Annotated in this window: 54 protein-coding genes and 1 pseudogene (1 of these 55 running past the window's edge); 32 read left to right on the top strand and 23 right to left on the bottom strand. The window is 54.3% G+C overall.

From position 1 onward, the window contains the following. The first annotated feature begins 7 nt into the window (after positions 1-7). Positions 8-952 carry an NAD(+) diphosphatase gene (gene nudC, locus ABKW30_RS06155; RefSeq protein ID WP_348597447.1) on the top strand — a complete coding sequence of 315 codons (945 nt, stop codon included), beginning with the start codon at positions 8-10 and terminating at the stop codon, positions 950-952. Positions 953-1001: 49 nt separating this feature from the next. On the opposite strand, the gene ABKW30_RS06150 is transcribed toward nudC, so the two are convergent. After that, entirely contained in the window at positions 1002-1862 is an 861-nt protein-coding gene (locus ABKW30_RS06150; RefSeq protein WP_348597446.1) for a prephenate dehydratase, read from the bottom strand. 5 nt (positions 1863-1867) lie between these two features. Beyond that, complete coding sequence (locus tag ABKW30_RS06145; RefSeq protein ID WP_348597444.1) at positions 1868-2608, bottom strand: 3-deoxy-manno-octulosonate cytidylyltransferase; 741 nt, start codon at positions 2606-2608, stop codon at positions 1868-1870. Between the two features lie 173 nt (positions 2609-2781). Here ABKW30_RS06145 and ABKW30_RS06140 point away from each other — a divergent pair, with 173 nt between their 5' ends. From ABKW30_RS06140 to ABKW30_RS06110, 7 genes are all read left to right on the top strand, one after another. Continuing rightward, positions 2782-3474, top strand: a complete 693-nt coding sequence (locus ABKW30_RS06140) for a cytochrome c family protein (protein ID WP_348597443.1) — start codon at positions 2782-2784, stop codon at positions 3472-3474. A gap of 158 nt (positions 3475-3632) precedes the next feature. Next, positions 3633-5495: an extracellular solute-binding protein gene (locus ABKW30_RS06135; protein WP_348597636.1), complete on the top strand. Its 1863-nt coding sequence runs from the start codon at positions 3633-3635 to the stop codon at positions 5493-5495. After that, positions 5492-7360: an extracellular solute-binding protein gene (locus ABKW30_RS06130; RefSeq protein ID WP_348597441.1), complete on the top strand. Its 1869-nt coding sequence runs from the start codon at positions 5492-5494 to the stop codon at positions 7358-7360. Before ABKW30_RS06135 ends, ABKW30_RS06130 begins: the two co-directional genes overlap by 4 nt. A 30-nt stretch (positions 7361-7390) precedes the next feature. Further along, on the top strand, positions 7391-8494 hold the full coding sequence (locus ABKW30_RS06125) for a microcin C ABC transporter permease YejB (protein ID WP_348597439.1): 1104 nt from the start codon (positions 7391-7393) through the stop codon (positions 8492-8494). Next, entirely contained in the window at positions 8494-9630 is a 1137-nt protein-coding gene (locus ABKW30_RS06120) for an ABC transporter permease (RefSeq protein WP_348597437.1), read from the top strand. Before ABKW30_RS06125 ends, ABKW30_RS06120 begins: the two co-directional genes overlap by 1 nt. Beyond that, entirely contained in the window at positions 9627-11258 is a 1632-nt protein-coding gene (locus tag ABKW30_RS06115; RefSeq protein ID WP_348597435.1) for an ABC transporter ATP-binding protein, read from the top strand. The genes ABKW30_RS06120 and ABKW30_RS06115 overlap by 4 nt, the downstream gene beginning before the upstream one ends. Further along, complete coding sequence (locus tag ABKW30_RS06110) at positions 11255-12214, top strand: glyoxylate/hydroxypyruvate reductase A (RefSeq protein ID WP_348597434.1); 960 nt, start codon at positions 11255-11257, stop codon at positions 12212-12214. The genes ABKW30_RS06115 and ABKW30_RS06110 overlap by 4 nt, the downstream gene beginning before the upstream one ends. Positions 12215-12954: 740 nt before the next feature. Here the strand turns inward: ABKW30_RS06110 and ABKW30_RS06105 are convergent. From ABKW30_RS06105 to ABKW30_RS06095, 3 genes are read right to left on the bottom strand one after another with little or no spacing between them, the layout of a single operon-like run. After that, entirely contained in the window at positions 12955-13824 is an 870-nt protein-coding gene (locus ABKW30_RS06105) for an NlpC/P60 family protein (RefSeq protein ID WP_348597432.1), read from the bottom strand. Then, positions 13821-14186 carry a MarR family transcriptional regulator gene (locus ABKW30_RS06100; protein WP_348597430.1) on the bottom strand — a complete coding sequence of 122 codons (366 nt, stop codon included), beginning with the start codon at positions 14184-14186 and terminating at the stop codon, positions 13821-13823. The genes ABKW30_RS06105 and ABKW30_RS06100 overlap by 4 nt, the downstream gene beginning before the upstream one ends. A gap of 48 nt (positions 14187-14234) precedes the next feature. After that, positions 14235-15605 carry a leucyl aminopeptidase family protein gene (locus tag ABKW30_RS06095; RefSeq protein WP_348597429.1) on the bottom strand — a complete coding sequence of 457 codons (1371 nt, stop codon included), beginning with the start codon at positions 15603-15605 and terminating at the stop codon, positions 14235-14237. A 124-nt stretch (positions 15606-15729) separates the two neighbouring features. Between ABKW30_RS06095 and ABKW30_RS06090 the strand changes: the two genes are divergently transcribed. Further along, positions 15730-16560: a tetratricopeptide repeat protein gene (locus tag ABKW30_RS06090; RefSeq protein ID WP_348597428.1), complete on the top strand. Its 831-nt coding sequence runs from the start codon at positions 15730-15732 to the stop codon at positions 16558-16560. A gap of 51 nt (positions 16561-16611) precedes the next feature. On the opposite strand, the gene ABKW30_RS06085 is transcribed toward ABKW30_RS06090, so the two are convergent. The 9 genes from ABKW30_RS06085 to ABKW30_RS06045 all read right to left on the bottom strand — a co-directional run bounded on the left by ABKW30_RS06085 (position 16612) and on the right by ABKW30_RS06045 (position 25446). Further along, positions 16612-17637: a type II secretion system F family protein gene (locus ABKW30_RS06085; protein WP_348597427.1), complete on the bottom strand. Its 1026-nt coding sequence runs from the start codon at positions 17635-17637 to the stop codon at positions 16612-16614. Between the two features lie 16 nt (positions 17638-17653). Continuing rightward, complete coding sequence (locus ABKW30_RS06080) at positions 17654-18667, bottom strand: type II secretion system F family protein (protein ID WP_348597425.1); 1014 nt, start codon at positions 18665-18667, stop codon at positions 17654-17656. A gap of 27 nt (positions 18668-18694) precedes the next feature. Continuing rightward, on the bottom strand, positions 18695-20140 hold the full coding sequence (locus tag ABKW30_RS06075) for a CpaF family protein (RefSeq protein ID WP_348597423.1): 1446 nt from the start codon (positions 20138-20140) through the stop codon (positions 18695-18697). A 23-nt stretch (positions 20141-20163) separates the two neighbouring features. After that, positions 20164-21447, bottom strand: a complete 1284-nt coding sequence (locus ABKW30_RS06070) for a CpaE family protein (protein ID WP_348597421.1) — start codon at positions 21445-21447, stop codon at positions 20164-20166. 33 nt (positions 21448-21480) lie between these two features. Beyond that, on the bottom strand, positions 21481-22185 hold the full coding sequence (locus ABKW30_RS06065; RefSeq protein WP_348597420.1) for a CpaD family pilus assembly protein: 705 nt from the start codon (positions 22183-22185) through the stop codon (positions 21481-21483). After that, on the bottom strand, positions 22182-23741 hold the full coding sequence (locus ABKW30_RS06060; protein WP_348597419.1) for a type II and III secretion system protein family protein: 1560 nt from the start codon (positions 23739-23741) through the stop codon (positions 22182-22184). The genes ABKW30_RS06065 and ABKW30_RS06060 overlap by 4 nt, the downstream gene beginning before the upstream one ends. A gap of 1 nt (position 23742) precedes the next feature. Beyond that, a complete protein-coding gene (cpaB, locus tag ABKW30_RS06055) occupies positions 23743-24540 on the bottom strand; it encodes a Flp pilus assembly protein CpaB (RefSeq protein WP_348597417.1) in 798 nt (265 codons plus the stop codon). A gap of 175 nt (positions 24541-24715) precedes the next feature. Continuing rightward, a complete protein-coding gene (locus tag ABKW30_RS06050; RefSeq protein ID WP_348597415.1) occupies positions 24716-25240 on the bottom strand; it encodes a prepilin peptidase in 525 nt (174 codons plus the stop codon). 8 nt (positions 25241-25248) lie between these two features. Continuing rightward, on the bottom strand, positions 25249-25446 hold the full coding sequence (locus ABKW30_RS06045) for a Flp family type IVb pilin (RefSeq protein ID WP_348597413.1): 198 nt from the start codon (positions 25444-25446) through the stop codon (positions 25249-25251). A gap of 224 nt (positions 25447-25670) precedes the next feature. On the opposite strand from ABKW30_RS06045, the gene ABKW30_RS06040 reads away from it, so the two are divergent. The 13 genes and pseudogenes from ABKW30_RS06040 (at position 25671) to ABKW30_RS05980 (ending at position 38220) form a co-directional block, all read left to right on the top strand. After that, positions 25671-26102: a pilus assembly protein N-terminal domain-containing protein gene (locus tag ABKW30_RS06040; RefSeq protein WP_348597412.1), complete on the top strand. Its 432-nt coding sequence runs from the start codon at positions 25671-25673 to the stop codon at positions 26100-26102. Between the two features lie 167 nt (positions 26103-26269). Continuing rightward, positions 26270-26776 carry a TadE/TadG family type IV pilus assembly protein gene (locus ABKW30_RS06035; protein WP_348597410.1) on the top strand — a complete coding sequence of 169 codons (507 nt, stop codon included), beginning with the start codon at positions 26270-26272 and terminating at the stop codon, positions 26774-26776. Beyond that, complete coding sequence (locus ABKW30_RS06030; RefSeq protein WP_348597409.1) at positions 26760-27395, top strand: TadE/TadG family type IV pilus assembly protein; 636 nt, start codon at positions 26760-26762, stop codon at positions 27393-27395. Before ABKW30_RS06035 ends, ABKW30_RS06030 begins: the two co-directional genes overlap by 17 nt. 78 nt (positions 27396-27473) lie before the next feature. Beyond that, a complete protein-coding gene (locus ABKW30_RS06025) occupies positions 27474-28703 on the top strand; it encodes a phosphopentomutase (RefSeq protein ID WP_348597407.1) in 1230 nt (409 codons plus the stop codon). Continuing rightward, positions 28696-29589, top strand: a complete 894-nt coding sequence (gene mutM / locus ABKW30_RS06020) for a bifunctional DNA-formamidopyrimidine glycosylase/DNA-(apurinic or apyrimidinic site) lyase (RefSeq protein WP_348597405.1) — start codon at positions 28696-28698, stop codon at positions 29587-29589. The genes ABKW30_RS06025 and mutM overlap by 8 nt, the downstream gene beginning before the upstream one ends. Positions 29590-29600: 11 nt before the next feature. Beyond that, positions 29601-30374: an enoyl-CoA hydratase gene (locus ABKW30_RS06015; protein ID WP_348597403.1), complete on the top strand. Its 774-nt coding sequence runs from the start codon at positions 29601-29603 to the stop codon at positions 30372-30374. Positions 30375-30597: 223 nt separating this feature from the next. Beyond that, positions 30598-30864, top strand: coding sequence for a 30S ribosomal protein S20 (gene rpsT, locus ABKW30_RS06010; RefSeq protein ID WP_008122492.1), 267 nt, complete (start codon positions 30598-30600; stop codon positions 30862-30864). Between the two features lie 930 nt (positions 30865-31794). Then, positions 31795-33294 (top strand): annotated as a pseudogene (gene dnaA, locus ABKW30_RS06005) (chromosomal replication initiator protein DnaA); the annotation flags it as partial. A 69-nt stretch (positions 33295-33363) separates the two neighbouring features. After that, the gene (locus tag ABKW30_RS06000; protein ID WP_348597401.1) at positions 33364-33609 is read left to right on the top strand and encodes a type II toxin-antitoxin system ParD family antitoxin; all 246 of its coding nucleotides are present in this window, start codon (positions 33364-33366) and stop codon (positions 33607-33609) included. After that, positions 33599-33898, top strand: coding sequence for a type II toxin-antitoxin system RelE/ParE family toxin (locus tag ABKW30_RS05995; RefSeq protein WP_348597399.1), 300 nt, complete (start codon positions 33599-33601; stop codon positions 33896-33898). Before ABKW30_RS06000 ends, ABKW30_RS05995 begins: the two co-directional genes overlap by 11 nt. Positions 33899-34089: 191 nt before the next feature. Then, a complete protein-coding gene (gene dnaN, locus ABKW30_RS05990; RefSeq protein ID WP_348597397.1) occupies positions 34090-35208 on the top strand; it encodes a DNA polymerase III subunit beta in 1119 nt (372 codons plus the stop codon). A 17-nt stretch (positions 35209-35225) separates the two neighbouring features. Then, positions 35226-36386 carry a DNA replication/repair protein RecF gene (recF, locus tag ABKW30_RS05985; protein ID WP_348597395.1) on the top strand — a complete coding sequence of 387 codons (1161 nt, stop codon included), beginning with the start codon at positions 35226-35228 and terminating at the stop codon, positions 36384-36386. A 172-nt stretch (positions 36387-36558) separates the two neighbouring features. Further along, positions 36559-38220, top strand: a complete 1662-nt coding sequence (locus ABKW30_RS05980; RefSeq protein WP_348597394.1) for an L-lactate permease — start codon at positions 36559-36561, stop codon at positions 38218-38220. 61 nt (positions 38221-38281) lie between these two features. On the opposite strand, the gene ABKW30_RS05975 is transcribed toward ABKW30_RS05980, so the two are convergent. Next, positions 38282-38695, bottom strand: a complete 414-nt coding sequence (locus ABKW30_RS05975) for a pyridoxamine 5'-phosphate oxidase family protein (protein ID WP_348597391.1) — start codon at positions 38693-38695, stop codon at positions 38282-38284. A 59-nt stretch (positions 38696-38754) separates the two neighbouring features. Further along, the gene (locus ABKW30_RS05970) at positions 38755-38973 is read right to left on the bottom strand and encodes a DUF2945 domain-containing protein (RefSeq protein ID WP_348597389.1); all 219 of its coding nucleotides are present in this window, start codon (positions 38971-38973) and stop codon (positions 38755-38757) included. A gap of 189 nt (positions 38974-39162) precedes the next feature. Here ABKW30_RS05970 and ABKW30_RS05965 point away from each other — a divergent pair, with 189 nt between their 5' ends. Further along, positions 39163-39636, top strand: coding sequence for an NUDIX domain-containing protein (locus ABKW30_RS05965; protein WP_348597388.1), 474 nt, complete (start codon positions 39163-39165; stop codon positions 39634-39636). Here the strand turns inward: ABKW30_RS05965 and ABKW30_RS05960 are convergent. Beyond that, positions 39633-40220: a TetR/AcrR family transcriptional regulator gene (locus ABKW30_RS05960; protein ID WP_348597386.1), complete on the bottom strand. Its 588-nt coding sequence runs from the start codon at positions 40218-40220 to the stop codon at positions 39633-39635. The genes ABKW30_RS05965 and ABKW30_RS05960 overlap by 4 nt on opposite strands. Before the next feature lie 113 nt (positions 40221-40333). Between ABKW30_RS05960 and ABKW30_RS05955 the strand changes: the two genes are divergently transcribed. Further along, complete coding sequence (locus ABKW30_RS05955; protein WP_348597385.1) at positions 40334-41539, top strand: MFS transporter; 1206 nt, start codon at positions 40334-40336, stop codon at positions 41537-41539. Between the two features lie 167 nt (positions 41540-41706). Continuing rightward, positions 41707-44442: an autotransporter outer membrane beta-barrel domain-containing protein gene (locus tag ABKW30_RS05950; protein WP_348597384.1), complete on the top strand. Its 2736-nt coding sequence runs from the start codon at positions 41707-41709 to the stop codon at positions 44440-44442. 13 nt (positions 44443-44455) lie between these two features. Here the strand turns inward: ABKW30_RS05950 and ABKW30_RS05945 are convergent, their stop codons facing one another. The 3 genes from ABKW30_RS05945 to ABKW30_RS05935 form a co-directional block, all read right to left on the bottom strand. After that, positions 44456-45607 (bottom strand): DUF2778 domain-containing protein, encoded by a 1152-nt coding sequence (locus ABKW30_RS05945; protein WP_348597383.1) that lies wholly within the window; start codon positions 45605-45607, stop codon positions 44456-44458. A gap of 159 nt (positions 45608-45766) precedes the next feature. Next, the gene (locus ABKW30_RS05940) at positions 45767-46777 is read right to left on the bottom strand and encodes an NAD(P)-dependent oxidoreductase (RefSeq protein ID WP_348597381.1); all 1011 of its coding nucleotides are present in this window, start codon (positions 46775-46777) and stop codon (positions 45767-45769) included. Between the two features lie 156 nt (positions 46778-46933). Next, positions 46934-47860, bottom strand: a complete 927-nt coding sequence (locus tag ABKW30_RS05935; protein WP_348597379.1) for an adenylate/guanylate cyclase domain-containing protein — start codon at positions 47858-47860, stop codon at positions 46934-46936. A gap of 270 nt (positions 47861-48130) precedes the next feature. Here ABKW30_RS05935 and sugE point away from each other — a divergent pair, with 270 nt between their 5' ends. From sugE to ABKW30_RS05915, 4 genes are all read left to right on the top strand, one after another. Then, complete coding sequence (gene sugE, locus ABKW30_RS05930) at positions 48131-48445, top strand: quaternary ammonium compound efflux SMR transporter SugE (protein ID WP_348597378.1); 315 nt, start codon at positions 48131-48133, stop codon at positions 48443-48445. Positions 48446-48669: 224 nt separating this feature from the next. After that, the gene (locus ABKW30_RS05925; protein ID WP_348597376.1) at positions 48670-49449 is read left to right on the top strand and encodes a molybdopterin-synthase adenylyltransferase MoeB; all 780 of its coding nucleotides are present in this window, start codon (positions 48670-48672) and stop codon (positions 49447-49449) included. Then, entirely contained in the window at positions 49439-50695 is a 1257-nt protein-coding gene (locus ABKW30_RS05920; protein WP_348597374.1) for an aconitase X catalytic domain-containing protein, read from the top strand. Before ABKW30_RS05925 ends, ABKW30_RS05920 begins: the two co-directional genes overlap by 11 nt. Then, entirely contained in the window at positions 50692-51096 is a 405-nt protein-coding gene (locus ABKW30_RS05915) for a DUF126 domain-containing protein (protein ID WP_348597373.1), read from the top strand. Before ABKW30_RS05920 ends, ABKW30_RS05915 begins: the two co-directional genes overlap by 4 nt. Before the next feature lie 172 nt (positions 51097-51268). On the opposite strand, the gene ABKW30_RS05910 is transcribed toward ABKW30_RS05915, so the two are convergent. Beyond that, complete coding sequence (locus ABKW30_RS05910; protein WP_348597635.1) at positions 51269-52270, bottom strand: D-glycerate dehydrogenase; 1002 nt, start codon at positions 52268-52270, stop codon at positions 51269-51271. 265 nt (positions 52271-52535) lie between these two features. On the opposite strand from ABKW30_RS05910, the gene ABKW30_RS05905 reads away from it, so the two are divergent. After that, positions 52536-53018 carry an SH3 domain-containing protein gene (locus ABKW30_RS05905; protein ID WP_348597633.1) on the top strand — a complete coding sequence of 161 codons (483 nt, stop codon included), beginning with the start codon at positions 52536-52538 and terminating at the stop codon, positions 53016-53018. Here the strand turns inward: ABKW30_RS05905 and ABKW30_RS05900 are convergent. Next, complete coding sequence (locus ABKW30_RS05900) at positions 53015-53758, bottom strand: alpha/beta hydrolase (RefSeq protein WP_348597371.1); 744 nt, start codon at positions 53756-53758, stop codon at positions 53015-53017. The genes ABKW30_RS05905 and ABKW30_RS05900 overlap by 4 nt on opposite strands. A 681-nt stretch (positions 53759-54439) precedes the next feature. After that, positions 54440-54871 (bottom strand): iron response transcriptional regulator IrrA, encoded by a 432-nt coding sequence (gene irrA, locus ABKW30_RS05895; RefSeq protein WP_348597369.1) that lies wholly within the window; start codon positions 54869-54871, stop codon positions 54440-54442. 309 nt (positions 54872-55180) lie between these two features. On the opposite strand from irrA, the gene fabA reads away from it, so the two are divergent. Beyond that, positions 55181-55696 carry a 3-hydroxyacyl-[acyl-carrier-protein] dehydratase FabA gene (gene fabA, locus ABKW30_RS05890; protein ID WP_008122449.1) on the top strand — a complete coding sequence of 172 codons (516 nt, stop codon included), beginning with the start codon at positions 55181-55183 and terminating at the stop codon, positions 55694-55696. 29 nt (positions 55697-55725) lie between these two features. Further along, positions 55726-56089: the 5' portion of a beta-ketoacyl-ACP synthase I gene (gene fabB, locus ABKW30_RS05885; RefSeq protein ID WP_348597367.1), read on the top strand. Its footprint extends 863 nt past the window's final position; the window shows 364 of its 1227 coding nt (coding positions 1-364); the start codon lies at positions 55726-55728; the stop codon falls past the right edge of the window.

Here is a 56089-nt window from a genome sequence, read left to right as displayed (position 1 = left end):
TCAATTCATGCCGTTTCGTCTCTTCGATGCTCCTCTAGCCGAGCCAAGCCATTTTGTCGGCTTTGCCGGAAACCGTATCAACCGCCATTCGGAAAAACGCAGCGACGATATCGTCACGGTTGCGCTGGCAAGCGCCAACGCCCGCATGCTTCTTGCTGGCGATGGCAAAGTGCTGGTGGATCGCACCACTCCCGAAGGCAACGCCTTTTTCGGTATGGAGGCCGCGTCGGCCCTGCTCCCCGGTCTGAACAAGACCATCTACCTCGGGCTGCAGGACGAGATGCCGATTCTGGCGGGACCAAGCAATATTGCCATTGAAGCTTTGCCCCAAAATATCGAGGCAATCGACTACCGCTCCGCCTATACGCAGGGGCTTATTCCCGCTGATCAGGTCGGGGCCATGGCGCAAGCTGTATCGCTTCTTTCATGGCATGACAGTCACAAGTTCTGCGGGCGCTGCGGCCATGAAACAGTCATGCGCGATGGCGGTTATCGCCGCACATGCTCCAATTGCGAAGCCCAGCATTTTCCGCGTACCGATCCAGTCGCCATCATGATGGTTGTGCGCAATGATAAATGCCTGCTGGCACGTGGTCCGCACTTCGGTGCTGGCATGTATTCCTGCCTTGCCGGCTTTATCGAGCCCGGTGAAACCATTGAAAATGCGGTACGCCGCGAAACAATGGAAGAAACAAGCCTGCCAGTGGGCCGCGTGCTCTATCACGCAAGCCAACCTTGGCCCTTCCCTTATTCTCTCATGATCGGTTGCCACGCAGAAGCGCTTTCCGACGATTATATACTCGACAAGGCGGAACTTGAGGATGGCCGCTGGTTCAGCCGCGAGGAAGTCGTAACCATGATGGATCGCACGCATCCCGATGGGTTGATGACACCCCCAGCAGGAGCAATCGCCGCCCACCTCATTCGTAGTTGGGTCGAAAGCATCGTTTGATCGTTAAGTCTCTGAGGCTCCCGCCCCCAGCGTTTTACCGTTCAACACGTTACTCGGCGTTCTGGGAACTGCGAAAGGTCGTATCGGCAGGATAAACGCCTAATATGCGGACTTCCTTTGAGAAGAACTCCAGTTCTTCCAAAGCTTGGGCGACATTCTTGTCGTCCGGATGCCCTTCAATATCCGCATAAAACTGCGTGGCAGTGAACTTGCCATCGATCTGATAGCTTTCCAGCTTGGTCATGTTGACCATATTGGTGGCAAATCCACCCATCGCTTTATAAAGTGCGGCAGGAACGTTGCGGACGCGAAACACAAAAGTGGTCATCATCAGCGCGTCGGACGTGCGCGACGCCCACTTCTTGGTTTTCGTCAGTACGACAAAGCGTGTAACGTTGTTTTCGGTGTCCTCAACATCCTCTTCAAGAATATCAAGTCCATAAAGGCTGGATGCCAGACGCGGTGCCAGGGCAGCCATCGTCTTGTCCTTGACGTCTGCTACCAAGCGCGCGGCGCCGGCAGTGTCGCCTGCAATCACCGGCTTCCAACCATTCTTGCGGATATATTTGCGGCATTGGCCCAGCGCATGAATATGGCTGTGAACCGTCTCGATCTCGCTGCGCTTTGTACCGGGCAAAACCATCAGCTGAAAATGGATCGGCAGGAAGTATTCGCCGACGATGTGCAATCGCGATTCCGGCAGTAGATGATGAATATCGGCAACGCGACCCGCAATCGTATTCTCAATCGGGATCATTGCCAGATCGGCGGCACCGCTTTCAACCGCATTGAACGCATCTTCAAAGGTCGGGCAAGGCATGGGTTCCATGTGCGGAAACATATTGCGGCAAGCCGTATCGGAATTTGCTCCGGGTTCACCTTGAAAGGAGATGCGGTTGGTCTTGGTCATTATCCCTAGCCTTGTTTCATACTTAATATATCGCGGGCCCGATCCAGATCTTCCTGCGTATCCACGCCAAGTGGAACTGAATCGACGATTTCAACGTCAATGCGCATGCCTGCCTCAAGCGCACGCAGCTGCTCCAGCCTTTCGCGCCGTTCCAACGGCGAAGGGCCAAGCCTGACGAAGCGTTCAAGCGCCTCGCGCCGGTAAGCATAAAGCCCGATGTGATGGTAAAGCGGCCCATCGCCCCACGGCGCTGTCGCACGCGTAAAATATAGCGCGCGCAGCTGGCTTGCACTCAATGGAGAGCCAATAATCTTGACCACATTCGGGTTGGTCTTTTCAGCTTTGTGGCGAATCTCGACTGCCAGTGTGCCAATATCGGCCGGTCCGTTTTGCAATGGCAAAAGTGCGCGCTTTATAATTTCGGGCTCAATCGTCGGCAGGTCACCCTGCACGTTGACAATCGCGTCGATATTGCCGTCCGGATCAAGTGCTCTCAGCGCTTCATAGATGCGATCAGACCCGGATTCATGATCGCTACGGGTCATCACAGCCTCAAGCCCGTGCGCCTCGACGGCCGACTTTACGTCAAGGCTGTCAGTCGCAACGACGGTGCGGCCAAGACCCGCAGCTATGGCCCGTTCGGCGACGTGAACAATCATCGGCTTGCCGGCAATATCGGCCAAAGGCTTGTTCGGAAGCCTTGTGGAAGCCATTCTCGCCGGTATCAGGTTCAATATTCTCATCATTCCTCACACCCCTACGGTGTCAAAAAGTCTCAGGCAGAACCGCCCTTATATGTGTTGCAAGTGGGACATAAAACCCCTAGTTTCCGCGCAATCACGAGGGGTTTCTGCCACAAATGCAGCGGTTTGCATTGATCAGATATTGAAGCCCTCCGCAAGAGGAGTAATGACTGACGATGGGATCCGCATTCAATAAGTACGCCATGGCGTTTCTGGCAACAGTATTCGTTGTCATGTCAGCTTCTATCATGTCCGACTCCCTGTTCGATTCGCACGCTCCGGAAAAGCCAGGTTTCATTATCGAGGCTCCTGAGGGTGGCGAAGCTGAAGCGGGTGCAGCCGCCGCTCCTGCTGCGGCTGTGCCAATTGCAACCTTGCTCGCCTCGGCTGACGCGAAGCGTGGTGAAGCCGTATTCAAGCGTTGCACTGCCTGCCATACCGGCGAAAAAGGCGGTGCCAACAAGGTTGGACCGAACCTCTGGGACATTGTTGATCGTCCAATCGCTACGCATGAAGGCTTCAGCTACTCCGGACCAATGAAGGAATTCTCCAAGGGTGGCGAAGAGAAGTGGACATTCGATCACCTCAACCACTTCCTCACAGCTCCGAAGGCCTACATTAAAGGCACTGCCATGGGCTTTGCCGGTGACAAGAAGGACAATGAGCGCGCCGATCTGATCGCCTATCTGCAGACACTCTCGGACAGCCCGAAGCCATTCCCGGCCGCTGACGCAGCTCCTGCCGGTGACAAGCCTGCGGAAGGTGACGCTCCAGCTGGTGAGAAGCCCGCCGAGGGCGCGGCTCCTGCCGCCCCGGCACCAGCGGGTGAAACACCGGCAGCGCCTGCTCAGCCAGCGCCAGCACACTAAAACTACTCATATCGATCTAAAGGCCGGGCAATGCCCGGCTTTTTTTGTATCAACTCCCCGTGTTTTTTGAACCAAGGCCTGTTCTCTGCCGCATTTTCTCTTAGACTGCCCGTCAAATAGAACCGTGGAGACCTGATTTGAGATTTCGCCGCTTCGTTATCAGCCTTGCGCTGCTCGCCGCCACATCCTTTGGCGCCCTCCAGATTGCACATGCGACTGAACCGGAATGGCGTCATGCAACGAGTGCTTTAGGCGAACCCAAATATAAAGCGGGTTTCAAACATTACGACTTCGTCAATCCGGATGCTCCCAAAGGCGGCACTCTCAATCTTATTGCTCAAGGTACATTTGACAGTCTTAATCCTTTCGTTGTGCAAGGCACTTCCGCGGCAGGCTTACCCGGCGGCACGATCATGGGTGGACATCTCTACGATACACTCCTCGACCGTGCACTTGACGAACCGGCTACAAATTACGGGTTGATTGCCGAAGCAGTTTCTTATCCGGATGATTTTTCGTGGACCAAGTTCCGGTTAAACCCTGCAGCGAAATGGCATGATGGCCAGCCAATTACGGCTGACGATGTAATCTGGTCATTCAATGTGCTGAAAGAGCAGAGCCCGCTCTACAACAAGTATTATCATGATGTGACAAAGGCAGAAAAGACCGGCGACCGCGAAGTCACATTCACTTTTGCCGTGAGTGGAAACCGCGAACTTCCAAGCATCATCGGTGAGTATCCGATCCTGCCAAAACACTGGTGGGAAGGAACAGACAAGAACGGCAACAAACGGGACATAACCAAGCCAACCTCGGAAATTCCACTTGGCTCTGGTCCCTACAAGATCGAGAATGTCGCCTTCGGCAAGACAATTACTTGGGTCCGTGTGCCCGATTACTGGGCAAAAGACGCTCCAACCGTTCTTGGACGGAATAATTTTGAACGCATCCGATATGAATATTTCCGAGATGGGAACGCCAGTTGGGAAGCTTTCAAGAAGGGTGGTTTTCAGGATTTTCGAGGCGAACCCAGCATTGGACGCTGGACGCGCGAATATGACTTCCCTGCCATTGTTCGAGGTGACGTCATCAAGACGATCTTCCCTACGCGATCGTCTGGCCGCATGCAGGGCTTTCTACTGAACAATCGGCGTGACAAGTTCAAGGACATCAGAGTCCGCCAAGCTCTCAATCTGGCTTTCGATTTTGAAACCATGAGCAAAAATATGTTCTTTGGCGAATATAAGCGCATTAACAGCTATTTCTCGGGCACGGAACTTGCGGCAAGTGGACTTCCTCAAGGGAAGGAACTGGAAATCCTGCAAGCTGTGAAAGGCGAAGTGCCCGAAGAAGTATTCACACAGGAATTCAAGAATCCGGTTTCGGACACACCGCAGGCGCTGCGTGAGAATCTGCGAAAAGCAGTCGGACTACTGCGCGACGCTGGCTACGAGCAACAGAACGGAAAGCTTGTCAATACAAAGACTGGCCAGCCCTTGACCATTGAGTTTCTAGGCGACGACCCTCGTGATGAGCGGACCATCGGGCCGTTCATGGCCAGCCTCCGCAAACTTGGGATAGACGCCCAGATAAGAGCTGTAGATTCTGCCCAGTATGCTGAGAGAGTGAATGATTTTGATTACGATGTACTCGCAATTATGGGCATCGGCCAAACGCTTTCTCCCGGCAATGAACAGCGTGAATTCTGGGGCTCAGCCAATGCGAACGTTAAAGGCGGGCGCAATTACATGGGGATTAAGAATCCCGCCATCGACAAGCTCATCGACAAGGTAATCCTTGCCAAGGACCGTGATGAACTGGTTGCTGCAACTCGTGCCCTCGATCGCGTACTGCTGTGGAACTACTACGTTGTGCCGCAATGGTATGATGATCGCGCCAGAGTTGCTTATTGGAACAAGTTCGGGATGCCGGAGAAGCAGCCTGACTATATAGGCATGGATCCGTTCTCGTGGTGGATTGATACCGCCAAAGAACAGTCGCTGAAGGCCCGCACTCAATGACAGGATTCAACCGCCGCGATCTCCTGAAAATTTCAGGCGCTGCAATGCTGACTGCCGTGGCTCCTAAACTGGCCTTGGCAGACGTGCAGACAGACGTCCCGCTGCACGGTCTCTCTGCTTTCGGCGAGTTGAAATACCCGAAAGATTTCACTCACTTCGACTATACCAGCCCCGACGCGCCCAAAGGCGGAACATTTGCGTTCTCGCCGAATACATGGGTATTTAATCAGTCGCCCCAAACCTTCAATACGCTCAATACATTCACGACCAAAGGCGATGCACCGCCGCGTATGGAACTCTGCTTCGATACACTGATGGCATCTGCACTGGACGAGCCGGATTCGATCTACGGTCTTGTAGCGGAAACAGTTACTGTTTCTGTCGACCGCAACAGTTTTACGTTCAAGCTGCGGCCCGAGGCTCGCTTTCACGATGGCTCTCCAATCACCGCCGATGATATCGTTTTCAGCTTTGAGACGTTGAAAGAGAAAGGCCATCCTCAACTCCGTCTGGTTCTCACGGAGATGACAAGAATTACTGCACTGGACCCGCACACGGTTCGCCTGACATTTTCCGGCAGGCATTCTGACCGCGCGATACTCGATGTTTCCTCGATACCTATTTTTTCCGGGAATTGGTACGCTACCCGCGATTTTGAAGCCTCAACGATGGAGCCGCCGCTTGGCTCCGGCGCATATCGTGTCGGACGCATCGCGCCGGGTCAAACCATCGAATATGAGCGGGTCAAAGATTACTGGGCCAAAGACCTGAACGTACAGCGTGGCCAAAATCACTTTGATCGTATCAAGATTGATTTTTACCGGGAGCGCCAACCGGAATTCGAAGCCTTCAAAAAAGGCGATATTTTCTGGCGATTTGAGTCAACTGCAAAAACCTGGGCAACAGAGTATAATTTCCCTGCAGTTCAGCAGAAACGTGTGATCCAACGCAAATTCTCTGCGGAAAAACGTCCTATGCTACAGGCATGGGCCATCAATCAACGCCGCGAACATTTTCGCGACCCCAAGGTGCGTGAAGCTATTTCACTATGCTTTGACTTTGAATGGACCCAGAAAAATCTTTTCTATGGCGCTTATGAGCGTTCGCAATCGGTGTTTGAACAATCGGATTTTCGCGCAAGTGGAAAACCCTCTCCGCAAGAACTTGCCATCATGGAGCCCCTCCGTGACAGGCTGCCGGAAGCCATCTTCGATGATGCGTTGCTGCAAACACCTTCTGATGGCTCCGGCCGTGATCGCAAAAATTTAAGGCGAGCCTCCGATCTTCTGAATCAGGCTGGATTCAAAAGGGAAGGTGACAAATTGGTGGACGCGCAAGGTCGATCACTCAGCCTTGAACTTCTGATCTATGCTGAGGTGTTTACCCGCAGCTACTCACCCTTCATCAACAATCTGAAAGCAATAGGTGTCAATGCTTATCTGCGCCTGGTCGATCCCGCGCAATATCAGCTCCGAATTCAGAATTTTGATTTCGACATGATCGGCATGGCGGTGCAGCTCACCCCCACGCCAACAAGAGAATCATTGGAAGAAATATTCGGCTCCAAGGGCAAGGATATACCGGGTTCGTATAATTTTCCCGGCACGGCGGACCCGGTTGTCGATGCGCTCATAGCCAAAGTAAGTGACACAAAATCGCGTGATGAACTGGTTTCGCTATTGCGGGTTCTGGATCGGCTCTTGCGTATAAGGCGCGATTGGATTCCAAACTGGTACTCAGCGAATCATCCAATCGCCTATTGGGACATGTTCGGCTTCAAGGAGCCAAAGCCCGATTATGGTTTCCCGGTTGAAACGCTATGGTGGTTCGACGAAGCGAAGGCGAAGGCAATTGGCAAGGGTTGATATTTTGACAGCAATGAGAGGGCACCCCTGATGGGAGCCTATATTCTACGTCGCCTGCTTCTGATGATACCGACACTGTTCGGCATATTGCTTGTCTGCTTCGTCATCGTGCAGTTTGTGCCGGGTGGACCCGTCGAACGCATCATCAGCCAGTTGACCGGACAGGGCGGCAACGCCATGGACCGCATCAGCGGCGGCGGGGCTGATGTCGGCCAATCCCAGGATCAACTCGGGACTGGCTTGGGCAATTCCAAATATCGCGGTGCACAGGGCCTCGACCCCGCCTTCATCGCCAGCCTTGAAAAACAGTTTGGCCTCGATAAACCGCCACTTGAGCGTTTCGGCCTGCTTGTCTGGAACTACGTGCGCTTTGATTTCGGGCGCAGCTATTTCCGCGATATAAGCGTAATCCAGCTGATAAAGGAAAAGCTGCCGGTCTCCATATCGCTCGGACTATGGACAACGCTGTTATCCTATATGATTTCGATACCTCTCGGCATCCGCAAGGCCATAAAAGATGGCTCGTCTTTCGATGTCTGGACCAGCGGGATTATCATTATCGGCTATGCCATTCCCGGATTTCTGTTCGGCATCATGCTTATCGTGTTCTTTGCGGGCGGTTCATTCTTCGACTGGTTCCCGTTACGCGGTCTCACCTCGAATAATTTTGACCAGCTGTCTACTTTCGAGAAGATCGTAGACTATGCCTGGCATCTTGTTCTACCTCTAACAGCGATATTGCTGTCGGCATTTGCCACCACTACCCTGCTGACAAAGAACTCGTTCCTCGATGAAATCCGCAAGCAATATGTTACGACAGCGCGGGCAAAAGGGCTTTCGGAGCGGAAAATCCTCTACGGTCACGTTTTCCGCAATGCCATGCTGATTGTGATCTCAGGATTCCCTGCCGCGTTCATATCCATTTTCTTCACCGGACAGCTGCTCATAGAAGCGATCTTTTCGCTCGATGGCCTTGGCCTGCTTGGTTATGAATCCATCCTCAACCGCGATTATCCAGTGGTCATAGCGACCGTGTATATTTTTGCCCTCATCGGCATTCTGATGTCGCTCTTGTCGGACCTGCTCTACACATGGATCGACCCCCGCATCGACTTTGAGCGGAGGGATGTCTGATGACCGATATTGTCGGAACTGCCCCTACGCCGGTAAAGCGCCCCCGCCTCTCTCCGCTCAATGCGCGGCGCTGGCAGAATTTCAAGGCAAACCGGCGCGGCTGGTGGGCGCTCTGGATTTTCCTTTTCCTGTTCGCTGTTTCGCTTTGCGCCGAATTGGTTGCCAACGACAAGCCGATCATCGTCTCCTACAAGGGCGAGATTCTCTTTCCTGTGCTGGTCGATTATCCGGAAGAGAAGTTCAACGGCTTCTACGCGGTTACTGATTACCGCGACCCGGTTATTCAAGACGAGATCAATTCCAATGGCTGGGCCATCTGGCCGCCCGTGCGCTACTCCTATCGCACAGTCAACAACGAGTTGCCGGATACCGCCCCTTCAAAACCATTCTGGCTTTACACGGAAGAGCAGCAGTGCAACCGCTACCCGCTCGGTGTCAATGATCCCAACTGCACCTTCGGTAACAAGAATATTCTGGGTACCGACGATCAGGCCCGCGATGTTTTCGCCCGCGCACTCTACGGCTTCCGCATTTCGGTGCTTTTCGGCCTGATCCTCACCGCTGCCTCTGCAGTGATCGGTGTTACCGCCGGCGCGTTGCAGGGCTATTTTGGCGGTTGGGTCGATCTCATCGCGCAGCGTTTCATTGAAATCTGGTCTTCGGTTCCAACGCTGTATCTGCTGCTGATCATGTCATCCATCCTGCCGCCGGGCTTCTGGATTCTGCTTGGCATTCTGCTGCTGTTTTCATGGGTCAGCTTCGTTGGCATTGTCCGTGCAGAATTCCTGCGTGCACGCAATTTCGAATATGTGAACGCTGCGCGAGCGCTCGGCGTCCCGGATCGCACGATCATGTTCCGCCATCTCCTGCCCAATGCCATGGTGACGACGCTGACCTTCCTTCCGTTCATCCTCAATGGATCGATCACGACTTTGACGTCACTGGATTTCCTCGGCTTTGGCCTTCCTCCGGGTTCGGCTTCGCTTGGCGAGCTGCTGGCTCAGGGCAAGAATAATCTTCAGGCTCCCTGGCTTGGCATTACAGGCTTCGTCGTCATTTCGATGATGTTGTCGCTGCTGATCTTTGTTGGTGAAGCAACCCGCGATGCCTTTGACCCGCGCAAGGCTTTCAAATGACAAAAGCACCTCTTCTCTCAGTTCGTGATCTCTCTGTAGCCTTCACGCAGAACGGCAAAGAGACCCTTGCCGTCGATCATATCTCATTTGATGTCGCGCAAGGCGAAACGGTGGCGCTCGTCGGGGAATCCGGCTCAGGCAAGTCCGTATCGGCACTTTCGATATTGAAGCTCTTGCCCTACCCGCCTGCATCGCATCCATCCGGTCAAATTCTTTTTAATGGCGAAGATTTGCTCGACAAAGATGAAACTGATCTGCGCCGCGTCCGCGGCAATGATATCACGATGATCTTTCAGGAGCCGATGACGTCGCTCAATCCGCTCCACACCATTGAAAAACAGATCAGCGAAATTCTGAAACTGCATCAGGGCATGCGGGATCAGGCAGCCCGCAAGCGTACGTTGGAGCTGCTAGAAGAAGTCGGCATCCGCGAGCCCGAAAAGCGCCTCGATGCCTATCCGCATCAGCTCTCCGGCGGCCAGCGTCAGCGCGTCATGATCGCCATGGCGCTGGCCAACAAGCCAAAGCTTTTGATCGCTGACGAGCCGACAACGGCGCTTGATGTGACGGTGCAGGCGCAAATCCTGAAATTGCTTGCAGAGCTTAAATCTGCACAGGGCATGTCGATGCTCTTCATTACCCACGACCTTGGAATTGTCCGCAAGATTGCGGACCGCGTCTGCGTCATGACAGGCGGCAAGATCGTTGAGACAGGGCCGACAAAGGAAATCTTCGACAATCCTCAGCACGCTTATACCAAACATCTGCTTGCCGCAGAACCAAAGGGCAATCCACCTTCGGCTGACCCATCTGCCGCACCTGTCATGCGCGGCGAAAGCATGAAGGTGTGGTTTCCGATCAAGCAGGGCTTTTTCCGCCGCACTGTCGATCACGTAAAAGCCGTTGACGGCATCGACGTGACCATTCGTGCCGGTCAAACGCTTGGCGTCGTCGGTGAATCCGGCTCCGGCAAAACAACCTTGGGCCTCGCATTGTCGCGCATGATTTCTTCGGAAGGCGTGATCCGTTTTGGTGAGAAGGATATCAACCAGTTTACCTTCAAGCAGATGCGCCCTTTGCGCCGCGAAATGCAGATCGTGTTTCAGGACCCATTCGGCTCGCTCTCGCCGCGCATGTCTATCGCAGAAATCATTGCAGAAGGCCTGAAAGTTCACGAACCGGGACTGTCGGCGGATCAGCGCGATGAGCGCGTTGTCGCCGCCCTCAAGGAAGTGAACCTCGATCCTAAAAATCGCTTCCGCTATCCGCATGAGTTTTCGGGTGGTCAGCGCCAGCGCATTGCCATCGCCCGGGCGATGGTACTCAACCCACGTTTTGTCATGCTTGATGAGCCAACATCCGCACTCGACATGAGCGTGCAGGCACAGGTTGTCGATCTCCTGCGCTCATTGCAGCAGAAGCACAATCTGGCATATCTTTTCATCAGCCATGATTTGAAAGTGGTAAGAGCGCTTGCCAATGACGTTCTGGTAATGCGCAATGGCAAGGCAGTGGAATATGGACCTTCGGAGGAAATCTTCGCACGTCCGAAGACGGATTACACAAAAGCCCTGATGGCTGCGGCCTTCAGGATAGAAACGGCCGAACAGGGAGCGGTTAGCGAATGACGAGCGTGGAGAGCGACAAGATACTGCTGGCGGTAACCGGCTGGGACCCGGAAGTCTGGCAGTCGGAATTCACCAAATCGGCACCGAAGCGTAAACTTGTTCTAGACACTGAAGCTGCCAAGAGCGACGTTCGTTATGCGCTTGTCTGGAAACAGCGCCCCGGCTCTCTGGTGAACCTTCCCAAGCTCGAAGTCATTTTCTCTCTGGGTGCCGGTGTGGATCACGTTTTCCATGATCAGCAGATTCCAGACGTTCCAATCGTCCGTATTGTTTCGCCGGACCTTACGATGCGCATGAGCGAATATGTCGTCTGGCAGGTGCTGGATCATCATCGACTGGGTTTGCGTTATCGCGAGCAGCAGAAACAGCGCGTCTGGCATGAGGATCGCCGTCAGCCCGCTGCCCACGAAGTGACCGTTGGCATTCTTGGCCTTGGCGTGCTTGGACGTGACGCCGCGCAGAAGTTGCGCACGCTTGGCTTCCGGGTCAGTGGCTGGAGCCGCCGCCTGCAAACCATCGAGGGTGTTACAACGCATTTTGGCAAGGACGGTCTGAAGGACTTCCTCAAGGATGTTGATATTCTCGTCTGCCTGCTTCCTTTAACGCCTGAAACGAAGAACATCCTGTCGATGAACATCTTTGCGCAGTTGAAGCATGAAGGCCCACTCGGCGCACCGGTCTTGATAAATGCCGGACGCGGCGGCCTGCAGAACGAGGCAGACATTCTGGCCGCGCTTGAACGCGGTATGCTTTCGGCCGTGACGCTGGACGTGTTCAACAAAGAGCCGTTACCCAAGGATAATCCACTCTGGACTCACCCACAGGTGATCATCACCCCGCATTCAGCCGCAAGCTCGAGCCCGCAGGCACTCGTTCCGGAAATTGTCGCGCAGATCGAGTCTTACGAGCGCGGTGAACCCTTGAAGAACATCGTGGACAAGGCCGCGCAGTATTAAGGTAAAGCTCGTCAGGCAATTAGTGGCATTGGTGAAACAGATATTCATACGCAAGAAACGTATGATGTACGCAAACAGAGCGGTATTGCAGTTTAGAAATTTTTACTGATCGAGGTTTACTTTTTGGCATTTAAAGGTGGGGCAAGGCTTTGCGGCATAAATCTTGGTGACTTGCCTGTCGAACGCTTAGAAAAAGTAGGATTGACGCTAAAAGCTGGTATCGTACATTTCTCGATTGCGGCACAGAAACACGCTATGACGAGACATCCCAGTGAGTATGAGTTGTGCGTACCTCATCTTGCGCAAGCTGTAGCCAACCCCACATACGTAGGTCAGGCACCCGACCATAAGGATAAGGGGTTCGAGCTTGTACTGCATGTCCGAAAAGACAATCTAATCGTCTTGCTGGCCATCCATCTCAAGCCCTCCAAAAACGGTGTATACATAGTGAAATCATGCTATCCAATTAATGTCGGCACATTGGATCGCCGTCTTCGCAAGAAGCATCTATTCCGGGTCTGAATACTAAAAGACCCCGACAAAGCGGGGTCTTCAGAAGTTCTCGGCGGGTGCTAAATTCCGCATCTCTTGGCCTTGCGGCTACTAACCCTTTCGGGCGCGTGAGGAAGCCGTTCTCACCTCGAAAACTGTATGTGTCATACACATGGCACAACACGTACCTTTATTCAACACCTAGTTGATTAAATGGTTCCTATCTAAGTTACCACCAACCTTGTAAACTACAACCGCCGCACCGCTGTAGGCTTCCCGTACAAATAGGCAATGCGCTCTATCGCTTCGGACAAGGGCTCCAGTGTAACGCTCATTGTGTGGCCGCTTGCGTGCAGCAGCGTCGAATGGCTGGCCATCATGCCCACGTGGCCTTTCCAAAAGACGAAATCACCACGTTTCAGATTCTTGTAACTGGCGTCCGGCTCGATCAGTTCGCCGACAGAACCTTCCTGCAAGTCCGTATCCCGCAAAGCCCCTTGCCCGGTCATCAAAAGGGACAGCTGTACCAAGCCTGAGCAATCGATGCCAAATCCCGAAACACCGCCCCAAAGATAAGGCGTATGCATGAGGCTTTCGGCAACCGCCACATGGTCCTGTGTCACTTCGTCGATAGGCACCAGATGCTTGGCGATGACTGCCTCTCCGCTTGGCAACATCGCGTAAAGCGTACCGCGACGCTCCTGTCCTCCAGTGATTGTAACAAGCGAGCCCATGGAGAGCGCACGCGACCTCGGATAACGCAGGTCTGAGCCGACATAGACAAAGGTGCGAGGTGCAATGACAATATGCGTAGGCTCATTGGCGCGCACATCAAGCGACGTGTCCACCACATAGCCGACATAGCCGTCGCGCTCGTTCTGTATCCAGCACCAGCCATTGTCGTCCTCAAAAACGAGAACATCATCGCCGTAGAGAAACTGCGTTGTCATGCCCGCATCTCCGCGCGGCTCAGAGCGCACATCCACTACAGGATCAGCGATACGCATCGGATTGCCTTCGACAAAACGGTCAGCCTCCACAAGCCCGCGCAGACCTTCATCCGCAAGATCTGGTCGGTATGCATTCAGCCGTTTGTCGAGTATCCCGGTCGGTTTCAAAGTGGCAATCCTCTTGCTTTGGCGATCACAAGATCCCCGAGCCTTTCAACATAAAGCGCACCCTTTACCGTTCTCTTGACGAGAACGTTGCGCTTGTCTTTTTCGTCGCGATGGCGATCAACCAAACCATAAGCCCCCATTGTGTCGAGAGCGCGGGTGATGACGGGCTTTGTCACGGCAAGCTTGGCCGCCATCGCCCTGATCGTGTGAGGGGGCGGGTCCAGATAAATAGTGAGCAGCACGGCAAGCTGACGCATGGTCAGATCGTGGGCGTCGTCACGCACTTCCGATAGCGCGATTTCCTTCCACAATGTCAGCGCCTGCAAGGGCTTCAGTTCCAGCATGAACGGTTCCGCAATCATTTCGGCTCCGTTCCATTCTATATTGCATACGCTGAAAGACCAAGCTTGTTAGCTTGCCGGATAGCGCTGTCTCAAAAGATGGTAAAGCGCACGGATAGCCTGAGCCTCTCCACCAACAGGTGAATGCGGTTTCTCCACCGGATTCCAGCCGTAGATATCGAAATGTGCCCAAGTCTTCGCTTTGCTGGTAAAGCGCTGCAAAAACAAAGCCGCTGTAATCGAACCGGCGAAACCATCAGTCGTTACATTGTTCATATCGGCGACACGGGAAGATAGCTTGGTATCATAGGGTGCCCAAAGTGGCATGCGCCAAACAGGATCGGCAACAGCAGTAGCACTGGCAGCAATGTCCCACGCGAAGGCATCGTCATTGGAATAGAACGGCGGCAGGTCCGGCCCAAGTGCTACTCGTGCAGCTCCGGTCAAGGTCGCCATATCGATGAGCAGATCCGGTTCTTCTTCGTCGGCGAGTGCCAAAGCATCGGCCAATACCAGCCGCCCCTCAGCATCCGTATTGCCAATCTCCACAGTCAGGCCCTTGCGGCTGGTCAGCACATCGCTCGGCCTGAAAGCATTGGCGGATATCGAGTTTTCGACCGCCGGTATCAGCAGGCGCAGTCGTACGGGCAGCTTGGCATCCATGATGAGTTGCGCAAGCGCCAGCACGTTGGCCGCACCGCCCATGTCCTTTTTCATCAGCAGCATGCTGCTGGCGGGTTTAATATCCAGACCACCCGTATCGAAGCAGACACCTTTGCCCACCAGCGTCACCTTGGGAGCATCTTTCTTGCCCCATTGCAGGTCGATGAGCCGCGGCTCTTCGCTACCGGCACGTCCGACCGCATGGATCATGGGGAAATTCTTTTTCAGCAGCGCATCGCCCTTTATGACATTGACCGATGCCTTATGGTCATCGGCAACCTGCCGTACAGCTGATTCAAGCGCGACCGGCCCCATGTCATTCGTAGGCGTGTTGATAAGATCGCGGGCGAGTGTAACCGCCTTGGCCAGACGCTTTACATCGGCTTTATCTGCTCCCTCCGGCAGCGTCAGGCTGACGCTCGTTTTGTCTTTCTTGGTGTAGCGCGTGAACTTGTAGCCACCGAGAAGAAAGCCAAGCGCTGTCAAATCCGGTTCATTGACGTTTCCAGCTATATGCCATGCGCCCTCCGGCAAAGCCGTGGCGAGCTTTCCCGCTGCCAAGCGATTTTCATCCTTACCCAATCCGAACAGCGCGCCAGCGATCCCGCCATCGTCACCGGGAACGGTTAGGACCCGTCCAGCCTGTCCATCGAAGCCATTCGCCTTTGCCCAGCCAAGCATTACACCTTCAAGACCGGCTGTCGCCAACTCGCCTTTGCGCACAAACCATACAGGTTTGCTGGTGCGCGATTTTTTCGCGGTGATTTCAGCGGTCATAGGCTTCTCCTGATCAAACTTCTGCATCCCGGATCGACATTGTTAAGAGTCCATTAGGGTTAACAGATTATTTCTTTCATATGGGAATGGGTCCGCAGACGATAAGCTGCGCATGGGGCAAATTATGACAGGTCCAGCTTTTATTCAACGCAAGTGCAGTTTCATTTTCTCAGTAGCGTTAATCGCTTTGACGACCGGCATTTCCGGCTGCTCCACAACCGACAAGACGACCACGGGCTCGATCAGTCCTGCAACCAGCGAGTCACCTGCCCTACCGGCGGGTAACTTCGACCAGATGAATGAACAGCAGTTGATGCAGGCATCGACAAGCCTTGGAAACCGCTATCAGAGCAATCCGAAGGATAAAACGGCGGCGGTCAACTATGCCACCGTGCTTCGCATGACCAACCGCAGCGATCAGGCTCTCGCCGTGATGCGCAGCCTGGCCATTGCCTATCCAAAGGACCGCAGTGTATTGGCCGCCTATGGCAAGGCACTGGCGAGCAGCGGCGAGTTTGAAGCAGCGCTGGATTCCTTGCGCAGGGCGCAGACACCGGAGTATCCGGATTGGCGGCTCCTGTCTGCCGAGGGTGCTATTCTCGATCAATTGGGCAAGACCAGCGAAGCACGCGACCTCTACCGCAAGGCATTGCAGGTCAAACCCGATGAAGCCTCCATTTACTCCAACATGGGTATGTCATACGTGCTTTCCGGAGAGCTTAACACTGCCGAGGAGTATTTGCGAAAAGCAGTAGTTTCATCCGGCGCTGATAGCCGTGTGCGTCAAAACCTTGCTCTCGTTGTAGGTCTACAGGGTCGCTTTGATGAGGCCGAAAAGATCGCAAGCCAGGAGCTTTCTCCCCAGCAGGCCCGCACCAATGTCAAATATCTGCGTTCCATGCTGTCGCAGCAAAACTCGTGGAACATGCTGAAAGACAAAAAGCCGAAGGGCTGATGATTCTACCTCCCTCCCCCGGAGAAAAATCATCACCGAGACCCGCTTTGCTTATTTCGGTGTCGCATGTCCGAAGATGCCACCTTGCGCATTGATCTGGATGACTGCCGGACCGAGGATCACACAAAACAAGACCGGCAACAGAAACACGATCATCGGCACGGTCAGTTTTGGCGGCAAGGCAGCCGCCTTCTTTTCAGCGGCCATCAGGCGCATTTCACGGCTTTCGTCCGATAAAACCCGCAGTGCTCCACCAATGGATGTACCGTAGCGTTCTGACTGCGTGAGCGCTTGCACGACCGATTTCACTGTTTCAAGCCCTGTGCGTGTACCAAGATTCTCGTAGGCCATGCGACGTTCCGGCAGGAATGATAGTTCGGCATTGGTCAGCACCAGTTCTTCAGCAAGCTCCGCCGACTGGACACCTATTTCTTCTGATACTTTTTTGAAGGCCGCTTCGATGGACATACCGGATTCCACGCATATCAGCAGCAGATCGAGCGCGTCCGGCCATGCGCCCTGTATAGCGGTCTGGCGCTTTGTGCCGGCGTTCCTGACATAAAGATTGGGCAGGTAAAAACCCACATAGGCGCCGGCAAAGCACGCTGCCATCCGCACGAATGTATTCTGTTGCGCAAGCCCGCCCATCCCGAATATCCAGAAAGCGGCCAGCCCCAGCGTTATGAAAGGCAAGCCAAAACGTGCAGCCAGAAAGATATTAAGGGCATTCTGACCACGGAACCCTGCGGTGCGCAAAGCGGCCGCAGTTTTCTCGTCTGCCAGCGCACGCTGGAGATCAAGGCGTTCTACAAATTGCCGCACGCCTTCACGTTCGACGCGGCGCAGGGAGCTTGATGAGTTCTTGCGTCTGTTCTCGCTCTCGGTCGCAAGACGCGCCCTTTCGCGATTGCGCAACTGGTCCCGTTCCAGCGCTACCGATTTCATTCGGGCCTTCAGCCCCGAGCCGGAAAAGATCGGCATAAGTACGGTTACAATCGTCGCGAAGATGCACACGGCTACCAGAACGGCAAAGATGAATGCCGGGTCATGAATAGCTTTGGAAAATGCGTCGACCATTGGGATATCCGTGCATCTAGAATTTGAAGTTGATCATCTTCTTCATGATCATAATACCGATCGACATCCAGACGGCGGCGCAGCCAAGAACGAAGTGTCCGCTGGAAGTGGTGAAAAGGATCATGATGTAGTCGGGGCTTGTGAGATAGACGAGCGTAGCAACGATAAAAGGCAGCGCACCGATGATGTAAGCCGAGGCTTTTGCTTCCATCGAAAGTGCCTGCACCTTGGCAGCCATCTTCTTCCGGTCCCGCAGAACGCGTGAAAGATTACCCAATGCTTCGGAAAGATTGCCACCGGCTTGCGATTGTATCTGGATAACAATGCCGAAAAAGCTGGCCTCCGAGCAGGGCATGTATTCCGACATACGCATGGCAGCATCAGGGATACTCACCCCAACCTGCTGCTGGTCGACAATACGCCGGAACTCAGTCTTGACGGGCTCCTGTGCCTCCTGCGCGATAAGCCGGATACCATCATTCAGGGGTAGGCCAGAGCGAATGGCACGCACAATGACATCGATGGCATTCGGGAACTCCTGCAGAAAAGCCTTGATCCGGCGCCCTCGCCGGAAATAGACAAACCAGCGCGGTAGGCCAACTGCACCCGCAATGAAGAGACCGGGCGTAAGATATAGCGGCGAGCCCAGAAAAGAGCCGATCAGCATGACGATCAGGCCGGTAATAACCGAATAGACATAAAAACGCGCCGGCGTTACCCGCATTCCCGCCTGCTGAATCAGCATTTTCAACGGTGGTGACTTGATGTTTTTGTCGCGCAGTTTCTGGCGTTGCTCGATATCTTTCAGGGTGTCCTGAACGGATTTCCGGCGCTTGTTCGCCTCAGCCTGCTTGTCGCGCGTGGCAAACTTGCTCAAGCTGTCCGTTGTCATCATTTTCATGGCTTTGAGCCGCTCGGCAGCCTTTTTCTGTTCGGCAATCGTGTCGAAGAAGAAAAAATACGCCAGCGCCGATGATGAGATCATCACCAGACAGACAAAACCCATTTGCGCGAGATCAAGCCCGAACATTCAATGGTTCCTCGGTATGGGCCGCGCTCATAGTTTGGGCTTTTCCATGGAGTCGAGCGCGTTGGCGAGGCGCTGGTCCTCATTGTAGTATCGGGCTCTTTCCCACATATGCGGACGGCTGATACCCGTTGACACGTGATGCCCGGTCAACCTGCCATTGGCGTCTTCACCCGTGATGTCATAGGTCAGGAGATCCTGTGTAATGATCACATCCCCTTCCATGCCGATCACTTCGGTTACATGCGTGATGCGGCGTGAACCGTCGCGCAGGCGGGCAGCCTGAATAATAATATCGACAGAACCCACGATTATCTCGCGCACGGTTCTCTGGGGCAGCGCAAAACCGCCCATGGCAATCATGGATTCGATACGGCTCAGGCATTCGCGCGGGCTGTTCGAGTGGATCGTACCCATGGAACCGTCATGGCCCGTGTTCATGGCTGACAGAAGATCGAAGACCTCCGGTCCGCGCACTTCGCCGACGATGATCCGTTCCGGACGCATACGCAGACAGTTCTTGACGAGATCGCGCATGGTGATTTCGCCCTCGCCTTCGAGATTTGCCGGACGCGTTTCAAGGCGCACCACATGCGGCTGTTGCAGCTGCAATTCAGCCGAGTCTTCGCAAGTGATAATGCGCTCGTCTTTATCGATATAATTCGTGAGGCAATTGAGCAGTGTCGTCTTACCCGAGCCTGTACCGCCGGAGATGACGATATTGCATCGGACGCGCCCGATGATCTGGAGAAGCTCGGCACCGGCTTGCGAAATAGCGCCAAAGCGGACAAGCTGGTCAAGTGTCAGCTTGTCCTTCTTGAATTTACGGATGGTCAATACAGGGCCATCAATTGCGAGCGGAGGCGCAATCACGTTAACACGCGAACCGTCAGGCAATCGCGCATCGCAGATCGGGCTTGATTCATCGACGCGACGGCCCACCTGACTGACGATGCGCTGACAGATGTTCAGAAGCTGCTGGTTGTCACGGAACCGGACTCCTGATTCCTCGACCTTGCCGAGAATTTCGATATAGGTCTTGCGGGCGCCGTTGACCATGATATCCGAGATTTCGTCACGGGCCAGCAAGGGCTCCAGCGGACCATAACCAAGCACATCATTGCAGATATCGTCGAGCAGTTCTTCCTGCTCCGAGATCGACATGGCAAAATTCTTGATAGCGATGATATCGTTGACAATGTCGCGAATTTCTTCACGCGCCACGTCGGGATCAAGCTTCGACAATTGTGCCAGATCAATCGTGTCGATCAGCGCGGCAAAGACCTGCGATTTCGTATCGTAATAGGCTTCGTTTTTCTCGCGCACCGGCATGACGACTTTCGGTGCTTCAACCGGAGAACGTTTTGGCTCCAATATATCTCGTGGCAGCCGCCCTGCATCGGGCTTTATCGCCGCGACAGGAAGAACCGAAGCTCTGAATTCATTTGGCTGGGCATTGCCGCGTTTACCGAACATGATTTCGCTTTACCTGCTCACAACTATTTCTTGCGCTTCAACTTGGAAAACACCGATCCAAATCCGGCCTTCTTACGTGGACTGATTTTTTGCCGCCCCGTCAAAATGTGCGCGATCTCATTGATGCTCTGGACGATAGGGCTGGCTGGGTCTGTTTCACTCAACATCCGACCATTATTGGAAGCATTGCCGAACAGCGCCGGGTCGAAAGGGATCGTTGCGATCGGTTTGATTCCCAGCGGATTACAGAAATCCGCCGATGCAATTTCCGGGCGCTTCGGGATGCCGACCTGATTGAGAATGAGCTGCGGGGCAGTATCGTTCGGACGTAACTGCCTTAAAGTGTCAATGAGGTTTTTCGTGTTGCGAAGATTGGCAAGTTCCGGCGACGCGACGATGACCACTTCATCAGCTCGTGCCAGCGTTGTTCTCGTCCAGCCGTTCCATGTATGTGGAATGTCCAGAATGACATGGGGAACGGAGCGCTGTGCCACATCGATCAGGTGTGTGAATGAATCATCGCGAAAATCAAAGACCCGGTCCAGGCTGGATGGCGCAGCAAGCAGAGACAGATTGTCTGCGCACTGCGCCAGCAGGCGATCAAGATACACGTCGTCAATACGTTCAGGAGAAAACACAGCTTCTGCTATGCCTTGGGCAGGGTCCTGATCGAAATTTATGTTTGCCGTGCCATAAGGCAGGTCCATATCCGCGATCACTACTTCGCTTTTGAACAGCGATGAAATAGTCCAGCCGACATTATGCGCAATGGTTGAAGCGCCTACACCACCCTTCGCACCGATGAACGCAATCGAGCTGCCGAGCGGCTTCGATTCCGGATCACTGTACAGGCCGCCAACCACACCAATGACATCCGAAAGGTCAATCGGCGCCACCATATATTCAGAGATGCCGTTTCGCATCAGCTCCCGGTACAGCCACACATCATTGTAGTGACCGATAATGATGACCTTGGTACTGGGATCACAAACTTCCGAAAGGGTCGCGAGTGCTGGCAGCACATCGCGAGGCGTAGCGCCTGTTTCCAGCAGAATCAGGTTTGGCGTCGGCACTGTTTGAAACAGTTCAACCGCCGCCTCCAATCCCCCCATGTGGATCTGCACATGCGCCTTGGCCATGCGGCGGTCTTCGCTGGCGCGGGATATTTGCTTGGCAACTGCTTCCGTTTCACAAAATGCCTGTATCGAAATGCGCGGAATCGGCCTGTGCACATTCAGCCGCCCGGCTTTGCCATCGCTGCCTGCCTCTTCCAAATATGGGTCTGTGTCCAAGGCCAATTGACTCATTGTCGTATTCCGCCGGTTCGAGAAAAATGCGATTTATTCGAGGTTGTAATCGACTTCCGACCTGTTCGGCATGACCGGCACCGTTGCGCTGCGATACTTGTCGATGACAAAACCACGCCGCTCTGCATCAATAGGTGATGTTGCCCTTGGCCCAAGAAGATCGGCCGGATTGGCAATTTGGGCTGCAAGGTTATTCTGACTGGCACAACCGAAATTGGCATAGTGCTTGTTGTCAGCCGTATCGAGAATGTCTTTCGGCCATTGACCGCATTGGTTTGTGGAAGCTGTCATTGCCGAATAGGACAGACGCACCGGAGCCGATGGTCCCTCCGCATCGTATGTCTCGCTGGAAATGTTGAACGGCTTGACGCCGCCCCGGCGAAGTGTAGCCGCGATGTCATTCTTGAGCCGTGCAGCTGCACGCGCATTTGGCGACCCAGTGGGTATCAGGATATGAATGACCCCTGAGCCGTTACTGCGATAATTGCCGATTGCCTGTTGAATGATACTGCGTTGGGTGATCGATAAATGCGTGTCCGCATGACCGACTGGAATGTCGGCAACCTGCTCCTGCTCCGAAATGACGATGGGGTGGTTTGTCCGATAGTCATCCGGGATACTGGCGGTTGTGTCGCTCCTCTGAGCGCAACCGGCAAGTAAGGACATGGCAAGAACCACCAGAACCGGCTTGAGACCGCTACGCTTGTTTGTGTCGAACATGATTGTGCCCTTACTCATTTGTAGATGTATCCGACATTGCCTTCGTAACGTTCCGCTGGCAGCTTGGCTTCTTTGGACCCGTAGACGCGGTTGACCTGACCGAGGAATATCCCGGCAGCATCGCTTGCCAGATTCAGATTATCATCAGGCCGAGCGAGCGCCGTGCGGGCCACTGGGCGGACAAGGTAGGGTGTGATGATAATGACGAGTTCAGTTTCGTTTCTCACGAAGTCGCGACTGCGGAACAACGTTCCAAGGATCGGCACTTTCGACAAGCCGGGGAAGCTGGAGATCGCTTGGCGCGCATCATCCCGCATGAGGCCTGCAATCATCATTGAACCACCGGAAGGAAGCTCCACAGTGGTATCCGCCAGTCTCTTGCGGATAGAAATAAGGTTGGCATTTGGTTCACGCACGGAGGTTCCAACGGTGAGGGACCCTTCAATCGTCGGCTCTGATACCGATGTGCGTACCTTCAGGCTAATTCTCCCGGGCGATAGAACAACCGGCACAAACTCCAGACCTATACCGTAATCAATAACTCTATGTTCCCGCGTAATCTTACCCTTATCGTCTACATCCTGGCCTGAAAGAAGGTTGTACTCACCGCCTACTTTGAAAGTTGCCTTCTCGCCGGAAATCGCTGTCAGGGTTGGTTCAGCGAGCGTTTTCATGACACCGGCCAATTCCATTGCATTGAGGTATGCACCGATCGTCGTATTGCCGATTGTACCTCCTATGCCCGCTCCTGATCCGCTCAGCGTTTGACCTAGTCCTGTAGCATTCTGGGAAAGACCCGAGAAATTGATGCCGTTGCTAGACCCGGATGCGACGAGATTAACACCCAGCTGCTTCATCACAGTGCGGCTGACTTCGGCGACCGTGACTTTCAGTGTCACCTGATCTTCGCCGGTTATCTGGATCAGATTGACGATCTTGCTGGTTTGGCGTTCTTCATCCTGATCGCCAACGACAACACTCGTACCGCCATTGCCAGTGCCGATTGATGTCTGAGCATATTGGCCGGTTGTCGCTTCACCGCCCGAAACGAGCAGTCTTGCAAGATCGGACGCACGCTTGGCGTCAAGCGGTGTCTGTACTGTTCCGGTCAGAATGACGTTGTCATTCATCAGTTCGACTTTGATATTGGAGTCTGGAATATACTTTTTCAGGCTATCTTCCAGGCCTGCCACGTCGCGTTCGATGATCAGGTCGAAACTCGCGAGCTGCTCACCATTGGGGCCGAACACGAAAACATTAGTCTGGCCTACCTGTTTGCCGAACAGATAGATACGTCGTGCAGTGCGTGTTACCGCATCAGCGACGCCCGGATTGGCGACGAGGATGTCGTAGGCATCAGCCGGCAGATCGACGACCAACGATTTATTCAACCCGAGGTTGATGCGTTTTGCCTCGCCCTGACCTTGGTTAAGCCTGACGACATTGCTTTGTGCAAATACCGGACCTTGCACCGGCAAGGCTGTCAGCACGCAGCCAAGCATGGCAATCGCAACCTTGGATAAAATAGAACCGGTATATTCGCCTGTGAAAACCTTGTCTGGCTTGTTTGCCATTTTATTTGCGCCCCAGAATTTCGGTGATTGTACCGGACTTGATGAGTTTTACATTGCCGGCACGGCCCGGCGAATTGACGAGATATCCAGCGCCCGGACCAGTTACCTCCTGTGCGTCCTGAACAGAGCGCAAGACGAGAGCAAGGCGCGTTGCCATTTGCTGGGAGACGGTCAGTATCTCGGCCTGTTCGGGTGTCAGCTCAAGTGTGGCAGTCGAACCTACCTTCGTCTTGTCGCCGGTCTCATCTTCCTGGATGGTCTGATCGATTGCCAGAACGCGAATATTGGTCAGGATAGTTTCCGTCACATATTGCTTCTGTTCGTCTTCCATCTGGCGGATCATGATGACATCGACATAATCGTTCGGAAGTATAAAACCGCCAGCCGAAGTGTCGGCGGCAATCTGTGTAGCGACAGCCCGCATACCAGCAGGAAGCTGCGCCGACATGAAGCTCTGCCCCTTGCCGATGAGTTTTGCTTCGCGGATTGGTTCACCCGGAAATATCTGGAGGCGAACGGTGGAGCCTTTTAATTCTTCTTCTGCATTCGGGCGCTCGGCTCGCGTAATATAGCCTTCAGTCAAAGCCGAAGCAGGCCACGACTGCCATCGCATCTGCCCTTGCATCTCGGCCCCAACGCCCAGATTTTCAGTCGCGACCAGCACCTCCGGCAATTCTACCTGCGGTTTTGCCTCGGCCTGAACGACAGTGGTTTCAGGTTTCATATTCATGGCGAGATAGCCGGCAGCGCCGGCGGCAGTAACCGCCACGATCAGGATGACCAGTCGTGCTTTTTGCATTTAAGCGCCCCGTTAGACTTTCGTCTCAATACTAAGGTCGCATACTGCCCTGCCAATCGTGTACTTATGGTTAATAAAACGCTTATAAGTATGATTAATGTCGTTTAACGTCTTATATTTTCGGCTGGTAGTCTCTCAAACTACTTGCGCTTGAAGCAAGTCGGAAAGCATAGGCTCACATGTGGACAAGTTGTTGCACAACCCACAGACCGAGAGGCGAAGCCGGGAAGCTCAACAATCCGGCAAGCCCAAGTGCAATCCCGTACGGCACCCCCTCATCCTTCTGCGCAAGCCTGTGCATGAAAGCAAAGCGGGAAGTAAAAACAACGATCGTCTGAGACTTGCGATAACTCAGGATTGCCATCGTAAGGAGCCCGCCCAAGAGGGAGAGAGTCAACAGGTAGCTTACAAGCTCAAGATTCCATCCAAGCCAGATCGCCGTCGCGGACATGAGCTTGGCATCGCCGCCGCCCATTGTCCCGGTAGCAAAAAGCCCGAATGTTGCCGCCAGTACGGCAGCACCTGCCACGAAATGCATAGCGTATTGATCCCAGCCCATGCCGGTGAAAGGCGCGATGACGACGAACGTCACCAGCAGTATAAGAGACACACGGTTCTGGATTGTCATGGACAAAAGGTCGGAAATGGCAGCAAACACCATGGCAAACGGGAAAACGATGAGGATGATAGATTCAATCATTTTCTGAATTACTCCGTAGCTGCCGTAACTTGCTCGGCAACGCTTACGTAAAGCGTGCTGACAGTTTTGCCGAGCGTGCCTGCACTGGCCAGAATGCCGATACTTATGATGGAAGCGATAAGCGTATATTCGATGACCGTTGCGCCGGAATCGTCTTTGAACAGCTTGGCCAATACGGCAGGAAAGCGGTTTACGCGGCGCTTCATGGTCAGCCTCACATCTTCATAGACATCTTCTCGACCCAAAATATCTTTGTGGCATTGCTTTGGGTTTAAGAAACAGACTTAGGGAATAGTAAATTCCGGCCATCCATCTTTATGAACCTCAAAGTCACAGCTGGTATTATGCTTAATATTGTATTGCGGATTTAAATCTTCCTTCATCAATATTGTCCATTTTGCGTGGAGCATTTCCATTTAAAGGGCATTCCATGATCCGGATCAGCATCCAGAAGTTGAGCATAGCAGGAATGGCTTTGGCCGCCCTGTTCTCCACCCTGCCCTTTGCTCACGCCGACACCGGCATTCATGTCGTTATGAATCAGGCCCGCATACTCAAACTCGCGCGACCGGCAGATACTGTGGTCGTTGGCGACCCTGCGATAGCAGATGCTGTTGTTAAGGATGCGCGGACTGTGGTTCTTACCGGCAAAGGCTTCGGTATAACGAACATTGTTATTCTGGATGCCGAAGGCGGAGCAATTGTCGACGACGAAGTTATGGTCAGCCGCAGCGTCGCCAACACTACACGCGTTTATCGCCGCGCCAACGTGCAAACATTGTCGTGCACGCCCTATTGCGAAACCGCTCAAAAGACCGACGCTGAAAAAGAGTCCGATCGCACTATCGGAACCAGTGACTAAGCTGATCAGCGACCTTACCCGTCAAGGTTTAGAAAGGGTGAATTCCACAGCAGCAATTTGGTCCTCGTCCGGAACGGGATATCAACGAATCCCGTGCTAGTCCTCAGTCGGAATGAGGCGGGGCACAAATGCTGCAAACAATAAGAAGACGATCCCGAAACGGGTTATTGCTTGAACGTTTTTTCAAAAACCGTCGCGGCACGGTTGCTATCGAATTTGCGCTGATAGCACTTCCGTTCTTTTTCATGGTTTTCTCGGTCTTCGAAGTAAACCTTGGCTTTACCGCTCAGCAAGCCATGGCAAACTCCACTGACCGGGTGGCGAGGCAAATCCTCACGGGGCAATTGCCTGCGACAACCCTCACAATGGCGACTTTGAAGCAGAAAATCTGCGAAGGCCTGTTGATGCCGGAGAACGGCTGTCCCAACCTCGAAGTAGATTTGAAGTCCTATACGAAATTCTCCGACATACCCAAGACCCTGCCGATCAAGTCCAATGGCGACGTCAACAATGCGGGTTTTGTCAGCAGTCCCGGCGGCTCCGGCAAGATCAACCACCTGCGGGTGTTTTATCGCTATCCGGTCGTGACAGATTTCCTGCAGCGCCGCATCACAGGTACGACGCGGGTCCTTATCTTCTCAAGTGCGACGTGGCGAAATGAAAGTTATCTCTAGGATAAATTCGGCCTTAGGCGCCGCACTCTACTGCTTCGGCTCTTCCTGCCTGCGGTTTCTCAAGGACCGGCGTGGTGTGGCAGCCATGGAGTTCGCCCTGATCGCCCCTGTGCTCATCGTGCTCTATATGGGAAGTGTCGAGATTGTCACGGGAATAGACGTCAACCGCAAATTGAACCGTGCTGCTACTACCATGTCTGCTCTCTTGACGCAGGAAAAGGATACAACCACACCTGCGAACATAAAAGGCATTATGGATCTCGGCGCGGCGGCATTTCTGCCCTACGCGCGCGACACACCACAAATAACGGTTACAGCAATAGATGTCTCCTCGGATGGCAAGAAGGCAACAGTCGCCTGGTCCTTCCGGAGGGTTAATGGTGTCGACACCGTTCCGTTCGCAAAGAACTCAGCCATTACTCTTGAACCCAGCCTGCTCATCAAGGATTCGTCAGTTATTCGCGTTGACATGAGCATCGCCTATGTCCCCCTCATGGCTTGGACCATTACAAGTCACACGAGTAAAGCAAATGGCACGTCGGCGGTAGGAATTACCCTTTCTGATCGCGCTTTCGGGCGGGTGAGAATGGAGAAATCCGCCAAGTGTAGTGCTTGCTGAGCAGTCATTCACTTTCACTAGTTTGTCTTTGGGCAGCGTTTCACCTATCTGTGGGTACTGATTTCCACGGAGTGAGGCATGTCTCGCGCTTTTCTTTTTGTATTGGATAGTTTTGGTATTGGCGGTGCGCCGGATGCCGCAGCCTTTGGTGACGAAGGTTCCAACACCTATGGTCATATCCTGGAAGCTTGTAATGTAGGACACGGCGATAAGGATAGTCTTCGCTCAGGTCCGCTTTTTCTGCCAAATCTCGGTTCGCTAGGCTTGGCTCATGCTGCAAACCTTGCATCTGGTTTTCCTTTGCCACTACGATTACCCTCCCCATCTGGCCTATGGGGTGCCGCAGAAGAAGTTTCGAATGGCAAGGACACACCATCCGGCCATTGGGAGATCGCCGGTGTACCGGTCACTTTCAGCTGGGGTTATTTTCCGCAGACAATCCCTACCTTTCCGGAAAGTCTCGTAAGCGCCGCTGTGCAACGGGCAGATTTGCCCGGTATTCTCGGTAACAAACATGCTTCCGGCACCGATATTATCGAGGAGTTCGGAGAAGAGCACATCCGCACCGGCAAGCCGATATTCTATACGTCTACCGACAGTGTTATTCAGATCGCTGCCCATGAAACGCATTTCGGGCTACAGCGGCTCTATGACCTTTGCAGGATCGTGCGTGAACTGGTCGACCCACTGAATATCGGGCGGGTAATAGCACGGCCCTTCCTCGGTGAAACCAGTGAAACATTCGAGCGGACCGGCAACCGCCGCGACTACTCCGTTCCACCGCCGGAACCGACATTGCTTGACAGGCTCACCGATGAGGGGCGTACGGTATTTGCGATCGGCAAGATCGGCGATATCTATGCGCATCGCGGTGTGAGTGATGTACGCAAGGCGAACGGTAACATGGCGCTTTTCGATGAAACATTGAAGGCAATGGATGAAGCAAAGGATGGCGATCTCGTTTTCACCAACTTTGTTGATTTCGACATGCTCTATGGCCATCGCCGCGATGTGCCGGGCTATGCGGCAGCGCTGGAAGCATTTGACCGGCGGTTGCCGGAAGCGCTGGCCAAACTGCAACCCGGCGACCTGATGATACTGACCGCCGATCATGGCTGCGATCCAACCTACAAGGGAACGGACCATACGCGCGAGCGGGTTCCGGTTCTGTGTGCCGGAGCCGGTTTGCCCCGTGCTTCTTTCGGCATTCGCCCCGGATTTGCCGACATTGGCGAAACGATTGCCGCGCATTTGAACATTGCCGCAGGCAGGCATGGCAAGAGTTTTTTGAAGAGCACCGATGCCTGAGCTGCCCGAAGTCGAAACAGTAAAGCGCGGTTTGCAACCTTCCATGGAAGGGGCGACCATTCGTGAGGTGGAACAGCGGCGCCCCGATCTGCGCTTTCCGTTCCCGGAAAAGTTTGCAGAACGTTTGACCGGACACCGCATCTCATCTCTGGAGCGGCGTGCCAAGTACCTTATCTTCCATCTCGACAATGGCCTTGGCCTGATCAGCCACCTTGGCATGTCCGGCTCTTATCGCATTGAACAGGAAGATGGCAGCGATGTCCCCGGGAGTTTCCATCATGAGCGATCCAAAAGCTCGTCGCATGACCATGTGGTGCTGCATCTTGCCGGAAGCGACGGGATCAACCGGCGCATTGTCTATAATGACCCGCGCCGCTTCGGCTTTATGCTTTTTGCCGAACCGGATCAGCTCAATGCACACCCTCTTATAAAGGACCTTGGCACCGAACCGACAGGCAACAGCCTGGACGGATCTCTTATTGCCAGGCTTTTTGCTGGAAAAGCCGCGCCGCTGAAGGCAGCTTTGCTGGATCAGAAACTCATCGCCGGTCTCGGCAATATATATGTGTGCGAGGCGCTCTGGCGCGCGGAGCTTTCTCCGGTGCGCATGGCCGGCAGCATTGCCGGTCCGGATGGCAGTGCTACGCCCATGTCTGATCGTCTCGCAACATCCGTACGCAACGTCATAGCTGACGCGATAAAAGCTGGCGGCTCCAGTCTGAAGGATTACGCGCAGACCAACGGAGAGCTTGGATATTTCCAGCACTCGTTTTCGGTTTATGATCGCGAAGGTTCCCCTTGCCCGCGCGAGGGTTGTGGTGGCACGATATCGCGTATCGTCCAAAGCGGCCGCTCAACTTTCTACTGTCCTGTCTGCCAGCATTAGGAGAATTTCTTATGGCTTATGAAAACATCATCGTGGAGACGCGCGAGAAGGTTGGGTTTATCCAGCTCAATCGCCCAAAAGCGCTCAATGCGCTGAACTCCGCCTTGCTGGCAGAATTGATTACTGCGCTCGAACTCTTCGAGAAAAACGCCCGAATCGGCGCTATAGTCATCACCGGTTCCGAAAAAGCATTTGCCGCCGGTGCCGACATCAAGGAAATGCAGACCTTGCAGTTTGCCGACGCCTATACCGGCGATTTCTTCAGTGGTTGGGAACGTGTGACCAGCATCCGCAAACCGATGATCGCTGCGGTTGCGGGCTATGCGCTGGGCGGTGGCTGCGAACTTGCCATGATGTGCGATTTCATCATTGCCGCAGATACGGCCAAATTTGGCCAACCGGAGATTACGCTGGGTGTCATGCCCGGCATGGGCGGCTCACAGCGGCTGACGCGCTTCGTCGGCAAGTCCAAAGCCATGGATATGTGCCTGACCGGCCGCATGATGGATGCCAGCGAGGCGGAACGCAGCGGCTTGGTTTCCCGCGTGGTTCCCGCAAACGAGCTGGTCGAGGAAGCCTTGAAGGCTGCTCAGAAGATCGCATCCTTCTCCTTGCCCGTCGTCATGATGACGAAGGAGACCGTGAACCGCTCCTATGAGACAACGCTGACTGAAGGGCTGCGTTTCGAGCGCCGCGTGTTCCATTCAATGTTTGCACTGGAAGACCAGAAAGAAGGCATGGCCGCCTTTGCCGAAAAACGGACGGCCAACTTCAAGGACAGATAAGACTGTAATGATTGTTTGACAGGCTCAGATGGCGTCATGCCGGTCGCCGAAAAGCCTGTCGGGCGGGGCGATGCGAATTTGCGGAAACTCTCCACAGATTCCAAGTTGACGCAAAAGCAAACGTCATCTATAAGCCCGTCAACGTTCGGTGGCCCTCGGCCGCCCTATTATTTTGTGACGACAGCCTGAAGCTGTCGATTAGCTGACAGAAAAGAGAGGCATCATGGCCAACACTCCTTCGGCCAAGAAAGCGGCGCGTAAGATCGAAGCCCGCACCGAAGTAAACAAGTCCCGCCGTTCGCGCGTGCGTACCTTCCTTCGTAAGTTCGAAGATGCGGTAGCAAGTGGCGATCAGGCAGCTGCTGCACTTGCCTTCAAGGCAGTGGAGCCAGAAGTGATGCGCGCAGCGTCGAAGGGTGTGTTTCACAAGAACACTGCTTCCCGCAAGGTTTCGCGTCTATCTTCGCGCCTGAAGGGCATGACTGCTTAAAGTCATTCTACATTACCCTTTAAAAACCCGGCTATTTTCTTAGCCGGGTTTTTTTATTATCAATTTTCTGGGAATAAATTCGTTTCCTGAGGAAAAGAATACGGAACGCCCCCCGCCCGTCATATGGTTGTCATAACCAATGTAAGACAGAAAGCGACAGCCACTCTTTTTCTTTTATTTTCAATGGCTTAGAGAAGGTAGGTTCATTGGCTCCAAGGAGAGCTCCGGATTCTTCGGCCATAGCTACTGTCAAGCGAATATTTATTATTTTTTTTTGCCTGCCAGACTCCGCACTGCAACAAAATGTGAGGCCTAAAAAAGGCTTTGAATCCGAACACTTTTTCCTGCTCGCCCCGGTAACAGTTAAAAAAAATGAAAATCTGTTAACCCTTACTTCATCAAAAATCGTGGGAAGCGCACTTGCCCTTCCTGCAAAGGTTTTTGTAAGGTCCAGACATCGACGGGGTGGGAAAAACCCAATTAACAGGCTTATGAAATTTTGGTTGCGAACGCAGATTTCTGGTTTGCGTAACGGGTAGTTTTTGTCAGCACTCAAGTCTAGCAGATTTGGGTCATTTCATAAAACGAGGGCGTTGACGACGCTGGCGCGAGCCGGGCGTGAGTCTTGTCGCGCTCAAAACTTGAGAAGGATAGAACGGTGACATTGATAGGAAATTCGCAGTACGGGTCCTCATTTCAAATATGTGTCAGCGTCTCAAACTCCAATCACTAGCTTGAATAAGCAATCAGACAGTTTCGCGGGGGTGGAACGTCTGAAATCACTGTGCGGCGCAAGCCTGCACGAAAAAACCACGGGCAGAACAAAAAGACCCGATACATATTTTCAGGATGAGGCGAATGACAATGAACAGCGGAATAATGGAAAACGGCGCAAAAGCAGCCATGGTCCCGCTCCACATGGGTGAGGGGAAATCTATGGAGATAGCCACCAGTCCGGGCGAAGCGATTTTTGAGCGTGTCAAACTCAAGCTTAAGGCAAAACTGGGAAGCGAAGTCTATTCAAGCTGGTTTGGCCGTCTGAAGCTGGATGAAACATCCAAGAGCATAGTCCGTCTGTCTGTCCCCACTGCATTTCTCCGGTCGTGGATCAACAATCATTATGCCGACATGATTGCCGCGCTTTGGCGCGAAGAGGACGAGCAGGTTCTGAAAGTCGAGATCGTTTTCCGCAGCGCAAGCCGGGCGGCAGTCCGTCCCGCCTGCGAAGAAAGCGCAATGCGTGCTGAATCCCCGGGCGCCGACCGCCTTGGTGGTGACAAGTCCGGGTTTGCCCGCGAAAAGCCGGTCTTCCCTGTCGGCAACCATGGGTCCGACAAGAAAGCACCCGCACATTTCGCGGATCGTGCGCAAAATGCGGTTTTCGGCTCCCCGCTGGACCCGCGTTATACGTTCGACACCTTTGTCGATGGCACGCCGAACCGCGTCGCTCTTGCCGCTGCGCGCACAATCGCCGATGCCGGTGCCAGTGCTGTCCGCTTTAATCCGCTATTCATTCACGCTTCGGTCGGCCTCGGCAAGACGCATCTCCTGCAAGCCATTGCCGCAGAAGCGTTGAAGCGCCCGGAACGGGCGCGCGTTGTCTATTTGACCGCTGAATACTTCATGTGGCGCTTTGCGACCGCCATTCGGGACAACAATGCCCTGTCCTTCAAGGAGCAGTTGCGCGATATCGACCTTCTGATCATTGACGACATGCAGTTCCTGCAGGGTAAATCGATCCAGCATGAGTTCTGCCATCTTATCAACACGCTGCTCGACAGCGCCAAGCAGGTTGTCGTCGCCGCAGATCGTCCGCCATCGGAACTGGAATCGCTTGATCCACGCGTTCGTTCGCGCCTTCAGGGCGGTGTAGCTCTTGAAATGATCTCGCCAGACTATGCGATGCGTCTTGAAATTCTCCAGCGCCGGCTTGTAGCGGCGCAGGCTGAAGACAAGTCACTGGACATTACTCCGGAAATTCTTGATCACGTTGCACGCTCTGTCACCGGCAGCGGCCGTGAGCTTGAAGGGGCTTTCAACCAGCTCCTGTTCCGCCAGACTTTCGAACCAAACCTCTCGGTTGATCGCGTCGATGAGCTTTTAAGCCATCTGATGCGCGGCGGTGAAGCCAAGCGTATACGTATCGAAGAAATCCAGCGCATCGTTTCGCGTCACTACAACGTCTCCAAGCAGGACCTCCTGTCGAACCGGCGCACGCGCACCATCGTCAAGCCCCGCCAGATCGCCATGTACCTTGCCAAAATGCTGACCCCGCGCTCACTTCCGGAGATTGGCCGCCGCTTTGGTGGACGTGACCACACGACGGTTCTTCATGCGGTGCGCAAGATCGAGGATATTGTCGGCAAAGATCAAAAACTGTCGCAGGAACTGGAACTGCTCAAGCGCCTCATCAACGATCAGGCGCAATAAGCAGCGTGATTTTCTTGACGAGTACCAATAAATATTAAATATTGGTACTCGTCACGGAGAAAAAGGTTCATGGGTCGCAACACGTCAATATCGCTTGGCGATCATTTCGTTTCATTCATTGATAGTCAGGTACAAACCGGGCGATACGGCTCAACCAGCGATGTTGTTCGTGCCGCATTACGCTTGCTTGAAGATCACGAGGCTAAAGTCAGCGCATTAAAAGATGCCTTGATTGCCGGTGAAGAATCCGGCCCTCTGACTAACTTTGACAATGATGCTTTTCTTAAAAGAATGCGCGCTACACATGGCGGATAAATCCGCTGGGTATAAACTTTCACCCTTAGCAGAAAATGACCTTGAGAATATCTGGCTCTATACCTTCGAAAACTGGTCAGCAAAACAGGCTGATACCTACCATATCACAATCATTGAAAGCTTTTCTGCTTTAGCCAAGGCGCGGAGGACGGGGTGCCCAGTCGACATACGCGAAGGTTATTTCAAACACGCGGTTGGCTCTCATGTCATATATTACAAGTTACTGGATGCTGAAATCGCCATTATTCGCGTGTTGCATCAACGAATGGATGTGAATCGCCACCTGTAGAACAGCAGTCCATTTATGAGTCAAAGCCGTAGGCCACAGCTTATCAACAGAAAGCCTGCGGCGAGGACGCGTGTTCTTCCCCGCAGGCTTGCTTTTTACGTCTGTTTTCTGCCAATTTGCTTGACCCAAGGGGAATGCCTCCCCACCACCAGACGCTATCGTTTGGCAAAAGTCAGTGAGACCGGTTTATCATGCGTGTAACTCTTGAACGTTCCAACCTTCTGAAGTCGCTCAACCATGTCCATCGTGTGGTCGAACGGCGTAACACCATTCCGATCCTGTCGAATGTTTTGTTGCACGCCGATGGTGCCAGCCTGGCGTTGAAGGCTACCGATCTTGACCTTGAAGTGACGGAAGCCACTGCTGCCCAGATCGAGCAGGCAGGAGCAACAACAGTTCCTGCACATCTGCTTTATGATATCGTGCGCAAGCTGCCCGATGGCGCGGAAGTCATGCTCGCGACCAATACTGACGGCAACTCCATGGCGGTCACTTCCGGTCGTTCAAGCTTCCGCCTTCAGTGCCTGCCGCAATCGGATTTCCCTGAACTTACCGCAGGTACGTTCACACATACGTTCCGCCTGCCATCGAGCGCCTTGAAGGGCCTGATCGACCGCACGCAGTTTGCCATTTCCACCGAAGAAACCCGTTATTATCTCAACGGCATATATTTCCATGCCATTGAAAGCGATGGCGCTTTGAAGCTTCGCGCAGTTGCAACGGATGGACATCGCCTTGCCCGCGCCGAACTCGAGGCTCCGGCAGGCAGCGAAGGCATGCCCGGCATCATCATTCCACGCAAGACCGTGGCCGAACTGCAAAAGCTGGTCGATGATCCGGATGTCGTTGTCACAGTCGAACTATCGGAAACTAAGATTCGCTTCACGATCGGCTCTGTGGTTCTGACATCCAAGCTGATCGACGGCACATTCCCGGATTATCAGCGCGTCATTCCTTCCGGCAACGACAAAAAGCTGACGATTGATCGTCAAAGTTTTGCGGCGGCTGTTGATCGCGTCTCGACGATTTCGAGCGAACGCGGGCGGGCAGTCAAGCTGACAATCGCGGAAGGTCAGGTTACGCTTACCGTTAATAATCCGGATTCGGGCAGCGCTACAGACGAACTGGCTGCTGACTATGATTCAGATGCAATCGAAATAGGTTTCAACGCCAAGTATCTGCTCGATATCACTGCACAACTGACCGGTTCTGAAGCGATCTTCATGCTTGCCGATGCGGGTTCGCCAACGCTGGTGCGCGATACTGGCGATGAGAATGCGCTTTATGTGCTCATGCCGATGCGGGTCTAGACCCAGCTTAGATCAACATGGCCGATGATCCCACTATGGACGCGGGCAAGCCAGCTCGTGTTTCCATTGGCAGGCTGAAGCTCAGCAATTTTCGTAATTATGAAAGCCTGTCCTTACGGCTTGCGCCTTCGCATGTCGTGCTGACCGGCGAGAATGGTGCGGGTAAGACCAATCTTCTCGAAGCGATTTCCTTTCTTTCGCCAGGTCGCGGGCTGCGTCGCGCAACTTATACGGACGTCACCCGTAATAACGCGCCTGATGGTTTTGCCATCCATGCGGCCATTGATACGGCGGAAGGTTCTGTCGATATTGGAACGGGACTTGCCGGAAATGTTCCCGGGGACAATGCCCGCCGTGTTCGCGTTAATGGTGTAACGGCCAGCGCTGACGATCTTCTGGAATATTCGCGCATTCTCTGGCTGGTCCCGGCCATGGATGGCCTGTTTACCGGCCCTGCTGCTGACAGGCGCCGCTTTCTCGACCGCATGGTTCTTGCTATTGATCCGGCTCACGGCAAACGCGTTCTTGATTATGAGAAGTCCATGCGAAGCCGTAACCGACTGCTTACGGAAGAGCGCGGTAACGATGCGTGGCTCGACGCTATAGAAACGCCGATGGCCGAGCTTGGTATAGCTATAGCGGCGGCACGGGCAGAGCTTATGCGTCTCATCAATGGCATGATTGAACGTATGCCGGACGATACACCCTTCCCCAAGGCGGACTGCCTGCTTGAAGGCGAGTTGGAGCAGCGTGTCGGCATTGAGGCCGCAACGGATGTAGAGGAAACGTTTCGGCGCGCCTTGCATGATGGCCGTGCAAGAGACCGGGCAGCCGGTCGTACGCTGGATGGACCGCACCGATCCGATCTTCTCGTTCGGCACCGGCCCAAATCCATGCCTGCCGAGCTTTGCTCCACCGGCGAGCAGAAAGCGCTTCTTATCGGGCTGATCCTCTCCCATGCGCGCCTCACAGGCGAATTGGCGGGTATTGCACCAATTCTGTTGCTTGATGAAATCGCTGCACATCTCGATGAGGGACGCCGCGCCGCGCTATTCGATATCATCGAGGAACTGGGTGGTCAGGCTTTCATGACCGGCACTGACAAGGCCCTGTTCAAGAGCCTGGAAGGCCGCGCGCAGTTCTTCGATGTGTCCCATGGCGAAGTAACTGGCTCGTAGCCAATTCGCCAATTTGCATGACATCACGCCGTAATCTTTACCCAAGCATCTAAATCAAGTGGATTAACGCGCTCTGCGCCTATCTGCTTACAACTTCTGCTTGCAATATCTCATTATCGCGTAACTACTGAGGGAATCTGACACATATATTAATGATGGGAGAGCATTCATTATGTGGAATCAGGTCTATAATCCCTTTGATAATGCTGTTCTGTCGACGCTGGCTGCGGCCATACCTGTCGTCATCCTGCTTGCGCTGATCGCCTCAAACAAGGTCAAGGTACACTTTGCAGCGATTATTGCGCTTATCGCTGCAAATCTGGTGGCAATTTATATTTTCACCATGCCGGCTGACCTGTCGCTGCGCGCCTCACTGCTCGGGGTAATTACCGGCCTTTTCCCGATCGGCTGGATCGTTCTTAATATCATATTCCTCTACCGCCTGACGGTGGAAAAGGGCGTGTTCGAAACCCTGCAAAACACGATCGGCGGCGTGACACGCGACCGGAGATTGCAGATTCTGCTTATCGCTTTCTCCTTCGGCGCTTTCTTTGAAGGTGCGTCCGGCTTCGGAACGCCGGTCGCCGTGACAGCTGCCATCCTTATTGGTCTCGGTTTTTCGCCCCTTGCGGCATCCGGCCTGTCTCTTATCGCCAACACTGCGCCCGTCGCCTATGGTGCACTTGGTACCCCGATACTTGGTCTTTCCAGCGTCACCGGCATTGATCCCTTTCTGCTCGGTGCAATGGTGGGACGGCAATTGCCGTTCTTTTCGGTAATAATCCCCTTCTGGGTTGTCTGGGCCTTTGCGGGCTATAAGGGCATGAAGGAAGTCTGGCCTGCCATTCTGGTTACGGGTCTATCCTTCGCCATACCGCAATTCCTCATCTCCAACTATGTCAATCCGTGGATCGTCGATATCGGAGCATCCTTGATCTCCATGGCCTGTCTCATTGGTTTCCTGCGGATATGGCAGCCAAAGGTCATCTGGACGTCGACCGCCCTGCGTATCCGGGACGATTCGGCAAGTCAGATTCCGCCGGTAAAACAATCAAAGAAAGAACCGACCCGAGCCGAAGTATGGGCATCGCTGACGCCGTGGATCATCGTCTGCGCAGTGCTTCTGCTGTGGGGCACAGACTGGTTCAAAGGTATGGTCAATCCTTGGGCCACATGGAACTACGCTGTTCCCGGTCTCAATGAGCAGATCATGAAAGTCGCGCCTATTGCCGCGACACCAACCCCGGAGAAGGCAATATTCGCCTTTACCTGGCTGTCATACACTGGTTCCGGCATGCTGATTGCCGCAATCGTTTCCGGCTTTCTCATGGGCTATACACCGCTTGAGCTTATCCGCAGCTATGGCCGCACGCTCAAGCTCTGCTCCTATTCGCTGATCACCATTTCCGCAATGCTGGCAATCGGAACGCTCACACGGCTGTCCGGCATAGATGCTACCCTCGGGCTTGCCTTCGCTACGACCGGAGTGCTTTATCCGTTCTTCGGTACTTTGCTGGGCTGGCTCGGGGTGGCGCTCACAGGCTCCGACACGGCATCCAATGTGCTGTTCGGCAATCTGCAGAAGATCACCTCCGAGCAACTCGGCCTCTCGCCGATCCTCATGGGCGCTGCCAATTCCTCTGGCGGTGTCATGGGCAAGATGATCGATGCGCAGTCCATCGTTGTCGCATCGACAGCAACCAACTGGTACGGCCATGAAGGCACTATCCTGCGGTTTGTCTTCAAGCACTCCATCGTGCTGGCCTGTCTGGTCGGCATTCTTGTCATGCTGCAGGCTTACGTCTTTACATGGATGATCGTGACGCCGCCCTGATCCCGGCGGAACAAGGCATTGAAAATGCGCAGCCATGGCTGCGCTTTTTCGTTTCCAGAGGCTAGATTTTTATTTCGCCTTCTTCCTCGCCATCCCAATAGTGGGCGCGGTCGGCATGAACCTTGATCATCGCCAGACCTTTTGTATCGACACCATCCTTGAACCAATCATTGAGATCCGGCGTCCAATGCTCCTCGAATTCCTTCTTGTCCTTGATAATCTCAGCTTTGCCTTCGAGAAAAATCGCAAAGGCTTTCTCTCCCTGAAACGTCAGCGCAACCTTGGAATTCCCACCAATATCGGAAACCATGTGCGCATCATCCCAGGTAAAAAAATAGGAATCGCCGTCATAATCAACGTCGCGATTATTGCTCATCGGGCGTCCGGCAATGGCACCATTTTTTGTGTGCGTCATCAACATGCAAATATCGATGTCGCGCATCTTCCCGGCGAGATAGGAAATATTCTTGTTCATGGCTTGCTCCCTTTTTCTTTGATAAAGGGCAACGCGCCGGGCAGATTTTAGTTCAATCACTAACCAGCGGCTTTAAGCTCTGACCCGCTTTTCAGAACCTTGTCGCCATTCTCCTGCTCTATCAGATAGGCAGGGTCATCCTTGGTTGCCTTGCGCGTGACTTCCGCGCCTTTGATTTTGCGCGTTACATTGCTGGTGAATGTGTGGACAATTTTGCCGGTGCCAGTGCCCTTGCCCCAATCCCATTCAACCATGTTGCCGTTGTAGAATTTCGTCATGGTCCTTCCTACCCTCATCTCTGGCCCAAAGCCACACCAGCTCGAAAGGTTCCATCAACGCATCTTGATAACCGGAGCCTATCGACGATACACGTGCTTATCTTGTCCGCGTTTCACGTCAAAAGGGATGATGCCCCCGGGTGGCCGCGGGCTTTCGTCGGGTGTTAGAGTTTGAAAGGCGATACTTAAATGACGGATATTCCCATCCGATGCTCAGCTGTATCTGTGGTGCTCCTGCGGCAAACCGGTAACCAGACAGAGATATTGTTGCTGCGCAGAAACCACACACTGGTTGGCGAGTGGTGCCAGATTGCCGGTGCAATCGAAGATGGCGAGAAGGCTTGGGAGGCTGGTCTTCGCGAAGTACGGGAAGAAACCGGCCTCGAATGCACCAGCTTTTACTCAGCCGATATTTGCGAGCAGTTCTATGAAGCTGACCGTGATGCCATCAGCCTGCTGCCTGTTTTTGTCGGTTTCGTGGGATCACAAGCTGACGTCATTATCAATGACGAGCACAGCGAGTTTCGTTGGGTTTCATTTGAAGATGCTCTGGGCATGGTTCCCTTTGCCGGTCAGCGCCATGTTCTCAAGCATGTCAGGGCTGAATTCGTGAGCCGTAGTCCCGTCCGGCACCTTCTTATCAAAGGCCAATCCAAGGGTTAGGCGCGCAAGCCGTCAAGCAGTTGCCGTACCGCTTTCACGGCCTGCCGGGATGTTGCTTCCGGTTCCGCAGAGTTGGCAATCCACAATGCAGCATGGGTCAGCGCGCCATTGAGAACGCGCGCCATTGCTTCCGGATCGACGTTCTTTATCGCCCCTTCGTCACGCAGCAGTGTGAGGCTTTCGCTCATGGAGCGGATACAGGTGTTCGTCGTCGGCCAGTTCGCCGGATCGCCCAAAACAGCGGGCCCATCCAAAAGGACGATACGCTGAATTTCCGGCTCCAGCGCCATTTCGACATAGGCCACGCTTTCGTCGACATAACCCTGCCAGCGGCTCGTTGCCTTTGCTGTCACCTTGATCAGCCGATCGTTCATCTCCGTATCGATCTGTTTGATAACGGCCTCAAGCAGCCCCTTTTTATCACCGAAATGATGATACAGCGCGCCGCGCGTCAGCCCTGCCGAAGAAGTGAAATCATCCATTGAGGCTTCCGCATAGCCAACCGTACCAAAGGCATGTCTGGCAGCAGCCAAAAGTTTGGCACGGGTTTCGACAATCATTTCACTGCGCGGTTTATGGGCCATCAGAATTCCTTTTACATACATTACGTATATTAGTTGACATACGCCGCGTATGCAACTATTTCACTTATATACGCCACGTATGTAAATGGCGCCTTTCAACAAGGATGTCTGTTATGACCAATCCATACAGGGAAATCTTCAATGCACCGGGAAGCGTGGCTTTCTCCGCTACCGGTTTCATTGCCCGCCTGCCACTGAGCATGGTTACGCTCGGCATCGTCACCATGGTTTCGCAGACGCACGGCACCTATTGGCTCGCCGGTGCAGTGTCTGCCACCTTTGCCTTGTCCAACGCACTCGTTGCACCACAGATATCGCGACTTGTTGACCGTTTCGGCCAAAGCCGCATTCTCCCCGTGTTTTCCCTGATTACCGTGCTTGCCCTTGCAGGCCTGATGCTTTCAGCGCGTTACAACGCGCCAGCCTGGACACTGTTCGTTTTTGCCATGCTTGCCGGTTTCATGCCCAGCATGACTGCACTGGTGAGGGCACGCTGGACTGAAATCTACCGTGACACGCCGCAACTGCGTACGGCATTCGCCTTTGAGTCGGTTGTAGATGAGATCATCTACATGGTCGGTCCGATCATCGCCATCGGTCTCAGTGTTGCCCTCTTCCCGCAGGCAGGGCCGCTTGCAGCCACCCTGTTTCTTGCCGTAGGGAGCATATTATTCGTTGCCCAGAAATCTACTGAACCGGCCATCCATCCGCAGGACCGCACGGACAATTCTTCGGTCATCCGCCTGCCATCGCTGCAAATTATCGCTGTCACGCTGGCGGCCATCGGAGCACTTTTCGGGACGGCTGAAGTTACAGCCATCGCCTTTGCCGAGGAGCAGGGCCAAAAAGCTGCCGCCGGTATTGCGCTTGCAAGTTATGCAGCAGGTTCGCTGATCGTCGGCTTGATATTTGGCGCATTGAAGCTCCGGATGCCGTTGGCAAAACAGTTTCTGCTGGCAATCAGCCTTGCCATGCTGACGACCCTGCCCCTGCTGATCGTCACCGGCATTGGCGGCCTCTCCATTGCGCTGTTTCTGGCGGGTGCCGCCGTATCTCCCACGATCATTATCTCAATGGGCCTGATTGAACGTCTCGTCCCCGCATCAAAGCTGACCGAGGGCATTACGTGGGCAATGACGGGCGTTATGATCGGCATGGCCTTGGGTTCTTCCCTGTCGGGCTGGGTCATTGACGAATATGGCGCAAGCAGTGGTTTCTACGTTTCCGTTGCCTCTGGCCTGATTGCCTTCATCTCAGCATTTGTCTTCTGCGTTCGATTTAGTCCCAGGCCGCATGGACAACTCAAAACCGCCGTCTGATTATTGCCATCAAAAAATACGGCAGGACGCCAAAAAGCCTTCCTGCCGTATTTTTCGTCAATCATTCCAGCCTAACCTGAATTTGTTCAATTATTTTCTTGTCTACAACTAAAGTATTACTTAACCTCCCGCATGAATTTCACTGCATCATACTTGGGGGAAGGTAGATGGCTCGGAAATTTCTGCATGAAGAATCTGTAAAATCCAATGGATTACGCGGAAAGATATTAAACAGTTTCCTACTCGTCTCTACATCCTCACTTGGACTTCTTGCTTTTTCCGGAACTGCACAAGCAGCATGCGATCTTACGCCGACAGCTGGCAACAGCACCTATATCTGCGATAGCGGCACCAGCCCGGGGCTGACCGATAATACGGGCAGCAACACACTCACCATGCCTGAAGGCGGCACTGGCACGGTCAACGGCAATGTCATTTTTGGTGCAGGCGCTGACACTGTTTCCATCGGTGCAGGAACGATAACCGGCAATGTCCAGCAGGGCAGCGGCGTTGATGATTTCAACATGACTGGTGGGACAGTCGGCTCGCTGAATCAGGGCGATAATCTCGATACATTCTTTATGTCTGGTGGACACATCATCGATGCATTCGACGATGGAGACCGGGCTGTCATGACAGGTGGACGCATCGGACGCGTCAACATGAAGCTCGACAACAATCTCTTCGACATGTCCGGTGGCATCATTGATCGCAACCTTGTTGCGGGGTTCGGCAATGATACGATCATCCTTTCCAATGGAACCATTGGCGGCAATATCAGTGTTAGCGGCGGCACTGACAGCGTTACGATTACGGGCGGAAGCGTTGGCGGCAGCGTGCTTCTCAGCTTTGGCACCGATACATTCAGCTGGGATAGCGGCGGTATCGTCTATGGAGCAATCGATCTGGGCGGCGATGATGATATTGCATCGCTCACCAACCTCACCGGCGCTAATATGGGAGCGACAACGCAAATTACCGGCGGTGCCGGTAACGATGCGTTGGCCTTGAGCAATGTGCTGGCGGATAATGTTTCACGTTTCCAGAATTGGGAAAGCATAAAGGCAACCAATGACACCGAATTGACTTTCGACGGCACATTGATGCTTGGCGATGCCGGTACGCAGACGGGTAGCTTTTCCGTGGATTCAACCAGCACCATATTTGCCGGCGGTTCAAATTCGGCTATCGCATCCTTTGTGGCCGGGCAGCTTGTCGATGTGACCAATGCGGGCCGGATTGATCTGACAAATGGAACCGGGACGAGCGACAGCTTTCGTATTGCGGGAAATTATGCAGGCAATGGCGGCCTGCTGTTTCTTGATACCGTGCTGGGCGACGACAACTCCACGTCAGACAAACTCATCATCGATGGCGGCGTTGCCTCCGGCTCGACAGGCATCAGCGTCATCAACAATGGCGGCACCGGTGCCAGTACCACACAGGACGGCATCCTCCTCGTGGAATCGGTCAATGGCGCTTCGACAACCGGCGACACCTTTGCATTGAACAACGCTGTAGCGGCAGGTGCCTATGAATATTACCTCTTCAAGGGTGGTATCAGCGATGGCAGCGAAGAGAACTGGTATCTGCGCTCGACATTGATAACAGTGCCCGAGCCTCCTGCTCCGGCCCCTGCACCTTCGCCGGTCGACCCCGGCCCGGTCGTGGAGCCGGAAGAACCGGAAGTGTCACCGCCGCCGCCACTGCCGCAAGAGGAACCAGCGCCTCCCCTGCCGGTAGATCCGGACGATCCGGATCCGGTTGACCCGTCGCCGCCTGTGCAGCCCGGTGAAACACCGCCCGTTGCGCCTCCGCCACCTCCGGAAGCGCCAGCACCAACCCCGCCGCCACCTGCACCGCCCATCCCCGGCGATCCCGCGCCAATTCCGGGCCCCGGGGCAACACCACCAACGCCCGGCGCTACGCCGGTTACTGGCGAGGTGGTGCCGCTTTACCGTATCGAGGTGCCAACCTATTCGGCAGCACTTCCCGCGATGCGCCAGACTGCCCTAGCCACGCTCAGCACATTCCACGAGCGGCGCGGTGCTCAGGAAATTCTGGTGCCCGGGGAGATCGCTTCAGCTGCATGGGCGCGGGTGTTTGGTGAAGATGTTGAACAAGGTTGGGGCGGCACTGTCTCTCCAACCATTGACGGCACCATCTGGGGAGTACAGGCGGGGCTGGATATCCTGCGTCATGAAGATGAGAACGGTCACAAGGATATCGCGGGCCTGTTTTACGGATTTGCTTCCCTTGATGCCGACATTCGGGGACAGGCGCTCGGGTGGAATAATCTCAAGACTGGCAAGATCGACACCGATACTCATAGCGCCGGTGCCTATTGGACCCATATCGGCCCGACGAACTGGTATCTCGACGCGGTTATCATGGGTAGCTGGTTCAGCGGCACTGCACGCTCTGATCGCGGTGTCGGCATAGATGTTGACGGCAACGGCATAACAGCGTCACTGGAAGGCGGCTATCCTTTCAAGCTCAGCGACAACTGGGTGCTGGAGCCGCAGGCGCAGATCATCTGGCAGCATATTTCACTGGATGATCAGGAAGACGATTTTTCCGCTATTGCCTTCGATGCCGATGATGGCTGGACAGGCCGTGTCGGCGCAAGGCTGCAGGGCAATTACCAGACATCGGCAGGTCTGTTTCAGCCCTACGTGAAAGCCAATCTCTGGCACTCGTTCAAGAGTGAAGACACCGTGAAATTCGACGGCGACTCCATCGTCACGAAGGGCGAAAACACTTCGCTGGAACTTGGCGGTGGTATCGTCCACAGCTTCAACAAGTCAGTCAGCGCGTTTGCTGTTGCCGACTATACGTTCGATATTGACGGCGACAAACGTGAGGCCTTCGAAGGCAACATAAGCCTTAAAATAAGCTGGTAGACGGCGATAACGCCTACCGTGATGCCACATTGGTCGACCCGCCCGGTAGGCGGGCGACAACGACTAATTGGGTGATATCGCCGCGTTTGAATGCTGCAAGGAACCGCTTGTAGTCCTTGAATACGAGGCAGCCATTTGAATCGCCGCGCTTGCCCAGCATGTAAGTATGGGCGAGCAAGCCGTCGCGTCCAAAAATCTTGCTTGGATCGACCGGATTGAGCCTTATTGCCTCCACGCCGTGGAACAGGGCTTCGCGCATGGTCAGCTTGTATGTATGTGGCGGCGTTGCACCGCGCATCTTCTTGTGCACGAAGCGGGGATCGTCAAGCATCGGCCCGAGGCCGGAATGTGCTTCGAGACGCTCTCCATTCGGCATGTAAACTGTTTTCTGCTCGATACTATAGATCGCTGTGCGTGCACGCGCAGTCAGCATGGGTGCAGGCCTGTAGCTCGGAGCGACATCCTGAATGCTGTTTTCCTGCGGCGCATAGGCCATCACCTGCGGAGCAGGCTTGGCCGCATCGGCGAGGCGCTTCGGTCTCATGCCGGGCAAAGGAATTGCCGTGTCGTCATCCGTCTCGGCCAGAACGAGACTGAATGGCTCCTGCGGCGATGTACCGATAGCAGGGCCGGGTTCCTGCAGCGCGACGATTTCCGCCGGCGCAGGTGCATCAAGCGAACTGTATGAGCGAACAGGCGTATAGATTGACGAAACCTGCATCGTATCAAGACCGGCGGCACGCGCTTCGAATGCGTCCGGGTCAAGCGGCGGTTTTGCAGCCACCACCACTTTCGGCTTTGGCGGCGTAATGACAATGACTTCGCCATTCTGCCCGATGACAGACCCCTCATCCATATTGCTGACCTGCCAGCCAGTTTGCTTCAATTCCGGTACGCGCGGATATTTTGGTGTTTTTTGCGTCGTATCGTACACAACCAAAGCTGCGGAGTGGGCAGAAAATGCACGCACAGGTGAGCTGGCATTGCCTGCCGAAACATGGGGAATGAATGCGTGTTGCATGCTGGCAATTGCAACCACGGCTCCCAGCGAGCCTGCAACACCCAAGCCCACAAGAAAGGCCGCAGAGATAAATCGATTTCCCCGCTGGCGGCCCTTTTTATCTGGAAGCTTGGCGTCCCTGACCGCCTTGACTGCAAACGCCATGATACAAGTTTCCTGAACTCTTTACTCAACACATCAGCACCCCGCAAAATCACTGCCCTCAGGGCAGGATTAAGGCCGAGGGCAAAACACATGCCCGAATGGCGATTGCTGACAAAAACAGAGAATGAAGAAACTTGGTTACCAAGTGGTTGATGGCAATCAAGACTGACGAATTTGCCCACCAAACTCGGTCAGGCGCCGGATTGCATGAGCGGGCTCGATAATCTGCTCGGGGAAATAAAGTCCCGGCGCGACAGGCTCTCCCCCGGACAGCCCGAGCAATCGCTCAATGCCCAGAACAACACCAAGCGCGGTCAGGCCAGATACTCCTTGCGGAGCAACGATATCAATCCGCGCACGGCCTTCGTCACCAGTCGTTAGCTCGCCTTCGATCTCGATAATCATGTCATGCGAGGGCGATCCGCCATTCCGGTTGCCTTCAGTCTGTCCCATGCCGTAGTCAAACCGCACAGAGTTGAGGCCGGTTGATGCCGCAAGACTCAACGCATCAAGAACGCTCATGCCATGCACTTCGATTTCGGTTCCGGTCATGTCCTTGACGTTCCGGCTTGAAAGCCCATCGCCCGCCCATCGCCATGTACCATTATCCAGCATCAGCGGACGCGGTGAATTCTGCATGAGTTCTTCGACATCGGCGTTGGCCATGGGGCCGCCAATATCGCTTGGATCAAGAACAACGGCTATCTGCATGGAGTGCACAGAGCGGAACTTCTTTGCAAAATGCAGAGCAGGCAGCGTCGCCATCCCCGCCATCCAATGGCTGGCAAGCAGGATTGGAGCGCTCTGTGGCTTGTACATATGAAAGGCGACTGCTGGCCCGATCTCGAAGGCACCATCTGCCATGCTCAGATATGGCAAGCCTTGCGTCTGCGCATATTTGAGCGGGTTGAGCGTGTTTTCTTTCAGGATGGCTATAATGGCGGCATAAGCGGCACCGGCATCAAGACCGAGATCAGCGCGCCGGATATCAACCCGTACCGCCCCTGCATTGCCAACTTCCGTCGCCAGCGCGCGGGCTTTCTCCTGATCGCGGCCTGCAATTGCAATCGGCAGATCGGGATAGAGTTTCCGTAGCGTCCTGACTGTCCGGCTACCTACAAATCCCGTTCCACCCAAAATAAGAACCGGTGCATTTATGTTATCGACCATGACTATCCTCCATTAAACTACTATTAGTAAGTTACTAATGGTAGTATTGGTGGATATTTGTCAAGCCCGTTGATTTGCGGCAGCGCCGAACACTTCTCTTATGCCACCGCGTAATCAGCCATGGGTGGGGTCCGGCATACATCAAGATGCTGCTGATCAACTCCCCACGCTACTGCGCTGGCGCGTGATCCATCGAACGCCGCCAATCACGGCTATGGCAAGCAATGGCCATGCAGCCCAGAATTGGCCCTGCCAGGAAAGGAGATTGATGCCGATGAGAAGCAGGCCGATAATCGCAAGCATGGCAATGGAACGATCAATATTCTGCGCCCTGCGAGCCCATAACAGAGCCCCGCACATCGCCAGAACGAGAACCGGCCAACGGGCCCAGAACTCGCCATCCCAAGAAAGCAGGTTGATGCCGGCAAGTCCGGCAGCGATGATTGCCAGCACCCAGAAGCTTATGTTTTTGGGTGCGGTCACTCCGCCGTTTGCGACAGCTTTGGCGGCTGCCGGATAGGATTCGTCCACCAAAGGTCTCGCGGGTGCCGCTGCCTTTTCCCCGCCAATACGCACAGCATAGCTGAGAACGCCGCCTTCAATATTCTTGACCTGAAGCTGCCCGAGACACTCAAAGGCAACAGCAAGCTTGTTGCGCACCTGATCATAGACCGTATTGGAAATCACTATGCCACCGGCGGCAGCCGATGCCTGCAGGCGCGCCGCGACATTTACACCGTCGCCGTAAATATCGTCGCCTTCGACGATCACGTCGCCAAGATTGATGCCAATGCGAAACAGCATACGCGTTTCGTCCGGACGGTCGGCATTGTAGCCGGCAAGTTCGGTCTGCACGTCAAGGGCAGCACGTACCGCTTCAACAACACTGGAAAACTCGGCTATCAACCCATCGCCCCACGTATTGATGACGCGGCCGTGGTGGGCTTCGATCAGCCTGCTCATGGCATCGCGATAGTGCTTGAGCGTGTGGAGCGTTCCCTCTTCGTCATCCCGCATCATGCGGGTGTAGTCCTGAACATCTGCTGAAAAGATCGTGGTCAGCTTGCGACGCATCTCGGGCATGGCATCCGTTCTCCCCGGTTTTTGCCTTGCTGGTCATGGCGAGTGTTCCTCGCAATTTCGACTGGAGAATATAGGCTGCAACGGCTTGTGGGAAGGAAAATTCATGCCCTTCACTCCCCTTGATGTTAAACACCAAAAATACTCATCGCATGGCTGGCTTGCCTAACTCATTCTCCGCCCTTAAATAAATTCGCGAAGGACGACCTTCCCGCTGCATGGCAGTGCTTCAGACAATCCGGGACGGCCCGACAGTTCAAAAGGATGGTCGTCATGGCCTGGATTATTCTCATCACCGCTGGTCTCTTCGAAATCGGCTGGGCCATCGGGCTCAAATATACCGATGGTTTTACCAAGATCACTCCCTCGGTTCTCACAGCTGGCAGCATGATCATCAGCGTGGTCCTGCTTGGTCTTGCCTTGCGCGAATTGCCTGTAGGCAGCGCCTATGCGGTGTGGACAGGTATCGGAACAGTCGGAACGGCACTCCTCGGGATGTATATTTTCGGTGAACCCGCAACAGTGGTGCGATTGGTTTGCATCGGCCTGATCGTGGCTGGCATTGGCGGGTTGAAGTTTCTGGCTTAGCTCTGGATTCGCACATACGTTTTGCGTGGTTCGACGGGGCTCACCATGAGGAAGACTGTGGGTTGCTTGCAGGTCGCCAACTCTCCTCATGGTGAGCCTCGTCGAACCACGCAGAACATTAATGCAATCAGCACAACGTTCTCATGGTTGGTCGTGTCCTTCCCTCAATGGAGAGATCAATCACCACCATTGGTTTCGGGTTCATCATCCCTTAGAGTAACGGCATGACCGAACAGCCCGACACCGCCCTTTCCTCATCCGAAGTTGAACGTTATGCCCGCCATATCATTCTTGGCGAGATTGGCGGTCCGGGCCAGCAAAAGCTGAAGCGTGCGCGCGTTCTGGTTATCGGCGCTGGCGGCCTGGGTGCGCCGGTCCTGCAATACCTGGCGGCTGCGGGTGTTGGCACGCTCGGCATTGTCGATGATGACCGTGTTTCCCTGTCAAATCTGCAGCGACAGATCATCCATTCGACCGAGCTTGTCGGCTCACCCAAGGGGGAAAGCGCTGCCCGCGCCATTGCCGCAATCAACCCTCACGTCATTGCCGAAGTACACGATATGCGCATCGCGCCGGACAATGCCGCCGATCTCATCAGCCGCTACGATATTGTTGTTGACGGCTCTGACAATTTCGATACGCGTTATCTGCTCGCCGATACCTGTTATGAGCAAAAGCGTCCGCTGGTTTCGGCAGCGCTCGGACGGTTCGATGGGTCACTGACCACGCTCATGCCCTACGCCACGAACGAAACCGGGGGTTCAAATCCCTCCTACCGGGACTTATTCCCCACTCCACCTCCGCCGGGGCTTGTTCCGGCCTGCGCCGAGGCAGGCGTTCTGGGCGTTTTGCCGGGCGTCATCGGCACGTTGCAGGCAACAGAAGTCATCAAGCTCATCACCGGCATTGGCGAGCCGCTGATCGGTAAGCTCCTGCTTTACGATGCGCTGACCTCACGTTTCGAAACAATCAAATACAAGGCCCGGAAATCCGATGGCGCTTGAGCTTTCTGCCGGGCAACAGGCCATTGCCAGCGGATCGCTCGGCGAGGGTGCTGCCATGGCCATGCGCATCGTCGCGGCCACAGCACGGCTGATGGGTGCGCCTTCGCTTATCCCGATTGCCTCTGCGCATATTGACGGCGCGCTCTACCATGGCGATAGCGGCACGCTCTTTGCCGAAAAGCTGGTTGAAGGCGGAGCTAAAGTTGCCGTACGCGCCACGCTGAATGTCGGCTCGCTCGATCTTATGGGCTGTTCCAAAAACCGACTGCCTCCCCACGAACGCGATATGGCACGGCGGATGATGGATGCCTATCGTACGCTTGGCTGCGAACCGAGTTGGACTTGCGCGCCCTATCAAGCAGGTCATCGCCCTGCCCTCGGAAGCGATGTCGCATGGGGCGAATCCAATGCCGTTGTGTTCTGTAACTCGGTGCTTGGCGCGCGCACCAATCGCTATGGCGATTTCTTAGACATTGCTTGCGCCATTGCTGGTTTTGCACCCTATTACGGCTTCCATCGCCCGGAAAATCGCCGTGCCACGGTGGTATTCGATGTATCCGGACTTGATCCTGCATTCTTGCGCTCGGAGGTTGCCTGGCCAATCATCGGCAGCCTGTTTGGCCGCGAGATTGGCGATGCGGTCGGCGTGGTTATCGGGATCGACGTTCACCCCGGCGAAGATGTCTTGAAAGCGTTCGGGGCCGCCTCTGCTTCGGCAGGGGCCGTTGGGCTGTTCCATGTGGCTGGCGTAACGCCGGAAGCGCCGGACCTCGCAACAGCCCTGCATCATCAGGCACCTGACGTTACGATCAAGGTCACGGATGAAATGGTCGTGGATTCGCGCCGCCGTCTTTCAACCGCACAAGACATGAAGCGCATTGATGCAGTGGCTATTGGCAGTCCGCATCTTTCCGCTGTGGAATTCGACCGGCTGGAAAATCTCATTGCCGGGCGCAAACTCAAGATACCGCTCTATGCCTGCACCGGGCGCCACGCTCTCGCGGCACTGGAGGGCAATGGCCGCCGTCAATCGCTGGAGTCGTCGGGCGTCATTATTGTTGCCGATACCTGCGTTGTGGTCACGCCGATCCTTCCTGATATCGAAGGCGCGGTGCTGATGACCAATTCGGGCAAGTTCGCGCATTATGCACCCGGCAACACCGGCTACGGCGTCATTTACGGCTCAATGGCCGAATGCGTCGAAAGTGCCGTACTGGCAAAACCGGTCTTTGGTGCGGCGGCATGAAAGCGGAAATTCTCGTCGAGGGTCAGGCAACTCGGGCGGAAGCACTGGTGCTGACAGCGCCAATCAGCTTTTGGGGCGGAGTAAACCCGAAAACCGGGCTGATCGCCGATGTGCGCCACCCGCAGCACGGCGTTTCGATCACGGGCAAGGTGCTTTGCCTGCCGGGCACAATTGGCTCGTCTTCGGCGGCAGCAGTGCTGCTTGAACTTGTTTCTGCCAATCTCGCACCTGCTGCGATTATCCTGCATGAACCCGACGCGATACTTCTACTTGGCCTGATCGTCGCGCAGGAAATGGGCCACGCAACCCCAATGGCTTTGCGGTTGGATCGCGGGGAGTTTGCGGGATTAATTGAGCGGCAGCTTCTTATTGGCAGCGACGGTTCGATTAGCGTTAGCTAGATACCAGCATCAACGTTTCGCGTGGTTCGACGGGGCTCACCATGAGGGAGGTGGGTTGATTGCATCTATAATCGCGGCGATTGGAAATCTTGGCTGTTGCCAAACACCCATCTTCCTCATGGTGAGCCCCGTCGAACCACGCAAAACAGGCTTGCCAAATCTAAATGGATTCTCACCGTTCCCGCGGCAACACCCGGTCCGGCGGCCTATGCCCATCGATAAAGGTGCGGATGTTGATAATGACTTTCTCGCCCATGTCGATACGGCCTTCCAGCGTGGCGGAACCCATATGCGGCAGGATCACCACCTTGCCCGCCTTGGCGAGCTTGCGCAGCTTGGAGTTCACGGCGGGCTCGTGCTCGAACACGTCAAGCGCAGCACCTGACAACTTGCCCTGATCCAACTGATCGATCAGGGCCTGTTCATCGATGATCTGACCGCGTGCGGTGTTAACGATAAACGCTGTTGGTTGCATCAGCGCAATGCGCCGCGCGGAGAGCAAATGGAACGTAGCCGGTGTCGAGGGGCAGTTGACCGATATGATGTCCATGCGGGCAAGCATCTGGTCGAGGCTTTCCCAATAGGTCGCCTCCAGCTCTTCTTCGGTTTTCGGGCTTACCGGCTTGCGGTTATGGTAATGGATCGACAGGCCGAAGGCCTTGGCGCGGCGCGCGACGGCAGTACCGATACGGCCCATGCCGACAATGCCAAGGCGCTTGCCCCAGATACGGCGGCCAAGCATCCAAGTCGGCCCCCAGCCTTCCCATTTGCCGTCATCGAGCAGGATAGAAGCGCCCTCGACCAGACGGCGCGGCATCGCCAGCATCAGCGCCAACGTCATGTCGGCAGTGTCTTCGGTCAGCACATTGGGAGTATTCGTAACGGTAATGCCGTGGGCTGCGGCGGCAACAACGTCGATATTATCAGTGCCATTGCCGAAATTTGCGATCAGCTTGAGGTTCGGACCCGCTGCCTTGATGATCTCTTCATCGATGCGGTCGGTGACTGTAGGAACGAGAACATTGGCCTGCGACACAGCCTCTATAAGTTCCGCCTTGGTCAGCCGCCGGTCATCTACATTGAGCCTCGCCTCGAAAAGTTCGCGCATGCGCGTCTCGATTGAATCCGGCAATTTGCGGGTAATCACGACCAGAGGCTTCTTGCTCACCAATATTCCCCTCCCTTTCGCCTGCAATATTGAGAGCTCTTTAACCAAACCATAGCAAACTGCCTTTGCTAACTAGCCGCTCGGATACTTGTCTATCAAGGGTGCGGACAGAAGACAAAGAAAAACAAGGATCGTTCACAAATCGGACGGAAATTGACCGCCGCAAGTGCTGAATGATGAAGGACCAATATTGTTGAACTTTAAGAAACTCCGCCTTTTCGCTATCGCCGCAAGCTTTGCGGCAGCACTCATAACCGTTATCCCATTGGGAATGCCGAGCCTTGCAGGCGCCGTAGCTGCGGGGCAGATCGGACCGAGCGGACTGCCCCTGCCGCGTTTTGTCAGCCTGAAGCCCGGGCGCGTCAATCTGCGCGTGGGGCCCGGACGCGATTATGCGGTGACATGGCTGTTTCTCAAATCCGGCCTGCCTGTTGAGATCGTACAGGAATATGACAACTGGCGGCGCATTCGCGATTCGGAAGGCACCGAGGGCTGGGTTTACCAGTCGCTGCTTTCCGGCAAACGCACGGGCATGACGGCACCTTGGCAAAAGGACAAGGACGGCATCATGCTCAATGTCTTTTCCAAGGCAGATGACAAGACACCTGTTGTCGCCAAGGTTCAGCCGGGCGTTCTGGGTACGCTGAAAAACTGTAATGGCGATTTCTGCCGCGTGGTCTTTGGCGGCGCAAGCGGCTGGATGCGCCAGACCGATATATGGGGTGCCTATCCGGGCGAAAAGTTTGAGGATTAAGGCCTGCCCGCAAACTCCACTATTTTCGATACAAGTTCCGCATCCTGCCCATTGAAGCCATGATGCGCTCTTGAGTTACAGGGATTATTTTCCGTTATACCACCACTTAACCAGACCACCCTCGCCCTGCCCTCTGCCCATGCAAGAAATGGATCGACCCCGCCCGCTTTGGTAAATCGGCAGGTGTCGTCGCGATGGTGAATCACCAAGGTCGGCGGCAATAGCTCCGCATAGGGCAGAATTGTCATCATGTTGGTCGATGGTCCTGATCCCCTGCTAAGGAAACCGGATGTGAGAACCAGCCTGTCAGGCTTGGCACCTTCCACCAGTCCCTGCGCCGCACGCTGCGTTCCTGCGCTGGTGCCTACCACTGTGACCGGACGCTTGATCTTGGCCATCGCCTTGACAGCTGCAGTCAGACTGGTGCCGCTTTCAACCAGCAGCACATTGAAGCCATTCCCGGCAAAGGCATCACGGTTACGGATGAGTACATTGTCGCTGCCGCTGCTGAACTTGGCGTCCGGCCCGACATCAAGCTTGCCATTGCCACCAGTCAAAAGGATGAGACTGGCTTTCGCATCCGGTTTCCGAATGAGAATGTTGTTCACGTCGTCAATGGAGATTGTTTCGCCGCCCCGCACTGCGACCGGGGTTTGGGCTGAGGCCAAAGACGAATACGTGGCCGTAAGAGCGAGAACAAGCGAGAACACCATGCCCACCCGCGAATAAATCTGCTTCATAAAAACAGCCTCCATTGCAGTAAAGAATCTTGCTGTAGAGAGTAAGGGACTTGCCAGTAATCCGGAAGCGTGTTCATACCACTTGTAAATATAAAGCACGGCTAACTTTACTCATTAACTTCAATAACTTTTCAACCCGGAACGGGCGATAATTTGCAACCTGTTCTCACCTCCCAACGAGAAGCTCTAATGCAGATACTCTGTGACGAGAGCGGTGGTACCGATAAAGAAGTATTTTCTGGTAACGGCAGTTCTTATCGATTCAAATGAAGCTACCCGATTGATTAAAAACTTTAAACGGACATACGGGATATTAGGAGAACCAAAGGGAACAAGTCTTCCAGACGGTTTGCGGCACGGGTTCTTTGACGCGTTCTGCCGGAGCTTAATCTACGCCGAAAGAACGAAAGTCTTTGAAGCTGAATTTCCCCATATCCGTCGGGCTGGACATTGAACACTACAAAATAAAAAAGGCTACCCGCAGGTAGCCCAAATAATAAGCGTCGGCACTTTACCGAACCCCTGCTTCAAGTCACTAACGGTGCCACGATGGGCCCCTCCTGGGCAGGCGGCAGGTGCGGTTCCTTCATTCAGGAAGCACTTTCCATGACGCTCCCTAAGGGTAGGCGTGACATGCCATTTTGTCAATATTCAGGGTTGACTTTACGTTGAAGAAATCAATCAACCGCGCTTTTTGCGCAGGCGGATGATGATATCGACGTTGACGATTTCCATACCTTCCGGAACCGGCGGCAGATGACCAACCATTGAAGAGCCATCCGGAATATCGATGACCTCATTTTCACCTTCAACGAAAAAGTGATGATGGTCAGAGGTATTGGTATCGAAATAAGTCTTTGCACCCTCTACGGCCAGAATGCGCAGCATTCCCGCCTGAGTGAATTGATGAAGCGTATTATAAACTGTCGCCAAAGAAACCGGCACATCAGCGCCAAGCGCTTCCTCGTGCAGTTCTTCGGCTGAAAGATGGCGGTCACCTTTGGAGAAAATCAGGTTTGCCAGCGCGATACGTTGACGGGTAGGCCGTAGACCAGCAAAGCGCAACCGCTCCTGCAAAGGGACGTCTGCGTCGATTTCATAAGAAATATGCATGGCGCTTATGCCACTCCGTTAACTGATATCCAAAGTCACACAACAGATTTTTATCCGGCGTGCTACATCATTCATATATGCCGTCTTGCGAAATCGATCAATAGGCAGCAAATACGCCGATAGTATGAGCTTTGCCAATGGATCGGCTGCGTAAGTTTCGCACTGTTTCCGATGAAAGCAAGGGTTCCATTTGCGCGTGGTTTGCTCTAGGAAGCGTTTTCAGGCGGAAATACTCTGTGATAGGGTCCTGCACGTCTGGACGTCATGCGTCCCAAGCGCAAGATTTGGAAGTTACCGATGGGAGAAAGAATGCCAGAACAGAAATCAAGCTACGGCTATGAAGAGCTTCTAGCCTGTGCCCGTGGAGAGATGTTCGGTCAGGGCAATGCCCAATTACCAGCACCACCCATGCTGATGTTCGACCGCATTACCGAGATTTCTGAGACGGGTGGCGAAAACGGCAAGGGCTATATCCGCGCCGAATTCGATATCAAACCTGATCTCTGGTTCTTCCCCTGCCATTTCATCGGCGATCCCGTCATGCCGGGCTGTCTCGGCCTCGATGCTATGTGGCAATTGACGGGCTTTTATCTCGGCTGGCTGGGGGAACCCGGCAAGGGCCGCGCGCTTTCCACAGGCGAAGTGAAATTCACCGGAATGGTCACGCCAAAAAATAAACTTGTCGAGTATGGCATTGATTTCAAGCGCGTAATGCGCGGCCGTCTGGTTCTTGGCATTGCTGATGGCTGGCTAAAGGTCGATGGCGAGACTATCTACAAGGCAACCGACCTGCGGGTTGGCCTATTCAAGGAAAGCGCGGCGTAAGCCTACGCAATACCTTCAAGGAGATCGCGATGCGGCGAGTGGTTGTGACGGGCATGGGTATTGTGTCCTCTATCGGCAATAATGTGCAGGAGGTTCTCGAATCCCTGCGCGCAGCGAAATCAGGCATCGTCTTCGCAGAAGAATATGCAGCCCATGGTTTTCGCAGCCAGGTAAAGGGTGCGCCAACGCTCGACCCGTCAACGCTGGTTGATCGGCGCGCCATGCGCTTCCACGGAGGTGGCACGGCATGGAACCATGTTGCCATGGATCAGGCGATTGCCGATGCCGGCCTCGACGAAAGCCACATCTCCAACGAACGTACCGGCATTATAATGGGTTCGGGCGGCTCATCCACACGAACCATTGTCGAAGCCTCGGAAAAGACCATCGAAT

This window comes from Phyllobacterium sp. SB3 (genome assembly GCF_040009165.1).
GTDB lineage: Bacteria > Pseudomonadota > Alphaproteobacteria > Rhizobiales > Rhizobiaceae > Phyllobacterium.
Note: the sequence above shows the minus strand (reverse complement) of the source record. Positions and strands in the feature narration are given on the sequence as shown.

Excerpts from the sequence above, each read along its gene's own strand:
- ABKW30_RS05995 (WP_348597399.1), top strand. The coding sequence starts at position 33,599 with ATGGCGGATAAATCCGCTGGGTATAAACTTTCACCCTTAGCAGAAAAT.
- ABKW30_RS06050 (WP_348597415.1), bottom strand. The coding sequence starts at position 25,240 with ATGATTGAATCTATCATCCTCATCGTTTTCCCGTTTGCCATGGTGTTT.
- ABKW30_RS06070 (WP_348597421.1), bottom strand. The coding sequence starts at position 21,447 with ATGAGTCAATTGGCCTTGGACACAGACCCATATTTGGAAGAGGCAGGC.
- ABKW30_RS06140 (WP_348597443.1), top strand. The coding sequence starts at position 2,782 with ATGGGATCCGCATTCAATAAGTACGCCATGGCGTTTCTGGCAACAGTA.
- ABKW30_RS05975 (WP_348597391.1), bottom strand. The coding sequence starts at position 38,695 with ATGAACAAGAATATTTCCTATCTCGCCGGGAAGATGCGCGACATCGAT.
- ABKW30_RS05950 (WP_348597384.1), top strand. The coding sequence starts at position 41,707 with ATGGCTCGGAAATTTCTGCATGAAGAATCTGTAAAATCCAATGGATTA.
- ABKW30_RS05980 (WP_348597394.1), top strand. The coding sequence starts at position 36,559 with ATGTGGAATCAGGTCTATAATCCCTTTGATAATGCTGTTCTGTCGACG.
- ABKW30_RS05925 (WP_348597376.1), top strand. The coding sequence starts at position 48,670 with ATGACCGAACAGCCCGACACCGCCCTTTCCTCATCCGAAGTTGAACGT.
- ABKW30_RS06100 (WP_348597430.1), bottom strand. The coding sequence starts at position 14,186 with ATGATTGCGGAACCGTTCATGCTGGAACTGAAGCCCTTGCAGGCGCTG.
- ABKW30_RS06115 (WP_348597435.1), top strand. The coding sequence starts at position 9,627 with ATGACAAAAGCACCTCTTCTCTCAGTTCGTGATCTCTCTGTAGCCTTC.
- ABKW30_RS06130 (WP_348597441.1), top strand. The coding sequence starts at position 5,492 with ATGACAGGATTCAACCGCCGCGATCTCCTGAAAATTTCAGGCGCTGCA.
- ABKW30_RS06025 (WP_348597407.1), top strand. The coding sequence starts at position 27,474 with ATGTCTCGCGCTTTTCTTTTTGTATTGGATAGTTTTGGTATTGGCGGT.
- ABKW30_RS05945 (WP_348597383.1), bottom strand. The coding sequence starts at position 45,607 with ATGGCGTTTGCAGTCAAGGCGGTCAGGGACGCCAAGCTTCCAGATAAA.
- ABKW30_RS06110 (WP_348597434.1), top strand. The coding sequence starts at position 11,255 with ATGACGAGCGTGGAGAGCGACAAGATACTGCTGGCGGTAACCGGCTGG.
- ABKW30_RS05935 (WP_348597379.1), bottom strand. The coding sequence starts at position 47,860 with ATGCCCGAGATGCGTCGCAAGCTGACCACGATCTTTTCAGCAGATGTT.
- nudC (WP_348597447.1), top strand. The coding sequence starts at position 8 with ATGCCGTTTCGTCTCTTCGATGCTCCTCTAGCCGAGCCAAGCCATTTT.
- ABKW30_RS05965 (WP_348597388.1), top strand. The coding sequence starts at position 39,163 with ATGACGGATATTCCCATCCGATGCTCAGCTGTATCTGTGGTGCTCCTG.
- ABKW30_RS06015 (WP_348597403.1), top strand. The coding sequence starts at position 29,601 with ATGGCTTATGAAAACATCATCGTGGAGACGCGCGAGAAGGTTGGGTTT.
- ABKW30_RS05970 (WP_348597389.1), bottom strand. The coding sequence starts at position 38,973 with ATGACGAAATTCTACAACGGCAACATGGTTGAATGGGATTGGGGCAAG.
- ABKW30_RS05915 (WP_348597373.1), top strand. The coding sequence starts at position 50,692 with ATGAAAGCGGAAATTCTCGTCGAGGGTCAGGCAACTCGGGCGGAAGCA.
- ABKW30_RS05900 (WP_348597371.1), bottom strand. The coding sequence starts at position 53,758 with ATGAAGCAGATTTATTCGCGGGTGGGCATGGTGTTCTCGCTTGTTCTC.
- ABKW30_RS06120 (WP_348597437.1), top strand. The coding sequence starts at position 8,494 with ATGACCGATATTGTCGGAACTGCCCCTACGCCGGTAAAGCGCCCCCGC.
- ABKW30_RS06045 (WP_348597413.1), bottom strand. The coding sequence starts at position 25,446 with ATGAAGCGCCGCGTAAACCGCTTTCCTGCCGTATTGGCCAAGCTGTTC.
- ABKW30_RS06085 (WP_348597427.1), bottom strand. The coding sequence starts at position 17,637 with ATGGTCGACGCATTTTCCAAAGCTATTCATGACCCGGCATTCATCTTT.
- ABKW30_RS05955 (WP_348597385.1), top strand. The coding sequence starts at position 40,334 with ATGACCAATCCATACAGGGAAATCTTCAATGCACCGGGAAGCGTGGCT.
- ABKW30_RS06150 (WP_348597446.1), bottom strand. The coding sequence starts at position 1,862 with ATGACCAAGACCAACCGCATCTCCTTTCAAGGTGAACCCGGAGCAAAT.
- ABKW30_RS06075 (WP_348597423.1), bottom strand. The coding sequence starts at position 20,140 with ATGTTCGGTAAACGCGGCAATGCCCAGCCAAATGAATTCAGAGCTTCG.
- ABKW30_RS06065 (WP_348597420.1), bottom strand. The coding sequence starts at position 22,185 with ATGAGTAAGGGCACAATCATGTTCGACACAAACAAGCGTAGCGGTCTC.
- rpsT (WP_008122492.1), top strand. The coding sequence starts at position 30,598 with ATGGCCAACACTCCTTCGGCCAAGAAAGCGGCGCGTAAGATCGAAGCC.
- sugE (WP_348597378.1), top strand. The coding sequence starts at position 48,131 with ATGGCCTGGATTATTCTCATCACCGCTGGTCTCTTCGAAATCGGCTGG.
- ABKW30_RS06030 (WP_348597409.1), top strand. The coding sequence starts at position 26,760 with ATGAAAGTTATCTCTAGGATAAATTCGGCCTTAGGCGCCGCACTCTAC.
- ABKW30_RS05920 (WP_348597374.1), top strand. The coding sequence starts at position 49,439 with ATGGCGCTTGAGCTTTCTGCCGGGCAACAGGCCATTGCCAGCGGATCG.
- ABKW30_RS06040 (WP_348597412.1), top strand. The coding sequence starts at position 25,671 with ATGATCCGGATCAGCATCCAGAAGTTGAGCATAGCAGGAATGGCTTTG.
- ABKW30_RS05940 (WP_348597381.1), bottom strand. The coding sequence starts at position 46,777 with ATGGTCGATAACATAAATGCACCGGTTCTTATTTTGGGTGGAACGGGA.
- ABKW30_RS06125 (WP_348597439.1), top strand. The coding sequence starts at position 7,391 with ATGGGAGCCTATATTCTACGTCGCCTGCTTCTGATGATACCGACACTG.
- mutM (WP_348597405.1), top strand. The coding sequence starts at position 28,696 with ATGCCTGAGCTGCCCGAAGTCGAAACAGTAAAGCGCGGTTTGCAACCT.
- ABKW30_RS06090 (WP_348597428.1), top strand. The coding sequence starts at position 15,730 with ATGACAGGTCCAGCTTTTATTCAACGCAAGTGCAGTTTCATTTTCTCA.
- ABKW30_RS06060 (WP_348597419.1), bottom strand. The coding sequence starts at position 23,741 with ATGGCAAACAAGCCAGACAAGGTTTTCACAGGCGAATATACCGGTTCT.
- recF (WP_348597395.1), top strand. The coding sequence starts at position 35,226 with ATGGCCGATGATCCCACTATGGACGCGGGCAAGCCAGCTCGTGTTTCC.
- dnaN (WP_348597397.1), top strand. The coding sequence starts at position 34,090 with ATGCGTGTAACTCTTGAACGTTCCAACCTTCTGAAGTCGCTCAACCAT.
- ABKW30_RS05960 (WP_348597386.1), bottom strand. The coding sequence starts at position 40,220 with ATGGCCCATAAACCGCGCAGTGAAATGATTGTCGAAACCCGTGCCAAA.
- fabA (WP_008122449.1), top strand. The coding sequence starts at position 55,181 with ATGCCAGAACAGAAATCAAGCTACGGCTATGAAGAGCTTCTAGCCTGT.
- ABKW30_RS06095 (WP_348597429.1), bottom strand. The coding sequence starts at position 15,605 with ATGACCGCTGAAATCACCGCGAAAAAATCGCGCACCAGCAAACCTGTA.
- ABKW30_RS06080 (WP_348597425.1), bottom strand. The coding sequence starts at position 18,667 with ATGTTCGGGCTTGATCTCGCGCAAATGGGTTTTGTCTGTCTGGTGATG.
- cpaB (WP_348597417.1), bottom strand. The coding sequence starts at position 24,540 with ATGCAAAAAGCACGACTGGTCATCCTGATCGTGGCGGTTACTGCCGCC.
- ABKW30_RS06145 (WP_348597444.1), bottom strand. The coding sequence starts at position 2,608 with ATGATGAGAATATTGAACCTGATACCGGCGAGAATGGCTTCCACAAGG.
- irrA (WP_348597369.1), bottom strand. The coding sequence starts at position 54,871 with ATGCATATTTCTTATGAAATCGACGCAGACGTCCCTTTGCAGGAGCGG.
- ABKW30_RS05905 (WP_348597633.1), top strand. The coding sequence starts at position 52,536 with ATGCCGAGCCTTGCAGGCGCCGTAGCTGCGGGGCAGATCGGACCGAGC.
- ABKW30_RS06000 (WP_348597401.1), top strand. The coding sequence starts at position 33,364 with ATGGGTCGCAACACGTCAATATCGCTTGGCGATCATTTCGTTTCATTC.